The sequence below is a fragment of the Micromonospora sp. ANENR4 genome (genome assembly GCF_015354395.1).
Classification (GTDB): domain Bacteria; phylum Actinomycetota; class Actinomycetes; order Mycobacteriales; family Micromonosporaceae; genus Micromonospora; species Micromonospora aurantiaca.
Genome location: NZ_JADKYQ010000002.1, coordinates 173,015 through 229,727, shown reverse-complemented (window position 1 = coordinate 229,727; position 56,713 = coordinate 173,015). Strand labels below are relative to the sequence as shown.

General features: G+C 73.9%; 52 protein-coding genes (2 of these 52 cut by a window edge). 15 read left to right on the top strand and 37 right to left on the bottom strand.

The genetic code is table 11. The annotated features are described in order from the left end of the window. The 20 genes from IRY44_RS04205 to IRY44_RS04110 all read right to left on the bottom strand — a co-directional run. Nucleotides 1–1,641, bottom strand: partial view of an extracellular solute-binding protein gene (locus IRY44_RS04205; RefSeq protein WP_194799143.1) — the 5' portion only. The gene continues 39 nt to the left of window position 1, outside the view; 1,641 of the gene's 1,680 nt are visible here — the first part of the coding sequence; its start codon is at nt 1,639–1,641; its stop codon lies beyond the left edge, outside the window. A gap of 107 nt (nt 1,642–1,748) precedes the next feature. Further along, nucleotides 1,749–2,438 (bottom strand): RibD family protein, encoded by a 690-nt coding sequence (locus tag IRY44_RS04200; RefSeq protein ID WP_194799142.1) that lies wholly within the window; start codon nt 2,436–2,438, stop codon nt 1,749–1,751. Further along, complete coding sequence (gene ribA / locus IRY44_RS04195; protein WP_135240544.1) at nt 2,435–3,064, bottom strand: GTP cyclohydrolase II; 630 nt, start codon at nt 3,062–3,064, stop codon at nt 2,435–2,437. Before ribA ends, IRY44_RS04200 begins: the two co-directional genes overlap by 4 nt. Before the next feature lie 69 nt (nt 3,065–3,133). Further along, nucleotides 3,134–4,030 carry a lysylphosphatidylglycerol synthase transmembrane domain-containing protein gene (locus tag IRY44_RS04190; RefSeq protein ID WP_228531515.1) on the bottom strand — a complete coding sequence of 299 codons (897 nt, stop codon included), beginning with the start codon at nt 4,028–4,030 and terminating at the stop codon, nt 3,134–3,136. Nucleotides 4,031–4,171: 141 nt separating this feature from the next. Continuing rightward, the gene (locus tag IRY44_RS04185; protein WP_194799140.1) at nt 4,172–4,981 is read right to left on the bottom strand and encodes a class I SAM-dependent methyltransferase; all 810 of its coding nucleotides are present in this window, start codon (nt 4,979–4,981) and stop codon (nt 4,172–4,174) included. Then, entirely contained in the window at nt 4,978–6,015 is a 1,038-nt protein-coding gene (locus IRY44_RS04180; RefSeq protein WP_194799139.1) for a glycosyltransferase family 4 protein, read from the bottom strand. Before IRY44_RS04180 ends, IRY44_RS04185 begins: the two co-directional genes overlap by 4 nt. 4 nt (nt 6,016–6,019) lie before the next feature. After that, complete coding sequence (locus tag IRY44_RS04175; RefSeq protein ID WP_194799138.1) at nt 6,020–6,418, bottom strand: 6-carboxytetrahydropterin synthase; 399 nt, start codon at nt 6,416–6,418, stop codon at nt 6,020–6,022. A 2-nt stretch (nt 6,419–6,420) separates the two neighbouring features. Next, nucleotides 6,421–7,440, bottom strand: a complete 1,020-nt coding sequence (locus IRY44_RS04170; protein WP_370584845.1) for a zinc-binding alcohol dehydrogenase — start codon at nt 7,438–7,440, stop codon at nt 6,421–6,423. Between the two features lie 49 nt (nt 7,441–7,489). Next, on the bottom strand, nt 7,490–7,762 hold the full coding sequence (locus IRY44_RS04165; protein ID WP_194799136.1) for a hypothetical protein: 273 nt from the start codon (nt 7,760–7,762) through the stop codon (nt 7,490–7,492). A 95-nt stretch (nt 7,763–7,857) separates the two neighbouring features. Continuing rightward, entirely contained in the window at nt 7,858–8,913 is a 1,056-nt protein-coding gene (locus IRY44_RS04160) for an ABC transporter ATP-binding protein (RefSeq protein WP_194799135.1), read from the bottom strand. Next, nucleotides 8,910–9,707 (bottom strand): ABC transporter permease, encoded by a 798-nt coding sequence (locus tag IRY44_RS04155; RefSeq protein ID WP_194799134.1) that lies wholly within the window; start codon nt 9,705–9,707, stop codon nt 8,910–8,912. The genes IRY44_RS04160 and IRY44_RS04155 overlap by 4 nt, the downstream gene beginning before the upstream one ends. Beyond that, nucleotides 9,704–10,486, bottom strand: a complete 783-nt coding sequence (gene modA / locus IRY44_RS04150) for a molybdate ABC transporter substrate-binding protein (RefSeq protein ID WP_194799133.1) — start codon at nt 10,484–10,486, stop codon at nt 9,704–9,706. Before modA ends, IRY44_RS04155 begins: the two co-directional genes overlap by 4 nt. Then, entirely contained in the window at nt 10,483–10,887 is a 405-nt protein-coding gene (locus IRY44_RS04145; RefSeq protein WP_194799132.1) for a molybdopterin-binding protein, read from the bottom strand. The genes modA and IRY44_RS04145 overlap by 4 nt, the downstream gene beginning before the upstream one ends. A gap of 94 nt (nt 10,888–10,981) precedes the next feature. Continuing rightward, the gene (locus tag IRY44_RS04140; protein WP_194799131.1) at nt 10,982–13,027 is read right to left on the bottom strand and encodes a heavy metal translocating P-type ATPase; all 2,046 of its coding nucleotides are present in this window, start codon (nt 13,025–13,027) and stop codon (nt 10,982–10,984) included. Nucleotides 13,028–13,101: 74 nt separating this feature from the next. Next, nucleotides 13,102–13,575 (bottom strand): macro domain-containing protein, encoded by a 474-nt coding sequence (locus IRY44_RS04135; RefSeq protein WP_194799130.1) that lies wholly within the window; start codon nt 13,573–13,575, stop codon nt 13,102–13,104. 30 nt (nt 13,576–13,605) lie between these two features. After that, entirely contained in the window at nt 13,606–13,989 is a 384-nt protein-coding gene (locus tag IRY44_RS04130) for a DUF1622 domain-containing protein (RefSeq protein WP_194799129.1), read from the bottom strand. Nucleotides 13,990–14,074: 85 nt separating this feature from the next. Next, entirely contained in the window at nt 14,075–14,740 is a 666-nt protein-coding gene (locus IRY44_RS04125) for a TcmI family type II polyketide cyclase (RefSeq protein WP_194799128.1), read from the bottom strand. 52 nt (nt 14,741–14,792) lie between these two features. Then, nucleotides 14,793–16,019, bottom strand: coding sequence for a cytochrome P450 (locus tag IRY44_RS04120; RefSeq protein ID WP_194799127.1), 1,227 nt, complete (start codon nt 16,017–16,019; stop codon nt 14,793–14,795). Then, nucleotides 16,016–16,336 (bottom strand): putative quinol monooxygenase, encoded by a 321-nt coding sequence (locus tag IRY44_RS04115; protein ID WP_194799126.1) that lies wholly within the window; start codon nt 16,334–16,336, stop codon nt 16,016–16,018. The genes IRY44_RS04120 and IRY44_RS04115 overlap by 4 nt, the downstream gene beginning before the upstream one ends. Beyond that, complete coding sequence (locus tag IRY44_RS04110) at nt 16,333–18,600, bottom strand: FAD-dependent oxidoreductase (RefSeq protein ID WP_228531446.1); 2,268 nt, start codon at nt 18,598–18,600, stop codon at nt 16,333–16,335. The genes IRY44_RS04115 and IRY44_RS04110 overlap by 4 nt, the downstream gene beginning before the upstream one ends. A 194-nt stretch (nt 18,601–18,794) precedes the next feature. Between IRY44_RS04110 and IRY44_RS04105 the strand changes: the two genes are divergently transcribed. Further along, nucleotides 18,795–19,553, top strand: coding sequence for a trans-aconitate 2-methyltransferase (locus IRY44_RS04105; RefSeq protein WP_194799124.1), 759 nt, complete (start codon nt 18,795–18,797; stop codon nt 19,551–19,553). 65 nt (nt 19,554–19,618) lie between these two features. On the opposite strand, the gene IRY44_RS04100 is transcribed toward IRY44_RS04105, so the two are convergent. Both IRY44_RS04100 and IRY44_RS04095 read right to left on the bottom strand, forming a co-directional pair. Continuing rightward, nucleotides 19,619–22,333 carry a LuxR family transcriptional regulator gene (locus tag IRY44_RS04100; protein ID WP_194799123.1) on the bottom strand — a complete coding sequence of 905 codons (2,715 nt, stop codon included), beginning with the start codon at nt 22,331–22,333 and terminating at the stop codon, nt 19,619–19,621. Between the two features lie 94 nt (nt 22,334–22,427). Next, the gene (locus IRY44_RS04095; RefSeq protein WP_194799122.1) at nt 22,428–23,318 is read right to left on the bottom strand and encodes an alpha/beta hydrolase; all 891 of its coding nucleotides are present in this window, start codon (nt 23,316–23,318) and stop codon (nt 22,428–22,430) included. Nucleotides 23,319–23,450: 132 nt separating this feature from the next. On the opposite strand from IRY44_RS04095, the gene IRY44_RS04090 reads away from it, so the two are divergent. Continuing rightward, nucleotides 23,451–24,776 carry an aminotransferase class V-fold PLP-dependent enzyme gene (locus IRY44_RS04090; protein ID WP_194799121.1) on the top strand — a complete coding sequence of 442 codons (1,326 nt, stop codon included), beginning with the start codon at nt 23,451–23,453 and terminating at the stop codon, nt 24,774–24,776. Between the two features lie 13 nt (nt 24,777–24,789). On the opposite strand, the gene IRY44_RS04085 is transcribed toward IRY44_RS04090, so the two are convergent. The 8 genes from IRY44_RS04085 to IRY44_RS04050 all read right to left on the bottom strand — a co-directional run bounded on the left by IRY44_RS04085 (nt 24,790) and on the right by IRY44_RS04050 (nt 35,586). After that, nucleotides 24,790–25,671 carry a DUF1963 domain-containing protein gene (locus IRY44_RS04085; protein WP_194799120.1) on the bottom strand — a complete coding sequence of 294 codons (882 nt, stop codon included), beginning with the start codon at nt 25,669–25,671 and terminating at the stop codon, nt 24,790–24,792. Between the two features lie 47 nt (nt 25,672–25,718). Beyond that, nucleotides 25,719–26,873, bottom strand: a complete 1,155-nt coding sequence (locus tag IRY44_RS04080; protein WP_194799119.1) for a glycosyl hydrolase — start codon at nt 26,871–26,873, stop codon at nt 25,719–25,721. Then, entirely contained in the window at nt 26,867–28,735 is a 1,869-nt protein-coding gene (locus IRY44_RS04075) for a glycosyltransferase family 2 protein (RefSeq protein WP_194799118.1), read from the bottom strand. Before IRY44_RS04075 ends, IRY44_RS04080 begins: the two co-directional genes overlap by 7 nt. A 101-nt stretch (nt 28,736–28,836) precedes the next feature. Further along, nucleotides 28,837–29,943: a glycosyltransferase family 39 protein gene (locus IRY44_RS04070; protein WP_194799117.1), complete on the bottom strand. Its 1,107-nt coding sequence runs from the start codon at nt 29,941–29,943 to the stop codon at nt 28,837–28,839. A 149-nt stretch (nt 29,944–30,092) separates the two neighbouring features. Continuing rightward, nucleotides 30,093–32,417, bottom strand: coding sequence for a beta-glucosidase (locus IRY44_RS04065; protein WP_194799116.1), 2,325 nt, complete (start codon nt 32,415–32,417; stop codon nt 30,093–30,095). Between the two features lie 39 nt (nt 32,418–32,456). Beyond that, a complete protein-coding gene (locus IRY44_RS04060) occupies nt 32,457–33,323 on the bottom strand; it encodes a carbohydrate ABC transporter permease (protein WP_194799115.1) in 867 nt (288 codons plus the stop codon). Further along, on the bottom strand, nt 33,320–34,321 hold the full coding sequence (locus IRY44_RS04055) for a carbohydrate ABC transporter permease (RefSeq protein ID WP_194799114.1): 1,002 nt from the start codon (nt 34,319–34,321) through the stop codon (nt 33,320–33,322). The genes IRY44_RS04060 and IRY44_RS04055 overlap by 4 nt, the downstream gene beginning before the upstream one ends. Beyond that, entirely contained in the window at nt 34,318–35,586 is a 1,269-nt protein-coding gene (locus tag IRY44_RS04050; RefSeq protein WP_269697164.1) for an extracellular solute-binding protein, read from the bottom strand. Before IRY44_RS04050 ends, IRY44_RS04055 begins: the two co-directional genes overlap by 4 nt. Nucleotides 35,587–35,763: 177 nt before the next feature. Here IRY44_RS04050 and IRY44_RS04045 point away from each other — a divergent pair, with 177 nt between their 5' ends. Beyond that, the gene (locus IRY44_RS04045) at nt 35,764–36,768 is read left to right on the top strand and encodes a LacI family DNA-binding transcriptional regulator (RefSeq protein ID WP_262011873.1); all 1,005 of its coding nucleotides are present in this window, start codon (nt 35,764–35,766) and stop codon (nt 36,766–36,768) included. A 208-nt stretch (nt 36,769–36,976) separates the two neighbouring features. Next, nucleotides 36,977–38,170, top strand: coding sequence for an endo-1,4-beta-xylanase (locus IRY44_RS04040; protein ID WP_194799112.1), 1,194 nt, complete (start codon nt 36,977–36,979; stop codon nt 38,168–38,170). Nucleotides 38,171–38,234: 64 nt separating this feature from the next. On the opposite strand, the gene IRY44_RS04035 is transcribed toward IRY44_RS04040, so the two are convergent. The 4 genes from IRY44_RS04035 to IRY44_RS04020 form a co-directional block, all read right to left on the bottom strand. After that, entirely contained in the window at nt 38,235–38,795 is a 561-nt protein-coding gene (locus tag IRY44_RS04035) for a DUF5872 domain-containing protein (protein ID WP_194799111.1), read from the bottom strand. Between the two features lie 37 nt (nt 38,796–38,832). Next, nucleotides 38,833–39,360 (bottom strand): hypothetical protein, encoded by a 528-nt coding sequence (locus IRY44_RS04030; RefSeq protein WP_194799110.1) that lies wholly within the window; start codon nt 39,358–39,360, stop codon nt 38,833–38,835. A gap of 67 nt (nt 39,361–39,427) precedes the next feature. Then, entirely contained in the window at nt 39,428–40,141 is a 714-nt protein-coding gene (locus tag IRY44_RS04025; RefSeq protein ID WP_194799109.1) for a hypothetical protein, read from the bottom strand. Further along, nucleotides 40,134–40,745 carry an RNA polymerase sigma factor gene (locus tag IRY44_RS04020; RefSeq protein ID WP_194799108.1) on the bottom strand — a complete coding sequence of 204 codons (612 nt, stop codon included), beginning with the start codon at nt 40,743–40,745 and terminating at the stop codon, nt 40,134–40,136. The genes IRY44_RS04025 and IRY44_RS04020 overlap by 8 nt, the downstream gene beginning before the upstream one ends. Nucleotides 40,746–40,785: 40 nt before the next feature. Here IRY44_RS04020 and IRY44_RS04015 point away from each other — a divergent pair, with 40 nt between their 5' ends. Further along, on the top strand, nt 40,786–42,360 hold the full coding sequence (locus IRY44_RS04015; protein WP_194799107.1) for an FMN-binding glutamate synthase family protein: 1,575 nt from the start codon (nt 40,786–40,788) through the stop codon (nt 42,358–42,360). Nucleotides 42,361–42,417: 57 nt separating this feature from the next. Further along, a complete protein-coding gene (locus tag IRY44_RS04010) occupies nt 42,418–43,620 on the top strand; it encodes a sugar efflux transporter (RefSeq protein ID WP_194799106.1) in 1,203 nt (400 codons plus the stop codon). Nucleotides 43,621–43,626: 6 nt separating this feature from the next. Here IRY44_RS04010 and IRY44_RS04005 read toward each other — a convergent pair whose 3' ends face one another. Next, nucleotides 43,627–44,277 (bottom strand): bifunctional 2-polyprenyl-6-hydroxyphenol methylase/3-demethylubiquinol 3-O-methyltransferase UbiG, encoded by a 651-nt coding sequence (locus IRY44_RS04005; protein ID WP_194799105.1) that lies wholly within the window; start codon nt 44,275–44,277, stop codon nt 43,627–43,629. Nucleotides 44,278–44,474: 197 nt separating this feature from the next. Between IRY44_RS04005 and IRY44_RS04000 the strand changes: the two genes are divergently transcribed. The 6 genes from IRY44_RS04000 (at nt 44,475) to IRY44_RS03975 (ending at nt 53,192) form a co-directional block, all read left to right on the top strand. Next, complete coding sequence (locus IRY44_RS04000; protein WP_194799104.1) at nt 44,475–44,789, top strand: rhodanese-like domain-containing protein; 315 nt, start codon at nt 44,475–44,477, stop codon at nt 44,787–44,789. 50 nt (nt 44,790–44,839) lie between these two features. Further along, the gene (locus tag IRY44_RS03995; RefSeq protein WP_194799443.1) at nt 44,840–45,184 is read left to right on the top strand and encodes a rhodanese-like domain-containing protein; all 345 of its coding nucleotides are present in this window, start codon (nt 44,840–44,842) and stop codon (nt 45,182–45,184) included. A gap of 36 nt (nt 45,185–45,220) precedes the next feature. Further along, complete coding sequence (locus IRY44_RS03990; protein WP_194799103.1) at nt 45,221–46,600, top strand: rhodanese-like domain-containing protein; 1,380 nt, start codon at nt 45,221–45,223, stop codon at nt 46,598–46,600. A 128-nt stretch (nt 46,601–46,728) separates the two neighbouring features. Then, nucleotides 46,729–46,959 carry a DUF2188 domain-containing protein gene (locus IRY44_RS03985; protein WP_194799102.1) on the top strand — a complete coding sequence of 77 codons (231 nt, stop codon included), beginning with the start codon at nt 46,729–46,731 and terminating at the stop codon, nt 46,957–46,959. A gap of 235 nt (nt 46,960–47,194) precedes the next feature. Further along, a complete protein-coding gene (locus tag IRY44_RS03980; RefSeq protein WP_194799101.1) occupies nt 47,195–52,660 on the top strand; it encodes a carboxyl transferase domain-containing protein in 5,466 nt (1,821 codons plus the stop codon). A gap of 139 nt (nt 52,661–52,799) precedes the next feature. Continuing rightward, nucleotides 52,800–53,192: an SCO5389 family protein gene (locus IRY44_RS03975; RefSeq protein ID WP_194799100.1), complete on the top strand. Its 393-nt coding sequence runs from the start codon at nt 52,800–52,802 to the stop codon at nt 53,190–53,192. 39 nt (nt 53,193–53,231) lie between these two features. Here the strand turns inward: IRY44_RS03975 and IRY44_RS03970 are convergent, their stop codons facing one another. Continuing rightward, on the bottom strand, nt 53,232–53,636 hold the full coding sequence (locus tag IRY44_RS03970) for a Fur family transcriptional regulator (protein WP_194799099.1): 405 nt from the start codon (nt 53,634–53,636) through the stop codon (nt 53,232–53,234). A 228-nt stretch (nt 53,637–53,864) separates the two neighbouring features. Between IRY44_RS03970 and IRY44_RS03965 the strand changes: the two genes are divergently transcribed. Genes IRY44_RS03965 through IRY44_RS03955 form a run of 3 tightly spaced genes read left to right on the top strand, consistent with a single transcriptional unit; the run spans nt 53,865 to nt 56,313 of the window. Next, nucleotides 53,865–54,458, top strand: a complete 594-nt coding sequence (locus tag IRY44_RS03965; RefSeq protein ID WP_194799098.1) for a copper chaperone PCu(A)C — start codon at nt 53,865–53,867, stop codon at nt 54,456–54,458. After that, on the top strand, nt 54,455–55,687 hold the full coding sequence (locus IRY44_RS03960; RefSeq protein ID WP_194799097.1) for a Dyp-type peroxidase: 1,233 nt from the start codon (nt 54,455–54,457) through the stop codon (nt 55,685–55,687). The genes IRY44_RS03965 and IRY44_RS03960 overlap by 4 nt, the downstream gene beginning before the upstream one ends. 20 nt (nt 55,688–55,707) lie before the next feature. After that, nucleotides 55,708–56,313: a copper resistance protein CopC gene (locus IRY44_RS03955; protein ID WP_194799096.1), complete on the top strand. Its 606-nt coding sequence runs from the start codon at nt 55,708–55,710 to the stop codon at nt 56,311–56,313. Nucleotides 56,314–56,335: 22 nt separating this feature from the next. Here IRY44_RS03955 and IRY44_RS03950 read toward each other — a convergent pair whose 3' ends face one another. Beyond that, nucleotides 56,336–56,713, bottom strand: the 3' portion of a protein-coding gene (locus tag IRY44_RS03950; RefSeq protein ID WP_194799095.1) for a LacI family DNA-binding transcriptional regulator. Its footprint extends 612 nt past the window's final position; 378 of the gene's 990 nt are visible here — the last part of the coding sequence; its start codon lies off the right edge, out of view; the stop codon is at nt 56,336–56,338.

Here is a 56,713-nt window from a genome sequence, read left to right as displayed (position 1 = left end):
GCGGGCCTCCTCGCCGCCGTTCGCCTTCCACTCCTTGACGATGGCGTCCACGTCGGCGAGCGGCCGGCGGCCGCGCAGCACGTCGGTGAACTTGTCCTCGGTGGGCACCTGGTTGGCCTTGTAGGCCGCGGGCATCTCCAGCTTCACCCCGGCCCAGGGGTTGGGCTCCATGTGCTTGACCATCTCGTTGGAGTACGCGAGCACGTCCGGCACGAAACGCGGGGTGTCCGGGAACGGCCCGATGGTGGGGTTGCGGCCGCTGATGAAGAAGTACTGGTTGGCGATCTCCTTGAACGCCAGGTCGGTCTTGACGGGCCCGTTCGGCGACGGGGTGTGGTGCTTGCCCGCCACACCGAAGTCCCGCAGCTGGGCCTCCTGGCTGCCGAGCGGCGCGGAGCACCAGTTGATGATCCGCAGCAGCTCCTGGACCCGGTCCTTGCCGAGGCCCTTCTTGACGAACGTGTAGGAGATCGGCTCGTCGTCGCCCCAGACCAGCGGGTCGCCCCCGGTGGCGGAGAAGACCGGCACCGGCTGGATGTTCAGCTTGGGGTTGGTCTTCTGGTGCTCGGCCTGGGCGCCCTGCCAGAAACCGACGCCGTCCTGGAGGAACACGATCGCGCCGTTCTTGGCGAACAGCTGCTTGGCGTCCGCGCCCTTGCTGGCCACGACGTCCGGGTGGACCAGGCCGTCCGCGTAGATCTTGGCCATGACCTCCAGCGCGCGGCGGAACTCCGGGGTCTCGTACTTGAACTCGGGCGTACCGTCCGGCTTGACCCGCCATCCGCCCTTGTGGCCCGGCACCTTGTGGAACATCTGGATCATGGCGAACACGTCGTTGAACGCCCACACCTTGCGCGCCGGGTCGGTGACCTGCTTGGCCGCAGCGAGCAGGTCGTCCAGGTTCGACGGAACGCCCAGGCCGCGGGCGTCGAGCACGTCCTTGCGGGTGAACAGCGCCCACGGGAACGGCCCGTCCGTGGGGTTGGGCACGGACATGATCCGCTCGTTCCACACCGCCCGCCGCCAGGCCCCGGTGGGGAAGCTCGCCAGCATCGGGTACGCGGCGGCGGCGTCGCCCTTCAGGTGGTCGGTCAGGTCCTCGAAGAGCACCTTGATCGCCTCGGCGAAGCGCGGGATCTTCTCCACCTCCCACCCCGGCACGCACAGCAGGTCCGGTACGTCCCGCGCGCCGAGCATCGCATTGAGCTTGTCGGCGTACGTGTTGCCGTCCTGGATGGTGAAGTTGACCGGCACGCCCAGCTCGGCGTTCACGGCCTGGAGGTAGGCGCTCTGCGCGGCTCCGGGCGGCGCCGGGCCCCAGGCGGGGGTCATCGCGGTGACCTGCTTGCCGCTGGTGCCGGGCTTGTCGGTGATGGCGTCGACGAGGTTCGCCGGGTAGCTGGTGTAGCCGTCGGGCACCGGGCGCGTACCCGTGATGTCGGGTTTGATGCCGCCGGGCAGGTCCTTGCGGGTGGGCAGCAGGCCGGAGACGGCGTCGAGGTTCTGGGCGGCGCCGGAGCCGGCCGGCTTCTCCGAGCAGCCGGCGAGCAGCGGGCCGGTGGCGGTGGCGGCCACGCCGAGGCCGACCAGGCCGAGGAAGCGGCGGCGGGAGGAGCCCGGGTCGGGGTGGTGCGCGGTCATCGGTCCCCCTTCGGGAAGGGAAGCGCAGTGGATTAGTTCGTATGGATGGTCAACAAACTAATCACGACCGCGAGCTTGCACAAGGGCGGACCGGATCGACACGGCGGTCAGGCCGGGCAGCGGTCGGACAGCGCGTACCGGGTGAGGACCACGTCGCCGATCTGGCGCACCTCGACCACCCGGGCCCGACGCCCCGGGTGCCACGGGAAGCGGCCGTCCCCGACGAAGCGCGGCGCACGCCCGTCCCCCACGAAGAACGGCGCCACGACCAGGTGCAACTCGTCGGCCAGGCCGGCGGTGAGGAACTGGCGGTGGACCGTCCCGCCGCCCTCCACCATCAGGCGCGTCACCCCGCGCCCGGCCAGGTCGGCCACCACCGCCTCCGCGGTGGCCGGATCCCCCGCGTCGACCACCGTGGACACCGCGCCCACCTGCTCGCGGGCCTTGTCCACCACGCCGCTCGGGCAGTACACCAGCTTGAGCCCGTCGCCCGCGGTGAAGAACCGGGCCCGCGGGTCGAGGTCGCCGCTGCCGGTGACGGTCACCTTCACCGGCGACGGCGGCAACCCGCGCGTCACCCGCGCGGCGCGCCGGTGCTCGCTGCGCACCAGCAGGCGGGGGTCGTCGCGGCGCACTGTCGCCGCGCCCACCAGGATCGCGTCGCATCCGGCCCGTGTCGCGTCCACCCGGTCCAGGTCGTCGTCGTTCGACAGCAGCAGCCGCTCGGTGCTCGCGTCGTCGATGTAGCCGTCGATCGACATCGCGCAGCTGAGCAGCACGTACGGGCGGGTGGTCACGGCACGAACGGCAGGTCGAGGGCGTGATCGGCGCGGGTCACCTTGGCCGCCAGGTAGCCGGCGTTGGCGGGCGACAGGTGCACGCCGGTGGACACCCGGTCGGCCACCGTCACGCCCAGCCGTTCGAGCTGGGCCGCCTTGTCCGGGTTGTTGCTGAGCAGGGACACCCGGTCCACGCCCAGCGCGGCGAGCATCTGCGCGGCCACCGTGTAGTCGCGCTCGTCCGCGCCGCGCCCGAGCGCCAGGTTCGCCTCGTACGTGTCGAGGCCGCCGTCCTGCAGGGCGTACGCGTCGAGCTTGGCGTACAGGCCGATGCCGCGCCCCTCCTGCCGCAGGTAGAGCAGGTAGCCGCCGGCCTGGGCGATCCGCTCGACCGCCTCGCGCAACTGCGGGCCGCAGTCGCAGCGCTGGCTGCCGAACACGTCCCCGGTGAGGCACTCGCTGTGCGGGCGGACCAGCGGCGGGTCGGCGTCGGCGTGCTCACCGAGACCGAACGCCAGGTGCTCGCGGCCGTCGACGAGTCCGTGGAAGGTGTGCACGCGGGCCGTGGTCACGTAGCCGTCGGGGAACCGGAGCGGAACCGTCACGCGGGTCCGGACCGTCGCGGTGGGCAGCGTTTCGTCCATGGTTCTCCTGTCGTCCGGTCGCCGGGCGGACCCGGCGACGCACACCTCGCTCCCCCACCGTAGGCGGGATCACCGACAGTTGCCGGGCTCGCGCCGGGGCAGCCGCCGTGCGAGCAGCACCGCGGCGCCGGGGAGGCTGGCCACCAGGACCAGCGCGCCGTACACCGTGCCGGTCGCCACACCCTGCGCGGCGGTCAGCCCGGCCGAGGCGAACGCCCACGCGGCCACCCCCTCGCGCGGCCCGAAACCACCCACGTTCAGCGGCACCGCCATCGCCAGCAGCGCCAGCAGCGTCAGCGGCAGCAGGTGCGACAGCGGGGCGTCCGCGCCGGCCGTGCGGGCGGCCACCACGAACGTGGCCAGGTGACCGGCGAACACCACTGTCGAGGCGATCACCACGCCGGCCCAGGTCCGGCGGCCCAGCACCCCGGAGCGCACGTCGGTCAGCGCGGTGCGGGCCGCCCGGGCGAACCGGGACGCCCCGGAGCGGGGCACCGCGCGGGCGGCCAGCACCAGCGCCAGCGCGACCACGGCGAGCACTGCCGCCAGCGCCGGCAGGTACCGGCGGACCGGCGACGGGAACGCGGCGAGCAGTGCCACCGCGATGACCACCTGCACCACCTGCCCGGCGGTGCGCTCCCACACCACCGCCCGCACGCCCCGGGCCACGTCCCCGGCGTCGCGGCCGTGCCGTACCGCCCGGTGCACGTCGCCGAGCACGCCGCCGGGCAGTGTGGAGTTGAGGAAGACCGCCCGGTAGCAGTGCGCCACCGCGGCGCGTATCGGCAGCCGTACGCCCAGCCCACCGGCGACCAGCGACCAGCGCCAGGCGCAGCAGACGGTGGTGATCACGCCGATGCCGAGCGCGGCGGCCAGCGCGGGCGCGTCGATCAGCCGCAGCCCGGCCAGGAACGGGCCGGTGCCCACCGAGGCGACGAGCGCGGCCAGCAGCGCGAGCCCGAGCAGCGGGCGGAGCCAGGCCCCGCCCGTCCGGGCCCGGCGCGGTGGCGCGGGCGTGACAGCCGGTACGGGTCCGGCAACGGCGACGTGTGACAAACGGTCCTCCCTCGTTCCCACCGGTTGTCACGTGCCAGCAGCCGGTTCGGTTCAGCCGGTGAGCAGGTCCGCGTGGTGCAGCACGACGTCGAGCCGCCCGGCGGCGGCCTCGGCGAGCCGCCACTTCTGATACGTCGCGGCGGGTCCGGACAGATGCGGTCGTTCCTCGATCGCCGCGTCGACCCAGCCGGTGAGCCACTCGGCGGCCAGTTCCGCCTGCTCCGGGCCGAGCCGCCAGGGGGTGGATCGCACCAGCGTCTCGACCCCGTGGCGGCGGAACGCGGCCACCGTGACGTCCACGGCATCCGGCCCGAGCAGCACCCGGCCGTCGACGGTGCGGCGCTGGTGGGCGTTGAACGCCGCGGTCAGCTCGGCGTCCAGCGGATCCGGCGGGGTGAAGTCGACCCGTCCGGTCACGGTGAGCGCGAACAGCGTCGGGTGGCCGGCGCAGGCCGCCGCCATCCGCTCGATCTCCTCGGCGGTGAGCATGTCCAGCAGCGCCGACGCGGTGATCAGGTGGGCGTCGGCCAGGTCGGCGGCGGTCAGCCGGGTCACGTCGGAGCCGCGCGTGGTCACGGTGACCTCGGCGCCGTCGGCGGCGGTGAGCCGCCCGGCCCGGGCCAGCGCCAGCAGGTCCGCGTCGCGTTCGTGCAGCACCCAGCGCTGCGGGCCGGGCAGCCGGGGCGCGAGCCAGCGCGCCATCGATCCGGTGCCGCTGCCCAGGTCGTGCACGACGAGCGGCCGGCCGGCGGGCAGCCGGTCGCGGACCGCGTCGGCCAGCTCGGTGCTGCGGGCCGCCGCGTCGGCCGGCTCGCGCAGTCGCAGCCAGTCCGCGAAGCCGGGCGGGAGTGAGGTGGTCATGCCGCGGTCGCCTCCTTCAGTGCCGTCGCCAGCCGGTCCACGGTGACCGGCCAGCCGGTGAGGGTGTGCCGCCGCTGCCGGGCGGCGCGGCGCAGCCGGTCCCGCAGGCCCGGGTCGGTGAGCCAGCGGCGCAGCGCCGCGGCGGTCGCGCCCGGGTCGCCCGGCGGCACCAGCAGGCCGGGCCGGCCGCCGCCGGGGGCGTGCCCGAGCGTGTCCGGCAGGCCGCCGGTGTCGCTCGCCAGCACCGGTACGCCCCGGGCCAGCGCCTCGGTGACCACCATCCCGTACGTCTCCCGCCGCGACGGCTGAACCAGCAGATCGGCTGCCGCGTACGTGGCGGCCAGGTCGGGGCCGGTGCGCGGCCCGGTGAGCCGGACCCGGCCGGCGAGACCGGTAGCGGTGAGCCGTCCGCGCAGCCGGTCGGCGAACGCCCGGTCCCGGTCCGGTGGACCGACCCAGTCGCAGGTCCAGTCCAGGTCGGCCACCTCGGTGAGCGCGGCGGCGAGCACGTCGTGGCCCTTCACCGGGGTGACCGCGGCGACGCAGAGCAGCCGTCCCCCGCCGGGCGTGCCGTCGGCGACGGGCGCCGGGTCGACCCCGGGTGGCGCGACAGTCACCCGTTCGGGGCGCAGCCGGTAGCGGTCGAGCAGCCGGTCACGGGTCCACGCGCTGGTGGCGACCACTACGGTGGCCGCCGCCAGCGACCGTGCCTCCGTCTCACCCTCGATCGGCAGGTGCACCAGGATCACCAGGCGCAGCCGCGCGGCGTGCGGGGCGAGCACGTCCGGCACGGTCGAGGCGACCAGGCCGTCGAGCAGCACCGGTACGCCATCGGGCAGCCCGCCGAGCAGCCCGGCCAGGTCGGCGCGTTCCCCCGGCCCCGGATGCGGCCAGCCACCGGGCACCTGGTGTTCGCGTACCGTCCAGCCGCGCGCGGCCAGGCCCCGGCAGACCCGGCGGTCGTAGGCGTTGCCGCCGCTGGGGTCCGCCGGGTCGTCGATGTCGCCCGGCAGCACCACGTGGACGACTGTCATCCGGTCAGAGCGACCGCTCGTAGCTCGCCCAGGCGATGTGCGACTCGTGCAGCGTGACGGTGATGCCGGCCAGGCCGCGCGCGCCCTCCCCCAGCCGGCCGTCGTGCACCGCGTCGGCGAGCCGGTCGGCGATCGTCCGCGCGAGCACCTCAGTGGTGGTGTTCACCCCGGCGAAGGCGGGCTCGTCGTCGAGGTTGCGGTAGTTCAGCTCGGCGAGCACGGCCTTGAGCTGCTCGGTGGCCAGCCCGATGTCGACCACGATGCCGTCGTCGTCCAGCTCGGCGCGGCGGAACGTGGCGTCGACGACGAACGTCGCCCCGTGCAGCCGCTGGGCCGGGCCGAAGACCTCGCCGCGGAAGCTGTGGGCGACCATCATGTGGTCCCGGACGGTCACGCTGAACACGATCACTCCTCGCCGTAGGTGATGAGATGACACAGCGCCGGCAGCTCACCGGAGGCGAGCCGGTCCAGCACGTCGGGCAGGTCGTCGAAGCGGGACCGGCCGGTGAGCAGCGCGTCGAACGCCGGGTCGGCCAGCAGGTCCAGGGCGAGCGCGAGCCGGTCGGCGTAACTGCGGTCGGCCCGCCGGGGCGACACGGTGCCGACCTGGCTGCTGCGGATGCCCAGCCGTCGGGAGTGGAACGCGCCGCCCAGCGCCAGCGTGACCGGCCGGTCGCCGTACCAGCTCAGTTCCAGCACGGTGCCCTCGGGGCGCAGCAGTTCCAGGCCGCGTTGCAACCCGTCGGCGGTGGCGCTGACGTGCACCACGAGGTCGCGCTCGCCGGTCGCGTCGGCGGGCGTGGCGAAGTCGGCGCCGAGCGCGGCGGCCACCTCGGCGCGGGCCGGGTCGATGTCGACGAGTTCGACCCGTACGCCGGGGAAACGGGTCAGCAGCGCGGTGACCGCGCAGCCGACCATCCCGCCGCCGATCACCGTGACCCGGTCCCCGACCAGCGGGGCGGCGTCCCAGAGCGCGTTGACAGCGGTCTCCACGGTGCCGGCCAGCACCGCGCGCTGCGCCGGCACGGCGTCCGGCACGACGGTCACGGCGTCGGCCGGGACCACGTACGCGCTCTGGTGCGGGTAGAGGCAGAACACGGTACGGCCGAGCAGCCGCTCGTCGCCCGCCTCGACGGTGCCGACGCTGAGGTAGCCGTACTTGACCGGCGCCGGGAAGTCGCCCTCCTGGAACGGCGCGCGCATGGCGGAGTGCTGGTCGGCCGGGACGCGGCCGGTGAACACGAGCGTCTCGGTGCCGCGGCTGACGCCGGAGAAACGGGTCCGGATCAACACCTCACCGGGGCCGGGCGCGGCGAACCGGACCGGCCGGATCTCGCCCTGGCCGGGCGCGCGGAGCCAGAACGCGTGGGCGTCGACCGTCACGAACTCTCCTCTTCCCCGCATTCCGACCGAGTTGTCGATCATAAACACGGAAGCGGGGCGTCAGCGGTTCGAACCGCCCGCGACCCGATGCTCAGGCGGCACGCCGGCGCTGCTCCGTACGCCAGGTCTCGGCCTCGACCCGGTCGGAGTCCCGGTCCCCGGCCAGTTCCATGGCCCGGTGGGCGGCGGTCAGCGCGTCACACGGCGCGACCTGACCGTCACACAGCAGGCTCTCGCACCGCCCGGACCGGTCGGGCCGGTGGGCGACTGCAACGTCGTACGCGGCCCGCCAGAGCAACGGGTCGGTGACTCCCCGTGGCAGGTCGGCGTCCAGACTGGACCTGTTGCGGATCGTGTCGGGCACCGTGTCCCCCTTTGCGTCGTCGCTACCGTCCCAGTGACCGGTTGAGCGCAGATCAAACCTCTCACCTGCGCACATGCTCTGACCAGCGGTGTTTGTCACGCCGGATAGGCGCGCGTCTCGGCTGCCTTGACCGCCGCCCACACCGGGCGACCGGGGATCAGTCCGAGATGGGCCGCGGCGGCGGGCGTGACGTCGGCGGCGACCTCGACCGGCCCGGCGAGCTGCACGCGCAGGTTGTCACCGTGGCGTTGCACACCGCTCACGGTGGCCGCCCACACGTTGCGCGGGCTGCCCTCGGGCCGGGACGGGTGCAGCGCGACGGCAGCCGGCGGGTATGCGACGAACGCCTCACCGTGGACGGTGTCGGCGGTGGTGAGTGTCAGCTCACCGACGGTGACCGTGCGCCCGTCGGCGCGGCCGCGGTGCAGGTTGAGGCCGACCAGCCGGGCCACATAGTCGGTGCGCGGCCGGCCCGTGACGGTTGCGGCGTCGCCCTCCTGCACCACCCGGCCGTGCTCCACGATGACCAGTCGGTCGGCGAGCACCAGGGCGTCGAGGGGGTCGTGGGTGACCAGCAGCGTCGCGCCGGGGTGCGCGCCGAGGTGGCGCTGGAGTTCGGCGCGGGTGTCCAGCCGGGTCCGGGCGTCGAGCGCGGCGAGCGGCTCGTCGAGCAGCAGCAGCGCCGGGTCGACGGCGAGCGCGCGGGCCAGCGCGACCCGCTGCGCCTGCCCGCCGGAGAGCTGCCGGGGCCGGCGCCGGGCCTGGTCACCGAGGCCGACCCGGTCCAGCCACTCCTGGGCCCGGGTGCGGGCGGCACGCTTGCCGGCGCCCCGGCGGCGCGGCCCGAACGCCACGTTGTCCAGCGCGCTGAGGTGCGGGAACAGCAGGTAGTCCTGGAACACCACGCCGACCGGCCGGCGTTCCGGCGGCGTCCACACCCGGCGGTCCGGCCGGTCCAGGTCGGCGCCGCCGAGCGTGAGGTGACCGGCGCTGAGCGGGTGCAGCCCGGCGAGCACCCGCAGCGCTGTGCTCTTGCCGGCACCGTTGGGGCCGAGCAGCGCCACCACCTCACCGGCGGCGATGCGAAGCCGCACGTCGAGGGTGAACCCGTCCCGCTCGGCGACCAGATGCGCGTCCAGCAGCGCGCTCATGTGCTTCCGACCCACCTGTCGCGCAGCGCGGCGAGGATGACCACGGAGACGGTGAGCAGGATCAGGCTCAGCACGATCGCCGCCTGCAGGTCGGTCTCCAGCGCCAGGTACACCGCCAGCGGCATGGTCTGGGTGCGGCCGGGATAGTTGCCGGCGAACGTGATGGTGGCGCCGAACTCACCGAGCGCCCGGGCCCAGCAGAGCACCGCCCCGGCCGCCACGCCCGGGGCGACGAGCGGCAGCGTGACCCGGGTGAAGGTGGTGAACCGTCCGGCGCCGAGCGTGGCGGCGGCCTCCTCGTACCGGGGGTCGGCGCCGCGAAGCGCACCCTCGACGGCGATGACCAGGAACGGCATCGCCACGAACGCCTCGGCCAGCACCACTCCGGCGGTGGTGAACGGCAGCGTCACGCCGAACGTCTCGTCCAGCCACGACCCGATCAGCCCGCGCCGGCCGAAGACCAGTAGCAGCGCCACGCCGCCGACCACCGGCGGCAGCACCAGCGGCACCGTGACCAGCGCCCGGACCAGCCGCCGGCCGGGGAACTCCACCCGCGCCAAGAGCCAGGCCAGGGGTACGCCGAGCGCCACGCAGAGCAGCGTGGCGACGGTGGCGGTCTCCAGCGACAGCCGCAGCGCGGTGAGCACGCCCGGTTCGGTCAGCCGCCGGGGCAGCGTGGTCCAGGGTGCCCGGAGCAGCAGGCCGGCGAGCGGCAGGACGAGGAAGGCGAGTCCGAGCCCGGCGGGCACGAGCAGGGCGATCGGCACCCGCTGCCGGCGTACGGTGCGGCTCATGCGCCGGGCGGCGCCTGGAACCCGGCGGCGGTGAGCACGGCGAGCCCGGCGTCGGAGCGGACGAAGTCGACGAAGGCGCGGGCGCCGGCCGGGTTGCCGGCGGTGCGCAGCACCACGATCGGGTAGTCGTTCACCGCGCGCGCCGACTCGGGGAACTCGACGGCGTCGAGTCCGGGTGCGGCGCGGACGTCGGTGCGGTAGACCAGTGCCGCGTCGACCTCGCCGAGGCGCAGCTTGGCCAGCGCGCCCTTGACGTCCTGTTCGAGCGTGGCAGGCGTGAGCCGCACACCAGCGGCGTCCAGCGCGGTGCGCGCGGCGGCGCCGCAGGGCACCTGCTCGGCGCAGATCGCCACCTTCACTCCGGGGCGGGCGAGGTCGGCCAGGCCGCCGACCCGGGCCGGGTTACCAGCAGGTACGGCGACGACGAGCTGGTTGCGCACCAGCACGGCAGGTTCACCGGCCGCGTCACCGGCGTCGGTGACCGTCTTCATGGTGGCCGGGGAGGCGGCGGCGAACACGTCGGCGGGCGCCCCCTGGGTGATCTGGGTGGCGAGCCCGGAGCTGCCGCCGAAGTTGAACGTGACGGTGCTGCCGGGGTGCGCGGCCTCGTAGTCCTTGCCGAGCCGGGTGAACGACTCGGTGAGCGAGGCGGCGGCGAACACCGTCACCGGGCCGGCGCCGTCCGGATCGGCCGGCCCGTCGGTGCTGCCGCAGGCGGTCAGGCCGAGCGTCGTCACCAGCGCGGCGGCGAGCGCGGCGCGGATCCACCGTACGGTCACGGGCTCGTCCTTCCCCTGGGGGTGGCGGGGGCGCGCTCGACCACGACGGTGGTCGACTTGATCACCGCGACGGCGACGGAACCGACCTGGAGGTCGAGGTCGTCGACGGCCTCGCGGCTCATCAGCGACACCACCCGGAACGGCCCGGCCTGGATGTCCACCTGGGCCATCACGGTGTCCTTGACGACGGCGGTGACGATGCCGCGCAGCCGGTTACGGGCCGAGGACAGCTCGGGGTGGCCGGGCGCGCGGACGAACGCTGCCACGTCGGCGCCGTCGAGCACCCGGTGACCGTGCTCGTCGCGGGTGGCCGGCAGCTTGCCGGCGTCGATCCAGCGGCGGACCGTGTCCGCGCTGACCCCGAGCAGTTCGGCGGCCTCGCCGATCCGGAACACCGTCACAGGCTCACCCTAGCGGCTCGCAGGTGCGAGCCGGAAGAGGCATGTTCGATCGCAGCCGCGAGCCTTCCCGCCGTTCGTGAGTGGGAGCTGCCGGTCAGTCGGCCGGGGTGATCCGGACCCGGCGCAGCAGTTGGGCGTTGAGCGCCACGACGATGGTGGAGGCGGACATCAGCACCGCGCCGAGGGCCGGGCTGAGCGCGATCCCGGCCCAGGCCAGCACACCGGCGGCGAGCGGGATCGCGACCACGTTGTAGCCGGCCGCCCAGGCGAGGTTCTGCCGCATCTTCCGGTACGAGGCGCGGGACAGCCGGATAACGCCGCCGACGCCGCGCGGGTCGGAACCGGCGAGCACCACCCCGGCGGACTCGATCGCCACGTCGGTGCCGGCGCCGATGGCCAGCCCGACGTCGGCGCGCGCAAGCGCCGGTGCGTCGTTCACGCCGTCGCCCACCATCGCCACGGTCAGTCCCCGGTCGCGCAGCTCGGCCACCGCCTTGTCCTTGTCGGCCGGGAGCACCTCGGCGAAGACCTCGTCGACGCCGGGCCGGAACCCGAGGTCGGCGGCGACCGCCTCGGCGACCGGGCGCGCGTCGCCGGTGATCATCACGATCTTGCGTACGCCGAGGTCGCGCAGCTCGGCCACGGCGGCCCGCGCCTCCGGGCGGACCTGGTCCTCCAGCCCGAACGCGGCGACCACCTCCGGCGCTCCGCCCTCGGGCAGCCGGACCAGGTGCAGCACCGCGGCACCGCGACCCGACCACTCCTGCGCGGCCCGGGCCAGGTCGTCCGGCACCGGGGCGCCGAGTTCGCGCAGCAGCGCCGGACCACCGACCGCCCAGTCCACGCCGTCCACCGTGGCGCGGACGCCCCGGCCGGTCAGCGCCCGGAAGCCGCGCGCGGCCGGGCGGGCACCGCGGGCGTCGGCGGCGGTCACGAGCGCCCGGGCCAGCGGGTGCTCGCTGTCCGCCTCCACCGCGCCGGCCAGGGCCAGGGCGGCCGTCTCGTCCGTCCCGCCGGTGGCGGCCACGCCGGTCACCGTGTGCCGGCCGGTGGTGAGCGTGCCGGTCTTGTCGAACAGGACGGTGTCGACGGTGCGCATCCGCTCCAGCGCGAGCCGGTCCTTGACCAGGATGCCGGCGCGGGCCGACAGCGCGGTGGACAGCGCCACCACCAGCGGGATCGCCAGACCGAGCGCGTGCGGGCAGGCGATCACCAGCACGGTCACGGTGCGTACCACCGCCTGGTCGGGGTCGCCGAGCAGCGCCCACACCGCGAACGTCGCCAGGCCGGCGAACGCCGCCAGGTAGAACAGCAGCGCGGCGAACCGGTCGGCGAGCACCTGCGCGCGCCCGCCGGAGGCCTGCGCCTGCGCGACGAGCCGCCCGATGCCGGCCAGTGCGGTGTCCGCGCCGACGGCCTCGACGCGTACCCGGAGGGTGGAGTCGGTGACGACGGTGCCGGCCACCACCCGGTCACCGGCGGCGCGGGCCACCGGCCGCGACTCGCCGGTGATCATCGACTCGTCCAGCTCGGCGGCGCCCTCGACGATCCGCCCGTCGGCCGGCACCCGCCCACCGGGGCGCACCAGCACCAGGTCGTCCACCCGCAGCTCACCGACGGGCACCGGATGCGGCTGCCCGGCGTCGTCCAGGCGCTCGGCGTCGTCGGGCAGCAGCGCCGCGAGGGCGCCGAGCGCACCACGCGCCTGCCCGACCGCCCGCATCTCCTGCCAGTGGCCGAGCAGCATGATGGTGACCAGCGCGGCAAGCTCCCACCAGAAGTCCAGGTCGAACAGGCCGAGGCTGGTGGCGGCCGAGGCGAGGTACGCGACCACGATCGCCATCGAGATCAGCAGCATCATCCCGGGGGCACGTTCGCGCAGCTCGCGCAGCCCGCCGGTGAGGAACGGCCAGCCGCCGTACGCGAACACCACGGTGCCGAGCACCGGGCCGACCCAGCGCACGCCCGGGAAGTCCAGCGAGTAGCCGAACCAGTCCATCACCATGTGACTGGTGGCGACGATCGGCACGGTCAACGCGAGGCTCAGCCAGAACCGGCGGCGGAACTGCTCCGGGTCGTGCCCCGCGTGCGCGCCGTGGTCGCCGTGGTGGGCGGTGTCGTGACCGGATCCGTGCTCCATGCCGCCCACCATACCCCCTGGGGGTACCCGTCCACATCAACTCGGCGAAGTGGCGTGGGCGACAGCGGAGGTCACTACCTGTCGTAGACGGTCACCGGGATGCCGCGGTCGGACAACGCACGCCGGATCAACGGCTCGATCCGTTGCCACGAGCCGCCGGCCAGCCCGCAGCCGATGCGCGGCATGTGGACCGACGCGCCCAGTTCCTCGGCGTGGCCGGCAACTGTCGCGAGGCAACGCTCCACCGCGTCGTACCGGATCGGCGGCCCGGCGCTGCCCCGGCGCATCCCGCGCTGGCCCAGCATGTTGGCCACCCACAGGTCCGGCGCGACCCGGACCAGCCGGACGGCACCCAGCCCGAAGTCGTTGCCGGCCCGGTGCCGGTGCCACTCCCGGTAGTCGCGTTCCGGCTCCGGCCAGCGCCGCGAGACGGCGAGCACGAAGCCCTTCCCCCACCCGCCGAGATCGTTGCAGACGTGGGCGACGATCTTGGGGCCCTTCGCCTGCGGGCTCGTCGCGTCGCCGCGCACGATCCGGAACTCCGCCATGCCCCGCATGCTGCCGCAGGGGTACGACGCTCAGCGCTGGGGGCGGGCGCCGACGCTCGGCCGGTCGGCCGGAGTCCGGCCCTGCCAGGGCCAGCGACCGTCCAGCTCCACCTCGAGGGAGAAGCTGAGGAACGTGCGGACCAGCACGATCAGCGCCAGCACGCCGACGCTGGTGAACGTGGGCGACACCGCTACCGTCCGGATGATGTCGCCGCCGACCAGGAACTCCAGGCCGAGCAGGATGGCCCGGCCGACCCCCTGCCGGTACGCCCGGTAGTGCGCGACCACCTGACGGGTCCGGGCGCAGCGCACCGCGAACACCGCCGTGGCGACCGCGACGCCGACCGCGATGACGAACACCCCGGCCAGGTCCAGCAGCGCCCCGACGTGCTGGACGATCTCCTTCGTCGACACCCGGCACCCCCGCACCAGCCTGGCGTACGGCCGGTCGCGGGGGCGGCGTTTCCGCGCTCCCGGTCGACGGGAGCGCGGAGCATGCTCAGTCCTGAGCCTGCCAGCGGTAGAAGACGGTGGCCACCGAGTCCTGCGGGCCCTGCCACTTCTCCGGCCGGTACGGCTCGATGTACGGGCCCAGGTCCTGCATCACCTTGCCGAAGGCGGGCTTGTCGCCGTGCTGGTCGCGGGTCGCCTCGGCCGCCGACGACTCCTGTTCGAGCAGGTGCACGTAGACGTCGTCGATCGAGTAGAGCCAGCGCCCGGTGACGCCGAGGTCGGTCGGGAGCGACCCGGCGTCGGACTCGCCGAAAACCCGGGCCACGTCCGGCTCGGCGCCCGGCTTGATCCGCCCGACGATCACGGTGAGCGTGGTGTCGACTGGCGGCTCCCCCTCGGGCGCCCAGTGGTAGAACTCCTTCGCGACCGAGTCCGACGGGTTCTTCCAGTAGCGCGGGTACGGGGTGACGTACGGGCCGATCTCCTCGGCGATCTTCTGGAAGGCGGGCAGGCCACGGGTCTGCCCGGAGATCCGCGGGTCCTGCTCCCGCTCGATCACGTGGATGTAGAGGTCGTGGTGCGACAGCAGGTACCGGCCGATGACGCCCAGGTCCTGCGGCCGGGTGGCCTGGTCGTAGTGGCCGAACACGCCGCCGACGATCTGTTCGCTGCCGGGGACCATGTGACAGACGATCACGTTGCGGAAGACCATGACTGCTCCTTGATGATTGCGACGAGGACGGGGGCGCGCGACGGCGGCGCCGTCATGCGGTGAAGGTGACGGGAAGTTCCAGCAGGCCACGGAACGGCGAGGCGGCGGGGAGTCGGCGCACCTCGGCCAGCGGCACGCCGAGACGCAGTCCGGGCAGCCGGCGCAGCAGCGCGCCGAGCGCGAGTTCGGCCTCCATCCGGGCCAGCGAGACACCCAGGCAGTAGTGGACGCCGTGCCCGAACCCGAGGTGCGGGCCCCGGACCCGGCGCAGGTCCAGCCGGTCGGGGTCGGCGAAGTGCGCCGGGTCGTGGTTGGCCGCGTTGATCGCCACCCCGACGATCGCGCCGCGCGGGATGCGTACGCCCTGGTAGTCGACGTCCTCGGTGGCGATGCGCGGGCTGGCCACGGGCAGCGGCCCGTCGAAGCGCAGCAGCTCCTCGATCGCGGCGGGCAGCAGGCGGGGCGAGTCGCGCAGCAGTTCCATCTGCTCGGGGTGGGTGAGCAGGGCCAGCACGGCGTTGCCGAGGAAGTCGGCGGTGGTTTGGTGCCCGGCGAACAGCAGCAGGAACGTGGTGGTGACCAGTTCCGCCTCGGACAGCGTCCCGTCCTCGTCGACGGCCTTGATCAGCGCGGCGATGATGTCGTCGGCCGGGTCGTCGCGCTTGGCGCGGACCAGCCCGGCCAGGTAGTGGTGCAGCCGGAGCTGGGCCTCCTGCACCGCGGCCCGTTCCTGCGCCGGCGGCCGGCTGGTGGAGCCGGAGGTGCGGATCACCTGGGTCCAGTCGAGCACCCGGTCGTGGTCGGCCGGCGGCACGCCGAGCAGTTCGCAGATGACTGTCATCGGGAGCGGGATGGCGAACTCGTGCATCAGGTCCGCCTCGCCGTGCGGCGCCATCTTGTCGATGAGCTGGTCGACGGTCGACGCGATCCGGGGGCGCAGCGCCTCGATCCGCCGCGGCGCGAACGCCTGCGACACCACCCGGCGCAGCCGGGTGTGCTCCGGCGGGTCGGAGTTGAGCATGTTGCGGTTCAGGCCCTCGGAGTTCGGGCCGAAGATCTTCAGGTAGTGCTGCCCCGGGCCGTACAGGTCCTTGGACAGGCGCGGGTCGGTCAGCGCGGTGCGGGCGTCGTCGAATCGGGTGATCAGCCAGGAGTCGAAGCGCGGCGAGCCGACCGGGCAGACCGGCCGGTCGGAGCGCAGCCGGGCCAGCGCGGGGTACGGGTCGGCGGCGAACGCGTCGGTGTAGAGCTCGTTCGCCGGCATCACGTCGTCGGTCATCGCCTCTCCCCCGGCTCGCCGGCCACGCTGTGCAGCACCTGGTAGGTGTGCCGGTCGGCGGACTCGCGCAGCTCACGGATCATGCTCAGCAGCCGGTCGCGGTGCGTGCTGCGGCCGAACGCGTCGAGCCGCTCGCGGTCCGCCCAGTCGCTGATGATCAGGTAGCTGCGCGGGTCGTCGGCGTCGCGAACCAGGTCCTGGTGCAGGCAGCCGTCCAGCGTGCGGATCTGTTCGGCCGCGGTGAGCCACTCCGCCTCGAAGCGCTCCTCGCAGCCCTCCCGGGTCCGCATCGACAGCACGGTCCGGACCCGGCTCACCGGACACTCCCGAAGACCAGGTGCAGGTGCTTGCGCAGCGCGTCCGGGTCGACCGGCGCGCCCCGGAACCCGATGTGCCCGTCCGGGCGGATCAGGTACAGACCGGTGCCGGCCAGCCCGTACGCGCCGCGGAAGCGGCGCTCGGCGTCGCGCACCACCGGCGGGTCGAACAGTCGCGGTTCGTCGGCGTCCGGGTCGAGCAGCAGGTACGCGTCGAGTTCCCCGCCGGCGAGCCGCCGCGCGTCGGCGCACAGGCCGGTGACCGCGGCCAGTTCCTCCGTGCCGGCCGTGCGGTCGGCGTAGAGCAGCAGTGTGTGCCGGGTGCCCCGGGTCAGGTCACGCAGCCGCAGCGGGTGGCCGACGCCGCGCCGGCGCAGCCCGTCCACGTCGGGCGCGATGTCGCCGGGACGGGGCGCGTCGCCGAGCGCGGCCGGGTCGGCGACGGTTTCCCCGACCAGTGGGCTGCCGGCGTAGCTGAGCAGCATGGACATCTCCTGGAGGAACTGCCGTTCCAGGTCGGCGCGGTCCACCTCCTCGGTGCCGGCCATCCGTACCGCCCGGCCGACGATCTCCTCGCCCTCCGGCCGCCGCTCGGTCTCGTAGCTGTCCAGCAGGCCGGGCGCGGCCAGCCCGCGTACCGCCAGGGCGAGCTTCCAGGCCAGGTTCCAGGTGTCCTGGATGCCGGTGTTCATGCCCTGGCCGCCGGCCGGCGGGTGCAGGTGGGCGGCGTCCCCGGCGACGAACACGCGGCCCTCGCGGTAGCGGTCGACGATGCCGTGGCTGATCCGGAACACCGACGACCAGCGCAGGTTGCTCGCCCGGGTGCCGGGCGGCGCCAGGCGGTCCAGCGCGGCCTGCACGTCCTCGATCGTCGGTTCGTCGAGTTCCTCGCTGAACCCGGGCGGGGCGTCGCGGCCACCGGTCTGGGCGAAGAAGCGGGGCGGCGCGAGGGTGGCGATGCGGTAGCGGTGCTCGCCACGCAGCGGTACGCAGACGAGCATCCCGTCCATCTGCCCGTCGGTCATGTGCAGGAACCGCAGCAGGTGCCCGTCCGGCATATCCCAGTCCACGTCGACGTCCACCAGCATGAACAGTTGCGGGAACCGGCCCAGCCCGCCGGTGAAGGTGAGCCCGAGCCGCTCCCGTACCCGGCTGTGCGCGCCGTCGGCGCCGACCAGGTACGCCGCGCGTACCGTCTCGGTGCCGCCGTCGGCGGTGCGGACGGTGGCGGTCACGCCGTCGGCGTCCTGGGTGAAGTCGACGAGTTCGGCGCCGCGCTGCGGGCGGACGCCGAGGGTGGCCAGCCGGTCGGTGAGGATCCGTTCGGTCTCGTACTGCGGCAGGCCGAGGTGGTCGTACGGCAGGCCGGGCAGTTCCCAGCTCATCCGGTGGGTCTGCTCGCCGTTGACGAAGACCGTGTTGCCGGTGAGCCAGATGCCGGCGTCCATGGCCTCCCGGACGACGCCCTGCTCCTCCCAGATCTCCATGGTGCGGCAGTGCACGCCGATCGCCTTGTCGGCGTGGCCGGGCGGGGTGGCCTGCTTGTCGATCACCAGGCAGTCGATGCCCCGCCGGGCCAGCTCGACGGCGGCGGTCAGCCCGGTGGGACCCGCCCCGACGACGAGTACGTCTGTTGTCCTGTGCACGTCGGCCTCCCAGCCCGTGGTGGGGTGTCGGCGGCCGTCCGCGTCTGGCACGACGTGGAACAGCCGGCGCCGGATGTCGAGAAGGAACGGCGCGATCGGCCCGGCCTGCGCGGAGGCGTGGGCCGGGTCGCCGATCCAGGCGAGGAACGGCGCGGAGCCGTCCCACTCGGCGAAGATGTGGTGGATGTCCGAGCCGGGCGCCCGCAGCAGTTGTTCGCGGCGGTAGCCGGGTATCGCCGCCATCCGCCGGACCACCTCGGGGTAGCCCTTGTGGAACTCGGCGAGCCGGTCGAGCGGCACTGTGAGTTCGACGTCCACGTAGACCGGACCCGTCCCGTCCCCGGTCTCCCGCATCAGGGGGTAGCCGGGATCGCCGTCCGGCTCGGTCAGCGGCCGGAACAGGTCGGCCAGGCGGGCCGCCACCGGCCCGCGCCGGTACGCGCGCAGCGCCGCGTCGTCGGCCCACTCGGTGACGACGACGAAGCCGCGCGGGTCGAGGGCGTCGCGCAGCAGCTCGTGCCGCAGGTTGCCGGGCAGTGCGCCGAGCTGCCCGGCGACCGTCTCGAAGGCCGGCCCGACCGCGGGCTCGCAGCCGGGGCGCGCGCGCAGCCGGAGCATCGTCCTGATCATGCAGCCCCCTCGAACGGTGCGGTCGTCGTGCCGCGACCCTGCCGCAGCGCGCGTCACCGCCTCGTCACCGTCGGCCCGCCGGACGTCCGGCCCCGGTGACGCCGCCGGGACGGCGCACGCTTATTGCAAAGCTTTGGCAACAAGCCTCGACAGGGCCGCGGTCGGTAACTATCGTGAGGGGCATGACTCCTTACGATCTGGATGTACGGGCCTGGCAGGAGAGCTGGGACCGGCAGCAGGAGGCGTACCTGCCCGACCGGGAGCACCGCTTCGCGGCGATGCTCGACGCCGTCGAGGCGGCCGCCGGCGACCGGCCGCCACGCGTCCTCGACCTCGCGGGCGGCACCGGATCGATCAGCCTGCGGACGCTGGCCCGCCGGCCCGACGCCGAGGTGACGGTGCTCGACCTCGACCCGGTGCTGCTCACCCTCGCCGAGGCGGCGCTGGCCGGGCGGGCCACAGTGGTCACCGCCGACCTCAACCGGTCCGACTGGGCCGCCGCGCTGCCGCACCGCGACTTCGACGCCGTGCTCACCGCCACCGCCCTGCACTGGCTCGACGGCCCGCGCCTCGCGCGGTTGTACGGCGAGATCCGCGACGTGCTGCGCCCCGGCGGGGTGTTCGTCAATGCCGACCACATGCCCGACGAGGCGCTGCCGACGCTGACCGGCCGGCTGCACACCCGGGCGGGCGCGCTGCGGGCGGCCCGGCACCGCGCGGGCGCGGCGCTGTCCTGGTCGGACTGGTGGGAGCGGGCAGCCGACGATCCGGTGCTGGGTCCGCTGGTGGAGAAGCGACGGCAGATCTACCCGACCGGGCACAGCCCGGAGTGGAACCCGCCCGCGGCATGGCACCTGGACGCGCTGCGCGCGGCTGGCTTCACCGAGGCCGGCGTGCTCTGGCGCGGCGGCGCGGACGCCGCCGTGGCGGCACTGCGCTGATCCCGGCGGCACGCCCGGCGCGGCGGCCGACGCCACGCGTGCCGAGAGCGGCGGGCGGCGGGCGGTCAGGACAGCAGGCGGGCCAGTTCGGTACGCGAGCGCACGCCCAGCCGGTGGAAGACGTTGCGCAGGTGGTGGTCGACGGTCCGGGTGGACAGGCACATCCGGGTGGCGATCTCCCGGTTGGTCGCCCCCTCCGCGACCAGCCGGGCGATGTGCAACTGCTGCCCGGTCAGCAACTGCTCCGGGCCGCGCCGCACCGGCCCGACCGACTCCCCCGCCGCGCGTAGCTCCTCCCCCGCCCGCTCGGCCCACACGGTGGCGCCGAGCAGCGTGAACGCCTCCCGGGCCCGGTGCAGGTGCGCCCGGGCGTCCCGGGGGCGGCGCCGGCGGCGCAGCTCGCGACCGAACAGCAGCTCGGTGCGGGCGCGCTCGAACCGGTCGGTGTCGGCCGGGTGCAGCCGCAGCGCCGCGTGGAACTCCCGTTCGGCCTCCGGGCCGCCGCGCGGCGCGAGCAACGCCCGGCAACGCGCCGCCAGCGCCCGCCGCGACGGGCTCGCCGTGCTGCTGGCCCAGTGGTCGAACACGGCGAGCGCGGCGGCCGGCCGCCCGCCGTCGTGGGCGGCGGCCTCGACGAGGTACGGCGTGGCCATCACCTGGACCAGCACCTGCCCCCGGCCGGTGCCGGTACGGGCGAGCGCGGACAGCCGGGCCACCGCGTCGGCGTACCGGCCGTCGATCAGGTCCAGCACGCCCAGCGCCCAGCGGGCGTACGCGTCCGGCCGGCTCCCTGGTGCGGCGCCGTCGCCGATCTCGGCGATCCGGGCCAGCGCGGCGTCCCGGTCGGCGCGGACGGCGGCCAGCACAGCGAGGATGCCGAGGTGCACCTGGGCGCAGACGTGCTGGCCGGTGGCGCGGGCGGCGCGCACGCCCTCGCGGGCGGTCTCCGCCGCCGCCTCGTGCCGGCCCAGCCAGTACTCGGCGACTGCTCGCAGTTCCAGCGCTCGGGGCAGCAGGGACAGCTCGCCGCGCGCGCGGGCCACCTCGACCGCCCGGCCGGCGAGCCGGTGCGCGGGACCGTCCACGGCGACGAGCAGGGCGGCCGCGGCGGCGCAGACGAGCGCGCCGGGAGTGAGCGCGGGCCCGGTCAGCCGGCCGCCGAGGACGACGACGCGGCGCAGCGCCGGGCCGCCACGGGCGTGGTCGCCGCGCAGCGTCGCGCCGACGCCCGTAGCGAACGTGGCCAGCAGGTCGAGGTCGGGCGGGTCGCCGGGCCGACGCAGCGCCTCGGCCCGGCGGGCCACTTCGGCGTACCGGTACTGGTCGCCGGTGACGCAGATGGCCTCGCCGGCGCGGACCAGCGCGAGCAGCGCGGCCCGCCGGTCGGTCGGCGCGACCACGTCGGCGGCGGCCAGCAGCGTGGCGACCGCGGCGGCAGGCGCGTCGCAGCGCAGTTGCATCTCGCCGCGGAGCAGGTCCGCCCGGCTGTGCGCCGGCCCGGCGGTCAGGCGGCGCAGCAGCCCCCGGGCCTGGTCCGGGTCGCCGGCGGTCCAGGCACATCGCGCGGCGGCGATGGTCAGCTCGGCGGCGCGCCCTGGGTCGGGGCTCAGCTCGGCGGCCCGGCGCAGCACGACCGCCGCGGCGGCGCGGTCCGGCACCTCGTCGACCGCCGCGCTCAACTCGGCGGCGAGCGTGTCGGCCGGACAGTCGGCGGCGATGGCGTGGCGCAGCGCCCGGCCCAGCGCACCCTCGGCGAGCGTGCCGGCCAGCAGCAGGTGGGCCGTGCGCAGGTCGGCGAGCGGCGCGACGGCGGTGATCATCGTGCGGGCGAGCGGGTGCGGAAACGTCACCCCGCCCGGCCCGGTGCGCAGCAGGCTGGCGGCCTCGGCGGGCGCGAGCGCCTCGACGGTCAGGCCGGCCGCCCACGCGGCGCGGACCAGCGTGGCCGGGTCGTCGCCGGGGTCGAGCGCGGCGAGCAGCACCAGGCGGCGGGTCGGTTCCGGCAGCAGGTCCAGGCGAGCCCGGTACGCGGCGGCGAGCGTGCCGTCCACCGGCGGCGTGCCGGGCAGCGGCGCCTCGCCCCGCCACTGGACCGGGGTGAGCGTGCCGGCCAGGTCGGCCAGCGCCGCCGGGCTGCCCCGGCTGAGCGCGGCCAGCGCCGTGGCCACCGCCGCGGGCGGCCGCTCCCGCAGGCCGGCGAGCATGGCGTGGCACTCGTGGGCGTCCAGCGGGCGCAGCCGGTGGGCGGGTACGCCGTCGACGGTGGCCGGTGCGGTGGCGGTCAGCAGCATCGCCACCGGCAGCCGGCGCAGCCGGCGCGCCACCACCGCCAGGGTCCAGGCGCTCTGCGGATCGCCGATGTCGAGGTCGTCCACCGTGCACAGCAGCGGCCGGTCCGCCGCCGCGGCGGCGAGCAGGGACCGCACCGCCGCGGCCAGGGCCAGGCGCTGCTCGGCCGGGCACCCGTCGCCGCCGAGCGCGCGGCGCAACAGCCGGCGTTGCCGCACCGGGAGCGCGGTGTCCGCGTCCAGCACCGGGTCGAGCAGGCGGTGCAGCCCCGCGTAGGGCAGTGTCGCCTCGTCGGCCAGGCCCGCACCGGCGAGCACCGCGCGCTCCCCCGCCCACCTGCGGGCGTACGCCAGCAAAGCGCTGCGCCCGGAGCCGGGCGGCCCGTGGAACAGCAGCGCACCGCCGTCCTCGCGGTCGAGAAGCCGGCGGATCGCGTCGCACTCCTCGTCCCGGCCCCACAGGTCTATATGCACTGTCGATGCAGAAACCATGCATGCAGTGTCACAGATGGGCAACCCGTCGGAAAAGAGGCGGACACGCTCCCGGGGTGGTCGCCGTGGCGACCACCCCGGGAGCGGACCGGATTCAGGCGCTCGGGCAGGTGTTGCGGTACTCCTGGATCGCCGACCCGCTCGGGCCGGGGCAGAGGAACTGCTCGTAGCGGGTGTCGTCGTCGACGAACCGCTTCAGCCAGGCGACCATCTGCTTCGCCGTCGGCGTGTTCGTCGTCTGCGGGAAGAAGTGGCTCGCGCCGTCCAGCTCCAGGTACGCCTTCTCGGACGACGCCGGGATGCTGTTGTAGAACGGGATCGAGTGGGTCGCCACCGGCGCCACACTGTCGGTCTCGCCGCCGATGATGAGCGTCGGCACCCGCACCTCGGACCAGGTCTTGTCCAGGTTCCACGGCGCCAGCGGGACGGCGGCCTGCAACGACGGCCGGGCCGCCGCCGCCTCCAGGCTGCCGCCGCCACCCATCGAGTGCCCGGCCACGGCGAGCCGGGACGAGTCGATCCGGCCGCGCACCGAGCTGCGCTCGGTCAGGTAGTCCAGCGCGGCCAGGAGCTGGCGGCCCCGGCTGTCCGGCTGGTCCAGCCGGGTGTTGGTCTCGATGCCGATCACCACGAAGCCGTGCGAGGCGATCCGCGGCCCGAGCCAGCTCAGGCTGGACCAGGAGGCGGTGTAGCCGGGCGAGATGGCGACCGCGCCGAAGGTGCCCTCGGCGGTGCTGGTCGGGTAGTAGATGACGCCGCCGCCGAAGCCGGTAACGCTCAGCGAGGAGACGTTTATCGACGAGGTGGCGAACGGGCCGCGGCTGGCCTCCAGGATGGCGCTCGTGGGCGCCGGGCCGCGCTCGTAGGGACTGGCGGCGTTCGCCGCGGCCGGCACGGCGAGGGCGCCGCCGGTGGCGAGCAGCGCGGCCACGGCGAGGCGGGCGAGGGCACGGACGGGGGTACGGGAACGGGTGGTGGTGGCCACGTCGGTCACTCCTTGCGCCGGAATTACATCGACATGCGTCAGCATCGATGCCCGGCCGCCGGTGCGCATCGGTGAAATCACCGGTCCCCGGGCGGTGACCCGGCCGTGACATGCACGGCGGACGATTGCCCCATGCATCCGACGCGACGGCACCTGACCCGGCGGCACCTGCTCGGCGCCACAGCGGCAGCGGGCGTCACCGGCCTGGCCACCGGCTGCGACCCGGACCGCCCGGCGGGCGGGACCGCGGCGTCCGACGACGCGCCCGCCCTGGATCCGGCCAGTTGGGACAACGTCCGCGCCCAGTTCGCGCTCGACCCCTCCCGGGCGCACCTGGCCACGTTCGTCTTCGCCCCGCACCCGGCCCCGGTACGGGCCGCCGTGGCCGTCCACCGGGCCGGCCTCGACCGGGACGCTTCCGGCTACCTGGCCGCGCACGAGGAACGGCTGGACCGCGCGGTGCTCGCTGCGGCGGCCGGGCACCTCGGCGCCCGCTCGGACCACATCGCGCTCACCGACTCCACCACCATGGGCCTCGGCCTGGTCCACAGCGCGATCCGGCTGCGACCGGGCGAGGAGGTGCTGACCACCGAGCACGACTTCTACGCCACGCACGAGGCGCTGCGGTTGCGCGCCGAACGCGACGGGGTGACGGTGCGCCGGGCCCGCCTCTACCGGGACGCGGCCACGGCCACGGCGGACGAGATGGTCGCCGGCCTGACCGCGGCGCTCACGCCCCGCACCCGGGTGGTGGCGCTGACCTGGGTGCACTCCAGCACCGGCGTGAAGCTGCCGGTACGCCGGCTGGCCGAGGCGGTCCGCGAGCGCAGCCCGGAGGCGTTGCTCTGCCTCGACGCGGTGCACGGCTTCGGCGCCGACGCGTCCACACCCGAGCAGCTCGGCTGCGACGTGCTGGTCTCCGGCTGCCACAAGTGGCTGCTCGGGCCGCGCGGCACCGGCCTGGTCTGGGCCGCCGAGCGGGCGTGGGCGCGGATGACGCCGGTGATCCCGACCTTCGACGGGCGGGCCATCGGGCGTTGGATGGCCGGCGGGACCGGCGGGGCGCCCGTGCCGCCGGGCCTGGCGCACACGCCCGGCGGCTACCACAGCTTCGAGCACCGGTGGGCGCTCGCCGACGCGTTCGCGTTCCACCGGCGCATCGGCCCGGCCCGGGTCGCCGAACGCACCCGGGAGCTGGCGAACCGGCTCAAGGATGGGCTGGCCGGGATCCGGGGCGTCCGGCTGGTCACGCCGCGCGCAGCCGACCTGTCCGCCGGGGTGGTCTGCTGCGAGGTGGCGGGCGTGCCGGCGGACCGGGCGGTGGACCGGCTGCGGTCGGCCGGCGTGATCGCCAGCAGCACCCCCTACCGGCCGTCCTACCTGCGCTTCGGCGCGACGATCGCCAACGGCGAGCAGGACGTGGATTCGGCGCTGCGGGCGGTCCGCACGCTGGTCTGAGCCGGCCCGGCTGTCACTCGGTGAACTCGCAGAAGGACAGCACCCTGTCGAACCGCCGTGCGGCGAGGTCGTCGTGGCGGATCAGGAACCGCGCGTTGACGTACTCCTCGTCCGGTACGCCGAACTGGGCCAGCGGCACCCATTCGCGCATCACCCGCTGTTCTTCCTCGTAACGGGCCACCATCCGCTCCGCGCGGGGCAGGGACCACCCCTGCTGAACCCGCTCCGGGTCCATCATGATCACCTCGGGCGGATCCTGCGCGGAGATGGTGTAGCCGCCGACGAAGACGTCGTGCTGAATCCACCAGTCCCGCTCCGGCCAGAGCTGCTCGACCAGCGCGCTCATCTCCTTGCGATGCGGCATGTCGCGCAGGAGCTGGATCTGGGTGTCGCACAGCCACTCCTCCGAGCGGTCGAGCCAGTCCGGCAGCTCCGCCTGGACGGCCGCGTACATCTCGTGCTCGGGGGTGAGGAAGGACTCCCGGGCGGTCCCGGCGGGTAGGACGTACTCGCCGTCGGCCGTCTCGGCGCCGGCCGGGACGTACACGACCCGCGAGTACGCCTTCTCGTTCTCGATGCCGCAGGCGTCCTGTGCGCCCTCCTGGTCGAGGAAGAACAGCAGCGTGCCGTCGGCCGGCAGGGCGAGGTCGGGAACCCGGGGCAGCGCCGCGCAGTCGAGCCGGAGCAGGAACGGCAACGGCAAGCCCGCCGGGCACGTGGGCCACGGCATGCCCACCGGCAGCCGCGGCCGCCCGCCCCGCCGCACGGCGTGCACGCCCTCCTCGCGCTGCCAGGCGTGGATCCGGAACCGGATCAGCTCCGCGAAACGGGCCACCTCGTCCTCGGGCACACCCTGCTCGATCGCCGCCCGCCGGAATTGATCTCTCTCGTTCATGATCGTGGAGGGTAGCCGCACCGTCCGACATGGAGCGTGGACCGGGATCATGGCCCGGTACGCGGCCGCACCGCCGGCGACCAGGTCACGTCGTAGCGGTCGGCGGCCACCGCCTCGGCGAACGCGGTCGCCGCCGCCGGTGAGCCGGCGATGCGCCAGTCCTTCTCCTTGTCCACCTCGAACCAGATCAGCCCGATCAGGCCCGGATAGCGGGGCAGGGCGCGGAACGTGTCCCGGATCCACCGCGCCTTGTGCCCGGCGGCGTCGGCCGCGCCGGTCTCGGTGACCACGAGCGGCTTGCCGGTGACCTTGCGGACCTCCGCGATCGTCGGGCCGAAGATCTGGTCGAACGACCAGTACGTCTTGGTGAACGCGCCGCTGCCGTAGTAGCCGGTGACGCCGACCCAGTCGACGTACTCGTCGCCCGGGTAGAGCCCGGTGACCCCGGCGGTCGTCTTGTCCCAGCGCGCGTTCGGGCTCCACACCCAGGTGACGTTCGTGGCGCCGGCGGCGGTGAAGACGTCGTGCACGTGCCGCCAGGCGCGGACGTAGTCGCCGGGGCGGTTGCCGTTGGCCCGCTCGCACCAGGGGTACCAGTCGCCGTTCATCTCGTGCGCGAAGCGGATCGCGACCGGGTAGCCCAGCGACCGCACCCCCTCCGCCCAGGAGCGCAGGTACGCGTCGAAGTCGCCGCGCGCGATCCGGGACAGCCGGTAGTCCGGCTGGGTGGCGCGCAGCCGGTCGATCTGCCTGTCGGTCAGGCCGGTGCGGCGGGCCGCCTTGTCGACCGTGTGGTCCCACGGCTCCCAGCCGAGCATCGGCATCATGCCCCGCTCGGCGATCCGGTCGAACAGGCTCCGGTCGAACTCGGCCGACGCCCAGTCGGCGCCGAAGAGCATCACCTGCGGCGCGCGCCCGGCCGCCTCGGCGAAGCTGTCGACCGGCGCGAAGTCGTACGGTCCCTTGTCCGTCATCACGCCGAAGAACGCCTGCCCGGGCGGCGGGAACGGGCCGCCGCGCGGGCTCGGCACGACCGCCGCCGGCACGTCGGTGCTCGCCTGCGGCGTCGCCGGGGCGGGCCGTTGCGCCGAGGCGTCGGTGCCCGGGTCGCGCCACGCGCCCGGCGCCACCACGAAGGCGTACGCGAGCAGCAGCAACCCGGCCAGCGCCAGGCCCATCCGGGGCAGCGTCGGCCTCAGCACGGCACACCGCCCTCGGTCACGGTCCGGGGTACCACCTGCGGTTCCCGGGCCGGTTCGGCGGCCCGGTCCCGGCGGGCCCGCAGACTCTCCGCCCAGGAGATCAGCGGCGGGGCGAGCCCGGTCAGCAGCGTCAGCACCGGCCAGACCCGCAGCAGCGGGTAGTCGTGATCCAGCGCGAAGCTCGCCGCGAGCAGCCCGGCGGCGGCGAGCGCCCAGCACAGGTGCAGCCGGAACGTACGCGCCGACTCGACAGTGCGCAGCGCACCCTTGGCGGTGACCACGAAGCCGAGCTTGCGGCGCAGCAGCGCGCCCACCGCGGCGGCCACGTACACCGGCCCGGCGAACAGGGCGAGCGCCATGCCGACCATGCCCACCTCCTCCCGCTCGTGCGGGGCGATGTTGAATCGGCGCAGCCACAGCCAGAGCAGGAACCAGGTGCCGATGGTGGAGCCCCACAGCGTTGCCCAGATCTGCGGGTCGAGCCGGCCCGCGTCGACGCCGGTCAGCAGGTAGAGCGCGGTGGCGGCGTTGCCGAGCAGCAGGCTCACCGCCACGCTCGGGTAGTAGAACTGGAGCAGGCGGTACTGCCAGCGGCGGCGGGACGGCAACTCGCGCGGCGTACGCAGCTCGCGGCGGAGCAGGATCTCGCAGATCCCGGCCGCCCAGCGCTTCTGCTGGTTGAAGTAGTCCGCCCAGGAGGTCGGTCCCTCGCCGAGCGCCACCACGTCCGGGGTGTAGACGCCCTTCCACCGGTTGCCGGTGGCCGGGTTGACGGCGGCGTGCACGCGGATGCTGGTGAGGTGGTCCTCGATGATCGAGTCCTGGTAGCCGCCGATGGTCCGCCAGGCCGCCGGGCGGTAGAGGTGCCCGGTGCCGGTCAGCAGCGGCGCGTCCAGTCCGTTGCCGCCGCGGGCGATCAGCCCGTTGTAGAGGTACTGCTGCACCGAGGCGCCGTGGGCGACGAAGTTCTGGTGCATGTTGCCGTACACCTGGGGGGTCACCACGAACGCGACGTCCGGGTCGCGGAAGTAGCCGAGCGTGCGTTCCAGGAAGTTCGGCAGCGGCACGTGGTCCGGGTCGACGTTCGCGACCACGTCGTAGCGGTGCTCGTGCTCGGCCCGCCAGGCGTTGTGGTTGCCGGACTTGGTCCGGGCCCGGAACTCGCCGCCGGGCCGGTTGTACTCGGGCCGGCCCTTGCGGGTGAAGTGGCGGACGCCCAGCCGCGCGGCCATCGCCCGGACCGCCGGGTCGTCGCCCTCGTCGAGGATCCACACGTCGACGTGCCCGCAGTAGACGATCTCCCGCAGCCGGCGCAGTGTCCGCTCGGCGACCTCGATCGGCTCCTTGCTCGGCACGATCGTGGTGAGCAGGGCGACCCGCAGGCCGACCGGCGGGTCGACCGGCACCGGGTCCCGGGCGTGGTAGGCGAAGACCCAGACCACCACGTTCTGCGCCAGGCGGATCAGTTCGACGCCGACGACGACGCAGAACGCGAGCCGGGCGGCGACGGTCTGCCAGCCGCCGAGGCCGACGACGCCGGGCCCGGGCACGTGCTGGGGCAGCAGCAGCCAGCCGACGAAGACCAGGCCGGCGGCGCTGTTGACGAGCACCAGCAGCGTCAGCACCAGCCGCGCGGCGACCGAGGCGGTGGGGCGGAACTCGACCGCCGCGTCGGGGCGGCGGGGCGGTCGCAGCGGGCCGGCGGTGGCACCGCAACGGGCGTACGCGAGGCGGGCGCGGACGTTGCGCTGCCGGCGGTCCGGATCGGCCGGCGTCCCGGGCGGGACGGGCGCGATCGGGCGGGCACCCGGCGGCCCGGCCGTCGTGGCGCGGGACGGGCGTGTATCGGCGGCGACGGCCACGTTTCCCCCATGGTCTGCAGGCTCTGGAGCCGACCGAATGCTAAGCCGACAATTAACCGCAAAAGGGGCGAATCAGGCGGAGGTCGCCCGATCGTCGACGGTCACCACGGGAGCTGGTCCGCCACGGCGAGCAGCGCGACGAGAGCCAGCACGGCGACGGCCCCGGCGACTCGTGCCCGGGACAGGGCGACCCCGCCGAGCACCGCCCAGGCCGGCACCGTGAACAGCAGGTTCGCCGCCGACCAGACCGGCGCGGCCTGCGCCAGCGCCAGCAGTCCGAGCGCCGGCACCAGCGCCCAGGCGGTGCAGATCGCGGCGGCGTACCGCAGCGGAAGGCTGAACAGCGCCAGCCCGGCCAGCACGCCGCCGAGCACGGCGACGCCGAACAGGTCACCGGGCGTGGCCGCCAGCACGGCGGCGCCGGGTCGCACGCCGGACGACAGATGACCGCCGTCGCGCAGGCCGGCGGCGAGCAGCGCGGCGGCCGGGAGCAGCCCGAGGACCACCGCGGCCAGCCACCTGACGGCGACACGGCGACGGAACGCCAGCACGATCCAGCCGTGGCCGGCGAGCAGCAGCAACGCCACCGGCTGGCAGAGGCCCAGCAGCAGCACCGCGCCCGCGTAGGGCATGAGCCGCCGCAGGGCCGGCCGGTCCAGCGCGGGCACCAGCAGCCAGGTGGCGAGTACGGCGGCGAACACCGCCAGGGCGTACGGCTGCGCCTCCTGCGCGTACCGGATCGAGGTCGGCAGCACCGCGAAGATCGCCCCGGCCGCCAGGCCGGCGGCGGGCGTGGCGATCCGGGCGGCGAGCGCGCCGACGAGCGCCGCGGCCCCGATCATGGCCAGCAGCGACGGTACGCGCAGCGCCAGGTCGGCCGCGCCGAACAGCGCCGCCCAGCCGCGCAGGAAAAGGTGGTACGGCCCGAGCGCGACCTCGTCGCCGGTCAGGGCGGCACCGATCCCCGGCCACGGCGACGTGATCGCGCGCCGGGTCGCGAGTTCTCCGGCGCTCGGCGCCGACGCGGTGATCCGGGCGACGCCGAGCGCACCCGTGAGGGCCGCCGGCAGCAGCCAGGCCGCGATCCGCCAGCGCCACACGGCGGTCGCGGCGCGGGCGGTGGCCCGGCGCGGCCGGTCCTCGCCCCACGGGTCCTCGACCGCGGCGTCCCCGAGCCGGGGCAGGACCATGGTGTCCGCGTCCATCATCGTGACTCACGCATCCCTGTGGGTGCCGGCGACCGGGATCCAGCCGGGGCTGGATGACATCCTGGAGCCTACTGAGCCAAAAACGACATAACGCCAATATGAGATGAAAGGGTCCGCCGATCGCCCCGTGGACGACCGGCGGACCCGGCTCAGCGAAGGTCGACGGTCGTCCAGCGGGGCGAGGCGGCGGTGATCTCTACGGTGTCGCCGGTCAGCGTCGTCCGCGCCTGGACGTCGCGCCGGGCGCTCGTGCCCACCCAGACATCGACCTCTCCGGGCTCCACCACGCGCGTGAGCGTGCGGTCGGTGAAGGCCAGCCGCGTGTTCGGCACGGTCAGCTCGACGGTCACCGAGGCGCCCGGCTCCAGGCGCACCCGCCGGTAGCCGAGCAGCTGCGCCACCGGCCGGGTCACCGAGGCGACCAGGTCACGGCCGTAGAGCTGCACCACGTCGTCACCGGCGACCGGGCCGGTGTTCGTCACCCGCACCGACACCTTCAGCGCCTCGCCGGTCGGCACCTCGGCCGGCACGGTCAGGTCGGTGTACGCGAACGTGGTGTAGGACAGCCCGTGCCCGAACGGCGCGACCGGCGTCGCCGGCAGGTTGGTGCCGTTCATGCCCGCCCCCAGCTTCGGGTGCAGGTACGAGTACGGCTGCGCGCCCGCCGAGCCGGGCAGGGTGACCGGCAGCCGGCCGGACGGGTTGACCCGTCCGGAGAGCACACCCGCGATCGCCCCGGCGCCCTCCTCGCCCGGGAAGAACGTCTGCACCACCGCCGCGCACCGGGACAGCGCCCAGCCGAGTGCGTACGGGCGGCCGGTGAGCAGCACGAGGACGACCGGGGTGCCGGTGTCCAGCACCGCCTCGACGAGCTGGCGCTGCACGCCGGGCAGCTCCAGGTCGTCCCGGTCGCAGCCCTCGCCGACGGTGCCGCGCCCGAACAGGCTGGCGTGGTCGCCGACCACGAGGACCGCCACGTCGGCGGCGGACGCGGCGGCGAGCGCCTCGTCGAACCCGGACCGGTCCGCCGAGTCCACCTCGCAGCCGGTCGCGAAGGTGACCCGGTCGGCGCCGAACTCGGCGCGCACCGCCTCCAGGACGGTCGGCACCTCGAAGCCGGTCTCCACGCCCGGGTGGTGGGCCAGCACGTGGTTGAGGAACGAGTAGCAGCCGAACAGCGCGCCCTGCCGGTCGGCGTTCGGCCCGACGACCGCCACCCGGCGGCCCGCCGGCAGCGGCAGCACGCCCTCGTTGGCGACCAGGACGACCGACTCCTCGGCGAGCCGGCGGGCGATCGACCTGTGCTCCGGCGAGTCGAGGTCGATCGCGCCCGGCGGCTCGTCGTCGAACGTGGCGTCGAGCAGCCCGAGTTCCTGCTTCTGGCGCAGGACGCGCAGCACCGCCCGGTCGACGAGCGCCTCGTCGACTCTGCCCGTCCGCACCGACTCGGTCAGGGTCAGGAAGGCGTCACCGGTGGGCAGCTCGATGTCGAGGCCCGCGCTCAGCGCCTGCACGGCCGCGTCCGCGTTGTCGGCCGCGACGTGGTGCAGCAGGTTGAGGAAGGCGACGCCGTAGTAGTCGGCCACCACCGTCCCGTCGAAGCCCCACCGCTCCCGCAGCAGATCGGTGAGCATGGTCGGATCGGCGGCGACCGGCACGCCGTCGATCTCCGCGTACGAGTGCATGACGCTGCGCGCGTCGCCGTCCCGGATCGCCATCTCGAACGGCGGCAGCAGCACGTCGGCGACTTCCCGGGGACCGGCGTGCACCGGGCCGAAGTTGCGCCCGGCCCGCGAGCCGGAGTAGCCGGCGAAGTGCTTCAGCGTCGCGAGCACGCCCTGCGACTGGAGTCCCCGCACGTACGAGGTGCCGATGGTGCCGACGAGGTACGGGTCCTCGGCGATGCACTCGTCGACCCGGCCCCAGCGGGGATCCCGGATCACGTCCAGCACCGGGGACAGTCCCTGGTGGATGCCGAGCGCGCGCATCGAGGCACCGATCGCCGCCGCCATCTCGGTGACCAGCTCCGGGTCGAACGCGGCACCCCAGGCCAGCGGCGTCGGGAAGGTCGCCGCCTTCCACGCCGACAGGCCGGTCAGGCACTCCTCGTGCACGATGGCCGGGATGCCCAGCCGGGTGCCCGTCACCAGGTCCCGCTGGAACTTCCACAGCCAGGCGGCGCGGGCGGCGGCGTCGACCGGACGGGTGCCGTAGGCGCGGGTGAGGTGACCCAGGCCGTGCCGGGAGAAGTCGTCGAGCCGGCCGCTGTCGGCGAACTCGCCCTGCAGGGGCGCGACCGCCTCACCGTCCTCCTTCTCCCAGAACCCGACGAGCTGCGCGACCTTCTCCTCGATCGTCATCCGAGCGAGCAGTTCCCGTACGCGCGTCTCGGCGTCGTGTCCGTCCGGCCGGTCGTGGTCCGAACCTGCCTGAGCCGGTACCGGCCCGTCCACCACCGCGTGGACCTCTGTCATGGTGTGCCTTTCCACTGGTTGTGCTGGTGCCGCCGCCGCTCAGCCCTTGACCGCGCCCTGGAGACCGCCCACGATCTGCTTCTCCGCCAGGGTGAAGAACAGCAGCGCCGGCAACATCGCCAGCGACGTGAAGGCGAGGACTCCCGCGGTGTCGGTGGTGTACTGGCTGGAGAAGTTCTGCACGCCCAGCGGCAGGGTGTGCAGGTTGACGTCCCCGAGGACGAGCAGCGGCAGGAGGAACGCGTTCCAGCTCGCCACGAACGCGAGGATGCCGACGGTGACGACCGCGGGCCGCGACAGCGGCAGCACGATCCGCCAGAGGAAGCCGAGCCGGCCGGCGCCGTCGATGGCGGCCGCGTCCTCCAGCTCCCGCGGGATGGCCGACAGGAACGGCCGCAGGATGACGATCGTCAGCGGCAACGAGAAGGCCACCTGCGGAAGGATCACCGCGTAGTAGGAGTTGATCAGGTTCAGGTCGCGCAGCATGAGGTACAGCGGCAGGATCGCCGCGCCGGCTGGGAACAGCAGGCCGAGGGTGAAGAAGGTGTAGAGCCCTTCGCGGCCGCGGAACGTGTAGCGGGCGAGCACGAACGCGGCGGCCATGCCGAGCACCACCACGCCGAGCGTGGTGCCGAGGGCGACCACGGCGCTGTTGAACGCCTGCTTCCAGAAGTCGCTCTGGGTCAGCACCCGGTAGTAGTTGTCCCAGACCCACGGGTCCGGCAGGCCGGCCGGGTCGTCCACGATCTGCGGCGTGGTCCGGAAACCGCCGACGACGACGTACACGACGGGTGCGATCGACACGGCCGCGACCGCGAGCGCGATCGCGTACGTCAGCGGCGAGCTCCACTGCACCGGCCGGCGCCCGGCCGAGGGGGCGGATACGGAGTTCACGGCCACTGTCACTTCCCCTTCCGGGTGATGGCACCCTCGATGTCCCGGCGGAGCAGGAACCGCTGGAACAACAGCGCCGCGACGAACGAGATGGCGAACAGGATCACGGCCACCGCGTTGCCGTAGCCCCAGAGCCGGGCGAAGAAGCCGTTGTCCACCATGTACGTCGCCATGGTGGCCGAGGCGCCGAGGGACCGTACCGCCGGCACCGAGGTCACCCAGATCATGTCGAAGACCTGCAGCGAGCCGATCATCGACAGGAACATCCAGATCCGGATGGTGGGGCCGAGCAGCGGCAGCGTGACGTGGCGCTGGATCTGCCACCAGCTCGCGCCGTCGATCTCGGCGGCCTCGTTCAGCTCCTGCGGCACGTTCGACAGGCCGGCGAGCAGCAGGATGATGGCGAAGCCGACGTATTTCCAGGTCAGGACGAACAGCAGCGTCCAGATCACCACGTCCAGGTCGGCCAGCCACGCCTGCACCAGGCCGCCGAGCCCGATCGACTGCAGCAGCGCGTCGAGCGTGCCGTTCTCGGTCAGGATCAGCTTCCACATGATGCCGACGGTGACCTCGGCCAGCACGTACGGCACGAACACCAGCAGGCGGAACGCCGAGCGCCCGCGGAAGCGGCGGTTGAGCAGGAGGGCGATGCCCAGCGCGACCGGACCCTGGATCAGCAGCGACCCGAACACGATGATCGCGTTGTTGCGCAGCGCGTCCAGGAAGATCGGGTCCTGGAAGGCGAGCGTGTAGTTGCGGAAGCCGACGTACTCGGTGGGCGGGCCGACGCCGCGCCAGCGGAACAGGCTGTAGTAGAACGCGAAGCCCATCGGCACGAGCACGAACATCACGTAGATGACGACCGCGGGCGTGGTCAGCCCGATGATCTCGTACCACTTGCGACGGGTCTCGGCGCGGCGGGAGGCGGCCCGTGCGCCGCCGGGCCGGAGGCCCGCCGGCGGCGCTTTCGCGCCGACGGCGGGCGTACGGGTCTGCGATGCGGACGTCACTTGCTTGCGGCCGCCTTCATGGCCGAGACGACCTTCTCAGGTGTCCCGTTGCCGGCGAAGATCGCGACGATCGCGTCGTTCATCGCGGTGCCGACGGTGCTGCCGAAGGCCGTGTCCAGCCAGAGCTGGACGTAGGTGGCCGACGCGGTGGACTCCAGGATGGACTTCAGCGCCGGGTCGGTGACGCCGTCGGCAGCACCCTTGGCGACGGGCAGGCCGGTGCCGGTGGCGGCGTAGCCCTTCTGCACCTCGGGGCTGACGATGTACTTGAGGAACTCGACGCACTCGGCCGGGGCGTTCTTGGCGCAGGCGAAGCCGTCGCCGCCGCCGAGGGCCGCCTTCGGGTCACCGGCGGAGCCGGAGATCGCCGGCACCGGGAACCAGCCGAGGAACTTGCCCAGGGCCGCCTTGTCCGTGGCGACGGTGTCCAGCGTGCCGCGGTTCCAGTCGCCCATCAGCTCCATCGCGGCCTTGCCGTTTGCCAGAAGGCCGTTGGCGCTGGTCGGGTCGTTCTGACCCGGCGTGGCGATGAAGTTGTTCTGGAACGGCTTAGTGTCGATGAAGGTCTTCAGGTCCTGGCCGGCCTTGACGAAGCACGGGTCGTCGAAGGTCCGGTCCTTGGAGGCCTTCTTCAGCGTGTCGACCGAGCAGGCACGCAACGCGAAGTTGTACCACCAGTGCGCGGCCGGCCACTTGTCACCGGCGCCGAGGGCGATCGGAACGACGTTGATCGCCTTGAGCTTGGTGACGGCGGCGTTGAGCTCGTCGAAGGTGGTCGGCGGCGCCGTGATGCCCGCCTTCGCGAACATGTCCTTGTTGTACCAGATGCCCTCGATGCCCATCCGGAACGGCAGGCCGTACTGCTTGCCCTCCACCTGCCAGATCTCGGCGGCGCTGCCGATGTCGGCCACCTCGCCCTTCACCTGGTCGGTGATGTCCTTGAGGTAGTCGGCCTCGACCTGCTCGCGCATCTCGCCGCCGCCCCACGCCTGGAAGATGTCCGGCGGGTCGTTGCTCAGCAGCGCGGCGGGGAGCCGGGTGCGCTGGAGCTGGTTCGTCTCGATCGCCTCGATCTCGATCTTGACGGTCGGGTGGGCCGCGGAGAAGTCCTTGGCGACCTTCTCCCAGTACGTCTTGCCGGGTCCGTCCTGCGACGCGTTGTGCCACCAGGTCAACGTCACCGGGTTCTTGTACAGCTCGCTCTCGGCGGCCTTCTCCTCGTCGCCACCACCACTGCACGCGGAGGCCAGCAGAGCGCTTGTCACAAACAGTGCCAGGGCGGCACCAGCACGGCGCTTCATCACCACAGATGTCTCCTCGACCACTCAGTCGGGTTACCTGCCGGGGAGTTTTACAGGGCCGTAACGTGAAGTCAATCGGTATCGATAACGTTTTCGACATCGTCTTCGATCCCCCTGGAAGTGCCCTCTATCATCGTCGGCGTGGTGTTCCAGGAGCGCGTCAAGATGTCGGACGTGGCACGTACGGCCGGCGTCTCGGTGGCAACTGTATCGAAGGTTGTCAATGGTCGGTACGGCGTCGCGCAGGCCACCGTCGAACGCGTCCAGCAGGTGATCCACGAGCTGGGGTACGAGGCCAGCCTGGGGGCGCAGAGCCTGCGCAGCCACCGGACGAACGTGCTGGGCATCCTGGTCGCCGAGTTCGAGCCGTTCTCCACCGAGCTGCTCAAGGGCGCGTCCCGCGAGGTCGCCGGCAGCGGCTACCAGTTGCTCGCCTACTCCAGCGGTGACGGCGAGGGCGCGGCCATAGGGTGGGAGCGGCGCTCCCTGGCGCGGCTGTCCGGCACGCTCATCGACGGCGCCGTGATCGTGACGCCGACGGTGGTCGAGACCAAGCACGGCTTCCACGTGGTGGCCGTCGACCCGCACACCGGCCCGTCCGGCCTGCCCACCGTCGACTCCGACAACTTCGCCGGCGCGGTGCTGGCCACCGACCACCTGCTGTCGCTCGGGCACCGGCGGATCGCGCACATCAGCGGCCGCCCCGACCTGGAGTCGGCCCGGCTGCGCGAGGCCGGGTTCCGCAAGGCGATGGCCGACGCGGGCGTGCCGGTGGACGAACGGCTCGTGCGGGTGGGCGGTTTCCGCACCGAGACCGCCGCCAGCACTGCGGCCGAGCTGCTCGCGCTCGCCGACCGGCCGACCGCGATCTTCGCCGGCAACGACCTCTCGGCCATCTCCACGGTGGACGTGGCCCGCGGCCTCGGCCTGCGCGTACCGGAGGACCTTTCGGTCATCGGCTTCGACAACATCCCCGAGTCGGCGCTCGTCGACCCGCCCCTCACCACGATCCGGCAGCCGCTGCAACGCATGGGCGCCGAGTCGCTGCGCCTGCTGATCGACCTCATCGCCGGCGTCGAGCGGGACACCCACATCCAGCTCCCCACCGAGCTGGTCGTCCGGGCCTCCTGCCACCCGCTGCGCTGACGCGGGCTCACCCTCCCCGCCCAGATGATTGACGGACGGCTATCGGCGTCCGTAATGTTTCGGGCTACTTCCGGAAGGTTGATCGGAAGTTTCGGAAGCCGCATCGTCAGTCCACCCTGGCGCCCGCCGAACCGTTCCACGGCGCGGCGTCTCCGGCACCGCCACCGCCGGCCCCCGGGCCGCGCGCACCCTCCCGAAAGGAACGACCATGAAGCTGAGACGATGGCTCGCCGCCGGCGCCGTCGCCGTCGCGACCGCCACCGCCCTCAACGTCGTCCCCGCGACGGCCGGACGCCCGTACGACCCGGCCGCGCAGAGCCTGCGTGAGCTGGCCAAGCGCCACGGCCTGTACGTGGGCACCGCCGTGGACATGGCCGCACTCAACGACGCCTCCGAGCCGCGCTACCGCGAGCTGGCCGCGTCGGAGTTCTCGACCGTGACCGCAGAGAACGTGATGAAGTGGGAGAGCCTCGAGCCCACCCGGGGCACCTACAACTGGGGCCCGGCCGACGAGCTGGTCGAGTTCGCCCGCAAGAACAACCAGCGGGTCCGGGGCCACGTGCTGGTCTGGCACAACCAGCTGCCCGCATGGCTGACCAGCGGTGTCGCGGACGGCTCGATCAGCAAGGCCGAGCTGCGCCAGATCCTGCGCAACCACATCACCGCCGTGGTCACCCACTTCAAGGGCAAGATCTGGCAGTGGGACGTGGTGAACGAGGCGGTCAGCGACCCCTGGGACACCCCGTCCACCCTGCACTACAAGGGGTTCTGGGCGCAGAACCTCGGGCCCGGCTACATCGCCGACGCGTTCCGCTGGGCCCGCGCCGCCGACCCGAAGGCGCTGCTGTTCTACAACGACTACAACATCGAGGCGTTCGGCTCCGGCAACCCGGCCGACGACAAGACGCAGTTCGTCTACAACATGGCCCGTGACCTGCGGGCCAAGGGTGTGCCGATCGACGGCGTGGGCGCACAGGGCCACCTGGGCACCCAGTACGGCAACTTCAGCACGCTCCAGGTGGTCGCGGCGCTGCGCAAGTTCGCCGGGCTCGGGCTGGCCACGGCCCTCACCGAGGTGGACGTGCGCAGCCAGATCACCGAGGGGGTGGAGGCCGGCGACTCCGCGGAGATCAACCCGCGCCTGCAGGCGTCCGCGGCGGGCTTCAGCGTGCTGATGCAGGCCTGCCTGGCCGAGCGGCACTGCCTGTCGTTCACGCTCTGGGGCTTCACCGACAAGCACTCCTGGGTGCCCGGTGCGTTCTCCGACCCGCCGGAGGGCCTGGCCACCGTCTACGACGAGAACTACCAGCCGAAGCTGGCGTACCACGAACTGAAGGCCGACCTGATGTTCTCCGGTCCGCCCTACGTGCTGCCGCGCATCCCGCAGCACCCGCGCCGCTGACTGTCGCGCGGAGGGGCCGGCCTGCGGGCCGGCCCCTCCGTCGCGGTGCGCCACGGGATCACGCTCACGCCGCCCGGCGCCGGCCCAGTTCCGACTCCAGCCGTCCGATGAGCGTCTTGCGGGCCTTGCCGCCGCGTTCCCGGCGCAGCGCCGCGTCGAGCTGGCGGGTGTCGAGGTCGCGGACCAGTTTGACCGCCTCGGTCACCGGCAGCTCGTTGATCTGCTCGGCGGCGGTGGCGTCCCGGCGGGCCCGCTTCGCCGGGCCCGTGTTCGGCACGTACTGGCGGCCGGAACGCGACGCGCGGCGCTTGCGGGTGTCGGTGGCCCGCCGTTCGGTCTCCGACAGCTCCTCCCACGCCCGTTCAGGCAGGTAACGGCGCGTTTCGCCGCCGCTGCGGGCACGCGTGTCACCGCTGCGGGTCTGCCACTTCTCGCCGCCCCAGCGTTGCAGCGAGCGCTGCCGTGCGTCCTTCGGACCCTCGAATCCCCCGCCGGCCTTCTTGTACTCGTTCGTCAGCAGCTGCGACTTGCGGGCCGACCACTGCCCGGGCCGTCCGCCCTTGTCGGAGGCGCGGATCTCGGCCTTGAGGCGCTCCCGCAGTTCCGGCTCGGTGTACTTCGCCATGACGCAGCGTTACCCGGACCGGCAGCGGCCATGCCGGTCAGCGGGACGACGGCCGGTAGACCAGATCCATCGTGTCGCTGCGGCCGGACCAGTCCAGCCGCAGCCGCCAGCACCCGGCGGCCGGCAGGTCGACGATGGACGGCCCGGGCCCGCCCGCCACCTCCCGGACGACCGGGGTGTCCGTCCCGTCCCGCGTCGCGGTGATCACCAGCGGGGTCCGCGGTGCCGGCTCGGACCGGCCGGGCTCGGGGCGGGACACCCAGAGGATCTTGTTGTTCGCGCCGTCGCCGCGCGCGTGCACCAGCGGATACGCGAACAGGATCGCCACGATGTCGCCCCGGGTGCCGAAGACGTGCCGGATCCGGGTGTCGCCGGTGAACCCGGCATCCGCCCAGTCCGGCAGCCGGCCGGTCTCCAGTCGCTCGGCGCAGGCCGCCGGCGCGGCCGGTCCGGTGGCGGGCACGGTGCCCGTGGCCGGCCCGCCGGCCGGTTGCGCGGCCGGGCCGGCGGTGCACCCGGCCAGCAGCAGGACCGGCACCAGTAGGACTCTTCTCGGAACGGACATCCGGCCTCCCCCGTTGACGACTCTCGTCGACAGGACACCGCCCGGCGTCCCGAGGTTCCCGCCGCACTCACTCGAGCGAGGACGCGATGTCGAGCGCCTGCTCACGGGTCAGGTCGCCCTCCAGCCGGTAGCTCACCCCGGCCCGCTCCCAGATCAGCGTGGCGGCGGACAACCGCGCGGTGGCGACCCGTTCCGTGCCCGAGCGGTCCACGTACGCGAGCGCGTGCGGACCACCGACCCAGATCGCGAACTCGCCGCCGACGTGGGTGAGCGTCACGTCCGCCCCGAGGGACCGCTTGTGGAACACGATGTCGAGCGAGCCGTCGAAGGCGTCCAGCCGGACCGTCCCGCCCCGGTAGAGCAGGCTGGCGACCCGGTGGGCGCCGGTGCCGTCCGGATCGGCGACGAGCACGTGTTCCGGTGCGCCGAGCCGGGCCGGTACCCGGATCGGGAAGCGGACCTGCCGCTGTGCCTCGGCCAGGGCGATCTCGTGCTGCGCGGGCAGCGGCGACGGCGTACCGGTCGGCGGCAGGGCGGGCGCGGTGTCCACGACCACCCCGGAGAACCGCAACAGCCCGGTCACCGCGTCGGCGAGCGCGGCCCGCCCCGGCGGCAGCGCCGCCACGAGCACGGTGGCGAGCGCGGCGGCCAGCACGTACCGCCACCGGCGGCGCGGCGCGGGCACGTCGAGCCGGGCCCGCACCCGGGCGGTGAGGTCAGGTGTGCGCGCCGGCTCCAGCCAGCCGGTCAGCTCCCGCAGCTCCCGTTCCAGGTCATCCACGGTGCGCCACCTCCCGATCCAGCAGGGCACGCAGCTTCGCCAGCGCCCGGTGGGTCCGCGACTTCACGGTGCCCCGGGCCACCCCCAGCACGGTCACCGTCTCGTCCTCGCCGAGGTCGAGCAGGTAGCGGCAGACGATCACCTCGCGGTCGCGGGCGGGCAGCCGGCGCAGCGCCCCGACCAGCTCGGCCCGGCGCTCGGCCGCCAGCACCGCGTCGAGCCCGTCCTCGGCGGTGACCGCCGCGACCGGGTCCGCCGCCGCCGCGCGCAGCGTCAGCCCGTCCCGCCGGGTCCGCGTCCGGTGCAGGTTCCGGGTCTCGTTGGCGACGATCGCGAGCAGCCAGGACCGGAACGACGCCTCGGCCCGGTAGCGGGACAGTTTCCGGTACGCCTTCACGAACGCCTCCTGGACCACGTCCTCGGCGTCCGGACCGGCGCCGAGCAGCACCGCCGTCCGGTACGCGGACGCGGTGTGCCGGGCGACCAGGGCGTCGTACGCCTCCCGGTCGCCGGCGCGTACGCGGGTGACGAGGTCGTCGTCGTCCAGGGCAGCCTCCGCCGTCGGTCCGCTTCCATGACACCGCTCGGGGCGGCCGGGTTCCATCAGGCGTTTGACCGGGTGCCGGGCCGGAAAGAGTGGCGGGATGAGCTGGGCGAAGAGAGCCGTACCCGCAGCCGTCGCCGCCGTCGCCGCGCTGGCGGCGCGGGACCTGCTGCAACGCGACCACGCGCTGCGCCGCAACTTCCCCGTGCTGGGCCGGGCCCGGTACCTGATCGAGTCGATCGGCCCGGAGCTGCGGCAGTACATCGTGGCCGGCAATGACGAGGAGCGGCCCTTCACCCGCGACCAGCGGCGCTGGGTGTACGCCTCGGCCAAGCAGGAGAACAACTACTTCGGGTTCGGCACCGACAACGACATCGAGCACACCTCCGGCTATCCGATCATCAAGCACCGCACGTTCGGCCGGGCGGTGCCGCCGTCGGCGCCGACCGCCGGGCACGACGTGACGCTGCCCTGTGCCAAGGTGCTCGGCGCGGCGCGCGGCCGGGCGCGGGCGTTCCGCCCGGAGTCGGTGGTGAACATCTCCGGGATGAGCTTCGGCTCGCTGTCCGCAAACGCGGTGGAGGCGCTCAACCGGGGCGCCGCGCTGGCCGGCTGTCTGCAGAACACCGGCGAGGGCGGGCTGTCGCCGTACCACCGCAACGGCGGTGAGTTGGTCTTCCAGCTCGGCACCGCGTACTTCGGCTGCCGCGACGAGCAGGGCCGGTTCAGCCTGGAACGGCTCAAGGACCTGGTGGCGTCGGCGCCGGTACGCGCGCTGGAGATCAAGCTCAGCCAGGGTGCCAAGCCGAGCCTCGGCGGCCTGCTGCCGGCGGCGAAGGTCTCCGCCGAGATCGCCGCCACCCGAGGCATCCCGGCCGGTCAGGACTGCGTCAGCCCGTCCCGGCACGCCGAGTTCTCCGACTGCGACAGCCTGCTGGACTGGGTGGAGCTGCTCGCCGCCGAGACCGGCCTGCCGGTCGGCATCAAGTCCGCCGTCGGTGACCTGGGGTTCTGGGAGGAACTGGCCACGCTGATGCGCGACACCGGGCGCGGCGTGGACTTCGTGACCGTCGACGGCGGCGAGGGCGGCACCGGCGCCGCACCGCTGATCTTCAGCGACTCGGTGTCGCTGCCGTTCCAGCAGGGCTTCTCCCGGGTCTACCGCACCTTCGCCGAACGCGACCTGCACGAGCAGGTGGTGTTCGTGGGCGCCGGCAAGCTCGGCCTGCCGGACAACGCCGTGGTGGCGTTCGCGCTCGGCGCCGACATGGTCAACGTCGGGCGGGAGGCGATGCTGGCGATCGGCTGCATCCAGGCGCAGAAGTGCCACACCGACACCTGCCCGACCGGCGTCGCCACGCAGAACGCGTGGCTGGCCCGGGGCCTGGACCCGGCCCGCAAGTCGGTGCGGGCCGCGAACTACATCCGTACGCTGCGCCGCGACCTGGTCAAGGTGGCCGAGGCGTGCGGCGTCGAGCATCCCGGGCTGATCGGTACCGACGCGGTGGAGATCCTCGACGGCCGGACCTCGTCGATCCCGCTGGACCGGGCGTTCGGCTACCGGCCGGAGTGGGGGATGCCGTCGGCCGCCGACCGGGCGGAGATCGTCCGGCTGATGACCGCCGAGGCGCCGCAGGGCGGCAGCGCGCCACCCTCCCCCACCGCCGTCGGCTGACCCGGACCGCGGGAAATCCGGTCGGCCGCCGCGCCGCCGCCGCGTACAGTCCGCCGCATGGCTGTGGACACCAGGCCGGCGGTACGCGCCGGCCCATTCCGGCTGCTCCCGCTGGGTGTGGTCTTCCTGACCGTCGGTCTGTCCACCGCCGTGGTGCTGCCGTTCCTGTCGCTGTTCCTCGACCGGGAGGTCCACGCCAGTCCGTTACGGGTGACCGTGTTCCTGGTCGTCGCCCCGCTGTCCGGGGTGGTCGCCTCCGCGCTGATCGGCCGGCTGTCGGACCGCCTGCCGATCCGGCGCGCGCTGCTTGTCGGCGCCGCGCTGGCCGGTGTGGTGGGCGCGGGCCTGACCGCGTACGTCCGCGACTACTGGATCCTGCTGGGGCTGACCGCGACCGCCACGGCACTGGCGAACTCGCTGTTCCCGCAGTCGTTCGCGTACACCCGGGCGCTGTTCGACAGGGACGATCCGACGCGGGCCGCGTTCGGCGTCAGCCTCATGCGTACCGTCTTCTCGTTCGCCTGGGTGGCCGGGCCGGCGCTGGCCGCGGTGCTGCTCGACGTCGGCGGCTTCCGCCTGGTCTACGGCATGGCCGCCGTCATGTACGCGCTGGCCGCGCTGGTGGCCGCGTTCCGGCTGGAGGAACTGCCGCTGCCGGCGCGGCCGGTCGCGGCCGATCCGGGCGGCGCCGCGCCCGGCCCACCGGGCGCGTCCCGGCTGCGGCTGGCGTCGACGGCGCTCGCGTTCGTGCTGCTCCAGTGCCCGCTGACGGTCGGCGTGCAGGCGATGCCGCTGTTCATCGACACCGAACTGAACGACGATCCCTCCCGCGCCGGCCTGGTGCTGGGCCTGTGCGCGGCGCTGGAGATCCCGCTGATCCTCGGGCTGGGCGCGCTGACCGCGCGGGTCCGGCTGCGGCCGCTGATCCTGGTCGGCGGTGCCTGCGGGGTCGCCTACTACGCGACCGCCGCGCTGGCGCCGAGCGTGCCGGTCCTGCTGTTCGCGCAGCCGGTGAACGCGCTGTTCATCGCCGCGGTGTCCGGCGTCGGCATCGCCTACGTGCAGGATCTGCTGCCGGGCGAGCCGGGCCGGGCCACCACGCTGTTCACAAACACGTTCCCGATCGGCGCCATGCTCGCCGGGCCGCTGCTCGGGCTCTCCGCGCAGGTCGGCTACCGGTGGGCGTACGGCATGAGCACCGCGCTGTGCGCGGCCGGGCTGCTGGTGCTGCTGCTGACCCGGCCGACGGCCCGGGCCTGACCGGGGTCAGCGACGCCGCACCAGGACCACGTGGTCGATCAGCTCGCCGGTCCGGCCGTCCGGGCCGGTGGCGGTACGGCGCGCCGCGCCCAGCCGCTCGGTGTCCCAGCCGTCCGGGTCGAGGTTCATCGCGGCCAGGATCTCCTCCGGTTCGGCGAACCGGTGGTGGCCGGTGTCGGGCCCGGCCCAGGGCGGCGGCGCGCCGTGCTCGACCACGAGCAGCCGGCCGCCGGGCGCGACCGCCTCGGCCGCCGGGGGCAGCACCGTCTCCCGGGGCAGGACCAGCGGCGACTGGAAGAACTGCGCGGACACCAGGTCGTACCGGCCGGGCGGGAAGCCCTGGGTGAGGTCGTGCCGGACGGTGGTGATCCGCTCCGCCACCCCGGCCCGCTCGGCCTCCACGGCGAGGCGGTCCAGCGCGACTGACGAGATGTCCACGGCGGTGACCCGCCAGCCGCGCGACGCCAGCCACACCGCGTCGCCGCCCTCACCGCTGCCCAGGTCGAGCGCGGTGCCCGGGGGCAGCGTGCCGGCCACCTCGGCCAGGACCGGGTTGACCCGGCCGCTCCAGATCCGGTCCCGCTGGCCGTACCGCTCGTCCCAGAACCGGGCCGGGTCGGTGTCCGCCGCCGGGTGCTCGTGGTGGTGCCCCGTCATGTCTGCCTCCTCGCCGCCGGGCGTCTCCCGCCCGAGCCCCGCCATCGTGCGCCGCAACTCAGCGGACAGCAAGGAACCTTGCCGTTCCGGCAAACGAGCACAACCGCACGAGCAGGGGGTAGCGGACGGCCGGACGCCGCGCTACCGTCGAGAGCAGATACCCCCGGGGGTATAGCCGATCCGGAAGGAGAACGCCCATGCGCGAGGTCGACCTGACCACGTTCGCCACCGCCCACGCCGACGGGGCGACGGTCATCGACGTCCGGGAGACCGCCGAGTACCTCGGCGGCCATGTCCCCGGTGCCCGTTGTGTGCCGCTGGGTCATCTGCCCGCCCAGATGACGCAGGTGCCCCGCACCGGCCCCGTCTACGTGATCTGCGAGGCCGGCGGACGCAGCCGGGTCGGCGCCGAACTGCTCGAACGCGCGGGCATCACCGCCCTCTCGGTCACCGGCGGCACCTCGGCCTGGGTGCGCTCGGGCCGCCCGGTCACCGCGGGCAGCCGGCCGTGACCGGGCGCCCGGAGACGGCGGCCGCTCCGCGCACCGGCTTCCTCCGCCGCCTGCTCGGCCCCCGCGTCGCCCGGGTCACCCCGGCGGAGGCGGCGGCGCTGTCCGGCGCGGGCGCGCTGCTGCTCGACGTCCGGGAACCCGCCGAGTGGCGGGCCGGACACGCCCCCGGCGCCCGGCACATCCCGCTCGGCCAGCTCGCGGACCGGCTGTCCGAGGTGCCGGCGGACCGGCCAGTGGTGACCGTCTGCCGGTCCGGCGCGCGGTCGCGGCGGGCGGCCAAGTTGCTCGCCGCGGCGGGCCACGAGGTGCACGACCTGACCGGCGGCATGCGGGCGTGGACGAACGCCGGGCTGGCGGTACGAGCCAAGGGCGGCAGGCCGGGCCACGTGGCCTGAGCAGACCCCTCATCACCAGGAGAAGGAGCACGGCCGATGTTGTTCACCCAGTACTACCTCGACTGCCTGTCCCAGGCCTCGTACCTGATCGCCGACGACCGCACCGGCCGGGCCGTGCTCGTCGACCCGCGCCGGGACATCGACGAGTACCTCACCGACGCGAAGGCGCACGGCCTGACCATCGAGGGCGTCGTCAACACCCACTTCCACGCCGACTTCCTCGCCGGGCACCTCGAGGTGGCCGCCGCGACCGGCGCCTGGATCGGCTACGGGAGCCGGGCCGAGACCGAGTACCCGAGCCGCAAGCTCACCGACGGCGAACGGATCAGCCTCGGCGACGTGACCCTGGAGATCATGGAGACCCCGGGCCACACGCCGGAGTCGATCAGCATCCTGGTCTACGAGCGCGCCGACGACCCGGTCCCGTACGGCGTGCTGACCGGCGACGCGCTGTTCATCGGCGACGTGGGCCGCCCCGACCTGCTCGCCTCCTTCGGCGTGACCGCCGAGGAACTCGGCCGGATGCTCTACGACAGCGTGCAGCACAAGCTGATGGGCCTGCCCGACGAGGTGCGCGTCTTCCCCGCCCACGGCGCCGGCTCGGCCTGCGGCAAGAACCTGTCCACCGAACGGCAGTCCACCATCGGCGAGCAGCGCCGCACCAACTACGCCTGCGCGCCGATGAGCGAGGAGCGCTTCCTCGCCCTGGTCACCGGCGGGCAGCCGGCCGCGCCCGGCTACTTCGCCTTCGACGCGGTGCTCAACCGCAAGGCGCGTGAGCTGTTCGACCACGCCCGGCCGGCCCGCCCGCTCACCCCGGCCGAGTTCCTGGCCGCCCGGGCCGACGGCGCCGTCGTGGTCGACGCCCGCGACCCGCAGGAGTACGCGACCGGGCACCTTCGCGGTGCGCTCAACGTGCCGGCCGACGGCCGGTTCGCCGAGACCGCCGGCAGTGTCGTCGCGCCCGACCGGCCGGTGCTCGTGGTGGCTCCGCAGGACCGGGAGGAGGAGATCGTCGTCCGCCTCGCCCGGATCGGCTTCGACCGGGTGATCGGCTACCTGCGCGAGCCCGAGGGCGCCTTCCTGGAGATGGTCGCCGAGATGACCCGGGCGAGCCGGGTCACCGCCACCGAGCTGCGGGAAGCCCTCGACGGCCCGGACACCCCGGTCGTGCTCGACGTCCGCAACGCCGGTGAGCGGGAGCAGGGCGCCGTCCAGGGCTCCCTGCACATCCCCCTCGCCGAGTTGACGCGGCGCCTCGACGAGGTGCCGGCGGACCGGCCGGTCGTCGTGCACTGCGCCGGCGGCTACCGCTCCTCGGTCGCGGCCAGCCTGCTGCGCAACGCCGGGCACGCCGACGTGTCCGACCTGCTCGGCGGGTACGGCGCCTGGCAGGGCCTGCACGCCGCCGCGTGATCAGCAGTCCGGGCCGGGCGGGGCCCCCTCCCCCGCCCGGCCCGGGTCGTCCGGCGCCGTCAGGATTAGCACTCCCCTCGCATGGGCAGACAATTGTCATCGGACACGCGAACGAGGGAGCTGACGGCATGGCGAAGGGCGACATCGACACCTACCAGCAGGACGGGCAGTGGAAGAACCGCCCGGAGGGCAACGAGCGCGCGACCAGCCGCCACGACACCAAGGCGGAGGCCGAGGCGGCCGGCCGGGAGATGGCGGCCGAGCGCGGCGCCGAGCACGTGATCAAGAAGCAGGACGGCACCATCGGCGAGAAGAACACGCACCCCCGCAGCCGCGACCCCCGGGAGATCCCGGGCTGAGCACGCAGCGCAGGCAATATACGGCGCCGGACCCGCTCGGGTCCGGCGCCGTATCGCGTACCGGCGGGTAGTGAGTGGCTGGCTAAAAACTTTTGTTCGGTTCCTACAACGGTCCCCGCTCAGGCTTCGGCCGTTACGACATGGCGCCGCCCGCGCACAGCCGGAAAGGTGAGGCGAGCCGGGGGCATCGCCGCGCCCGGCGCGCAGGAGTGGGTCAACCGAAGGGGACGGTCACGTGTTCACCCGTGTCGCCATCGTCAACCGTGGTGAGGCCGCGATGCGGCTCATCCACGCGGTCCGGGAACTGGCCGCGGAGACCGGCAGCCGGATCGAGACCGTTGCGCTGTACACCGACGTCGACCGTACCGCCACCTTCGTCCGGGAGGCGGACGTCGCCTACGACCTGGGGCCCGCGTCCGCCCGCCCGTACCTCGACCTGAAGACCCTGGAGCGCGCGCTGGTCGAGACCGGCGCGGACGCCGCGTGGGTGGGCTGGGGTTTCGTGGCCGAGGATCCGGCGTTCGCCGAGCTGTGCGAGAAGGTCGGCGTGACGTTCGTCGGGCCCAGCCCGGACGCCATGCGCAAGCTCGGCGACAAGATCGGCGCGAAGCTGATCGCCGAGGAGGTCGGCGTGCCGGTCGCGCCGTGGAGCCGCGGCGCGGTGGAGAGCCTGGACGACGCGCTGCGCGCGGCCGCCTCGATCGGCTACCCGCTGATGCTCAAGGCGACAGCAGGTGGCGGCGGGCGCGGCATCCGGGTGATCCGCAGCGACGCCGAGCTGGCCGACGCCTACGAGCGCACCAGCCAGGAGGCGGCGCGGGCGTTCGGCAGCGGCGTGGTCTTCCTGGAGCGCCTGGTCACCGGCGCCCGCCACGTCGAGGTCCAGGTCATCGCCGACGGTCAGGGCACCGCGTGGGCACTCGGCGTACGGGACTGCTCGGTGCAGCGGCGCAACCAGAAGGTGATCGAGGAGTCCGCGTCGCCGGTGCTGAGCCCGGAGCAGACCGCGGAGCTGAAGGCGTCGGCGGAGCGGCTGGCGGTCGCGGTCGGGTACCGGGGCGCGGCCACCGTCGAGTTCCTCTACCACCCGGGCGACCGGCTGTTCGCGTTCCTGGAGGTCAACACCCGCCTTCAGGTCGAGCACCCGATCACCGAGTCGACCACCGGGTTCGACCTGGTCAAGGCGCAGCTGCACGTGGCCGGCGGCGGCCGCCTCACCGGTGAGCCGCCGGTCGAGCGCGGGCACGCGATCGAGGCGCGGCTCAACGCCGAGGACCCGGACCGTGACTTCGCGCCCTCCCCCGGCCGGATCACCCGGCTGGATCTGCCCGCCGGACCGGGCATCCGGGTCGACACCGGGGTCAGCGAGGGCGACACCATCCCGGCCGACTTCGACTCCATGATCGCGAAGATCATCGCGTACGGCCGGGACCGGGACGAGGCGCTGGGCCGGCTGCGCCGGGCGATGGCGAACACCACTGTGGTCATCGCCGGTGGCGCGACGAACAAGAGCTTCGTGCTCGACCTGCTCGACCAGCCCGAGGTGATCGACGCCAGCGCCGACACCGGCTGGATCGACCGGGTACGCGGCGAGGGCCGCCTAGTCGCGCACCGGCACTCCGCCGTGGCGCTGGCCGCTGCCGCGATCGAGGCGTACGAGGAGGACGAGACCGCCGAACGGCAGCGGCTGCTGTCCACCGCGGCCGGTGGACGCCCGCAGGTGCAGCACCGCAGCGGCCGGCCGCTGGACCTGAAGCTGCGCGGCGTGACCTACCGGATGCGGGTCGCCCGGGTCGGTGCGCACCGGTTCCGGGTCGGTGTCGAGGCCGGTGGCGACGTGCGCACCGCGGATGTCGAGCTGGACCGCTTCGACCGGCACACCGGCCAGATCGCCGTCAACGGCGCCCGGTTCCGCCTGCTCACCGACACCCACGGCCCGGTCCACCTGGTCGAGGTGGACGGCGTGACGCACCGGATCAGCCGCGACGAGGGCGGCGTGCTGCGCTCCCCCATGCCGGCGCTGGTGGTCGCCACGCCGCTCGCCGTCGGTGCGGAGGTCGAGGCCGGCGCGCCGGTGCTGGTGCTGGAGGCGATGAAGATGGAGACGGTGCTGCGGGCGCCGTTCCGGGCCCGCCTCAAGGAGTCGTCGGTGGCGGTCGGCACCCAGGTCGAGGCCGGTGCGCCGCTGCTGCGCCTGGAGCCGATCGCCGAGGAGGGCGCCGAGGCGGCCGCCGGCCCGGCCGGACCGGCTGTCGAGCTGGACCTGCCCACGGCGCCCGCGGACGTGCCGGCGCGGTCCCGGGCCGAGCGCGGCCAGGAGGACCTGTGCGCGCTGTTGCTCGGCTACGACGTGGACCCGCACGACGAGCGGCGGGTGCTCGACGACTACCTGGACGCGCGGCGGGCGGCCACCGAGGCCGGGCACCGGCCGCTGGCCGAGGAACTGGAACTGGTGAACGTCTTCGCCGACCTGGCAGAGCTGAGCCGTAACCGGCCCGGCGGCGACGACGGGCCGGGCGGGCACGTGCACAGTGCCCGCGAGTACTTCCACACCTACCTGCAGAGCCTCGACGTCGAGCGGGCCGGTTCGCCGGACTCGTTCCGGGCCCGCCTGGCGAAGGCGCTCGCCCACTACGGCGTCACCGAGCTGGACCGCTCCCCCGAGCTGGAGGCCGCGGTCTTCCGGATCTTCCTGGCCCAGCAGCGGGCCGCCGCGGACGCCACGGTGATCGCCGCGCTGCTGCGTTCCTGGCTGCGCGAGCCGCCGCCGGACGAGGCGCTGCGCGAGCCGGCCGGCCTCGCGCTGGAGCGGCTCGTCGCGGCCACCCAGGTCCGCTTCCCGGTGGTCGCCGACCTGGCCCGGGGCGTGGTGTTCGCCTGGTTCGCCCAGCCGCTGCTGCGCCGCAACCGGGCCCGGGTCTACGCCCAGGTCCGCACCCACCTGCGGCACCTCGACGCCCAGCCGGACGCGCCGGACCGCGCCGAGCGGATCGCCGAGATGGTGCGCAGCACCGAGCCGCTGGTCCGGCTGCTCGGCCAGCGCCTGGTCCGCAACGACGTGGACAACGCGGCCATGCTGGAGGTGCTGACCCGCCGCTACTACGGCAACAAGGCGCTCACCGAGGTGCGCACCCGCACCGCCGGTGGCTGCACGTTCGTGGTGGCCGGGCGGGACGGGTCGAGCGTGGTCTCGGCCGCCGTCCGGTTCGACGCGCTCGGCGACGCGCTGCGCGGGCTGGCCGAGGTGGCCCGGGATTGCGAGGCCGTCGACGCGGACGTCTACCTGGCCTGGGAGAACCAGCCCGACGACCTGGACGCCACCGCCGCCGCCCTGCTGGAGGTGGTGAACGCGCACCCGCTGCCGCAGCAGGTGCGCCGCCTCACCACCACCGTCGCCGGGCGCGCGGGCGCGGTGATGCACCATCACGTCACGTTCCGCCCCGCCGAGGGCGGCGGGATGGCCGAGGAGCGCCTGATCCGCGGCCTGCACCCGTACATCGCGCAGCGGATGCAGCTGGAACGGCTGCGCGAGTTCGACCTGACCCGGCTGCCGTCGCTGGACGAGGAGGTCTACCTGTTCCAGGCGGTCGCCCGGCAGAACCCGTCCGACCAGCGGCTGGTCGCGTTCGCGCAGGTGCGTGACCTGACCGAGCTGCGGGAACAGGACGGCCGGCTGGTGGCGCTGCCGACCACCGAGGACACCGTGGCGGCATGCATCGACTCGATCCGCCGGGCGCAGTCGCGGCGGCCGTCGAAGTCGCGGTTCCCGACCAACCGGATCGTCGTCTACGTGTGGCCGCCGAGCGAGCTGACCCGCGAGGAGATGGAGCTGATCGCCGGGCGGGTACGCCCGACCACTGTGGGCGCCGAGCTGGAGGAGATCCTGTTCATCGCGCGGCAGCGCGACCGGCGTACCGGCGAGCTGACCAAGGTCGGCGTGCGGATCACCTTCGACGTGAGCGGGCACGCGCAGCTGACGGTGGGCGAGCCGCCGGCCGAGCCGGTCGAGCCGCTTGACGACTACCGGCTGAAGGTGCTGCGCGCGGCCGGCCGCAACACGGTCTACCCGTACGAGCTGACCGGTCTGCTCGGTGACTTCGTCGAGCACGACCTGGACGCCGGCCACCAGCTGGTGCCGGTGGACCGGCCGAAGGGCCGCAACACCGCGGCGATCGTGGCCGGCGTGGTGACCACCCCGACGCCGCGGCACCCGCAGGGCGTGACCCGGGTGGTGCTGCTCGGCGACCCGACCAAGTCGCTGGGCGCGCTGTCCGAGCCGGAGTGCCGGCGGGTGATCGCCGCGCTGGACCTGGCGCAGCGGATGGGCGTGCCGCTGGAGTGGTACGCGCTGTCCGCCGGCGCCCGGATCTCGATGACCTCCGGCACCGAGAACATGGACTGGGTGGCCGCGGCGCTCAAGCGCATCGTCGAGTTCACCCAGGACGGCGGTGAGATCAACATCGTGGTGGCGGGCATCAACGTCGGCGCGCAGCCGTACTGGAACGCCGAGGCGACGATGCTCATGCACACCAAGGGCGTGCTGGTCATGACGCCGGACTCGGCGATGGTGCTCACCGGCAAGCAGTCGCTCGACTTCTCCGGCGGCGTCTCCGCCGAGGACAACTTCGGCATCGGCGGCTACGACCGGGTGATGGGGCCGAACGGACAGGCGCAGTACTGGGCGCCGGACCTGCCGGCCGCGCGGGACGTACTGATGGCGCACTACGACCACACGTACGTCGCGCCGGGCGAGGAGGCGCCGCGCCGGGCCGTCACGATGGACCCGGTGGACCGGGACATCTGCGGCTACCCGCACGCGGTGGCCGGCAGCGACTTCGCCACGGTGGGCGAGATCTTCTCCGCCACCGCCAACCCGGACCGCAAGAAGCCGTTCGACATCCGTACGGTGATGCGGGCCCTCGCCGACCAGGACCACCCGGTGCTGGAGCGGTGGGCCGGCATGGCCGACGCGGAGACCGCTGTGGTGCAGGACGTACACCTCGGCGGCATCCCGGTGTGCCTGCTCGGCATCGAGTCCCGCTCGGTGCCCCGGCACGGCTTCCCGCCCACCGACGGCCCGGACACGTACACCGCCGGCACGCTGTTCCCGCGCTCGTCGAAGAAGGCCGCGCGGGCGATCAACGCGGCCAGCGGCAACCGGCCGCTTGTCGTGCTCGCCAACCTGTCCGGCTTCGACGGCTCACCCGAGTCGATGCGCAAGCTGCAACTGGAGTACGGCGCGGAGATCGGCCGGGCGATCGTCAACTTCCGCGGCCCGATCGTGTTCTGCGTGATCTCGCGCTACCACGGCGGCGCGTTCGTGGTCTTCTCCAAGGCGCTCAACCCGGACATGACGGTGCTGGCGATCGAGGGGTCGTTCGCCTCGGTGCTCGGTGGCGCGCCCGCCGCCGCCGTGGTGTTCGCCGGCGAGGTCGCCGCCCGCACCGCCGCCGACGCGCGGGTACGCGACCTGGAGGCGAAGGTCGCCGCCGCGGCCGGCACCGGGCGGGCGACGCTCACCGCCGAGCTGGACGAGCTGCGCTCGTCGGTGCGGGCGGAGAAGCTGGGCGAGGTGGCCGCCGAGTTCGACCGGGTGCACAGCATCCAGCGCGCGGTCGAGGTCGGCTCGGTCGACGCGGTGATCCGCGCCGCCGAGCTGCGTCCCCGCGTCATCGAGGCGATCGAGGCGCGTCTGCGCTGACACGTCGCACCGCCGGACGGCGGGTGGGCCTTCGGGTCCGCCCGCCGTTTCGCGTGCGCCGGTAGTTGACGGACCGTCAGTCGCATGGTGTGCTCAATCGGTAATGGAAACCGTATTCGTTAGCGATGACGGAGGACCCATGTCGCTCACCGTTCCGCCCGCCCTGCTGCACGCCGCCGAGACCGGTCCCGTGAACGAGGAGGAGTTCGTCGCCTGCGTCCGCGACTCCCTGCCGTACGCCTGGGAGACGGTCAGCCGGGTCGCATCCGACCTGGCCGCGTCCGACGCCGAGTTCGCCGACAACGTGGTGCCGCCGCCGGGCGACGCCGAGCGCGGGCAACTCCTGCGCGCACTCGCCAGCGACGCGATCCGCGCCGGCCTGGAACGGCACTTCGGGGTGACGCTGGCGTTCCAGAACTGCCACCGGGTGGCAGCGTTCCGCCCCGGCGCGGCCGGCTCCGAGGCGTACCGCCGGTTCACCTCCAGCCGGGGCCAGTTGCTCAACCAGTCACCGACGCTGCGCAACTGCTGACGGTGGCCCGCCGCGGGCGGGTCACCGCCCGCGGCCGGCTCACGCGGCGCAGCGGTCGCAGGTGCCGAAGATCTCCAGGGTGTGCCCGACGTCGGTGAAGCCGTGCTGCGCGGCGACCTGGTCGGCCCACCGCTCCACGGCCGGGCCGGCCACCTCCACGGCCCGGCCGCAACGGCGGCAGACCAGGTGGTGGTGATGGCGGCTCTGGCTGCACCGCCGGTAGAGGTGCTCGCCGCCGGGTAGCCGCGCCGAGTCGATCTCGCCGTTGTCGACGAGCATCTGCAGCGTCCGGTACACCGTGGTGAGGCCGACCTTCGCCTGCCGCTGGACGAGCATCTGGTGCAGCTGCTGCGCGCTGTGGAAGCCGTCCAGCTCCCGCAGCAGCGCGAGCACCTCGGCGCGCTGGCGGGTGTTGCGGGTCGCCCCGGTCGTCACCTGGCTCACCGTCGCCTCCCTCGTCCGGGCACCCGCCTGGCACCCTCGTCCGGCCGCGGCCGTGCCCGGCGCGCCACTGACACCCGGAACCATTATGCCTTCCGGGCGCACCGCCGATCCCCGGTCGGCGACGGTCCGCCGGGCGGGGTGTGACGTGATCGACCACCCGGGCCGGAACTATCCGGCGTACCGCGCCGACAAACGGTACGAACACCGGATCTTCGAGGGGACGACGTCATGCCCAGCACCACCAGCCGCCGCTTCCTGCGCCCGGCGGCCCTGATCGGCGCCGCCGTGCTCGCCGCGTCGGTCACCGCCTGCGGGTCCTCGGACACGCCGTCCGCCGCCACGCCGTCCTCGGCTTCGGCGTCGGCCTCGGCCCCGGCGAGCGCGGCGGCGGGCGTGCTCACCGTCCGCGACCCCTGGGTGAAGGCCGCCGACAAGGGCATGACCGCCGCGTTCGCCACGCTCGCCAACGACGGCGACACCGACGTCACGATCACCGGGGTGACCACCGACGTCTCCCGGGCCGAGATCCACGAGATGGCCATGACCGACGGCAAGATGGCGATGCGACAGAAGCAGGGCGGCGTCGTGGTCGCTGCCCGCTCCCAGGCCGCCCTGGAGCCCGGCGGCGACCACCTGATGCTGATGGACCTGACCCGCCCGGTGCGCCCCGGCGACCAGCTCGACATCACGCTCACCTTCGCCGACGGCCGGACCCAGACGTTCACCGCGGTGGCGAAGCCGTTCACCGGCGCCCAGGAGTCCTACGCACCCGGCCACGGTGAATCCCCGATGCCGGAAATGAGCATGAGCCCGGCGTCATGAGCGACAGTCCCGCCACGCCCCGCCGGGTGAGCCGGCGTGGCCTGCTCACCGGCGGCGCGATGGCCGCCGGGGGCGCGCTGGCCGGCGCCGGCGCCCTCACCGCCGTCCGTTCCGGCACTGCCGGGGTACGCCCCGACGACGCCGTCCCGGTGGCCCAGGTCGGCAGCGCGGTCGAGCCGTTCCACGGCACCAGGCAGTCCGGGGTCACCACCGACCCGCAGGCGCACGCCGCGTTCGTCGCGTTCACGCTGCGCCCCGGCACCGACCGGGCCGCGCTCGGGCGGATGCTGCGGCTGCTCTCCGACGACGCGGCCCGGCTCACCCAGGGCCGCCCGGCGCTGGCCGACACCGAGCCGGAACTGAGCGTCCTGCCGGCCCGGCTGACAGTCACGTTCGGCTTCGGTCCCGGGCTCTACGCCGCCGCCGGGCTCGACGATCGGCGGCCCACCTCGGTGGCCGACCTGCCCGCGTTCGGCATCGACCGGCTGCAACCCCGCTGGTCCGGCGGGGACCTGCTGCTGCAGATCTGCGCCGACGACCCGCTCACAGTCGCCCACGCCCAGCGGGTCCTGGTCAAGGACAGCCGTCCGTTCGCCGTCGTCCGCTGGGTGCAGCAGGGCTTCCGCCGGGCCGCCGGCGCCGAGCCCGGGCGTACCCAGCGCAACCTGTTCGGGCAGCTCGACGGCACCGCCAACCCGAAGCCCGGCAGCCCGGCGGACACCGCGGTGTGGGTGACCGACGGACCGGACTGGCTGCGCGACTCGACCACGCTCGTGGTGCGGCGGATCAGCATGAACCTGGAGACCTGGGATCTGCTGGGCCGCGCCGACCGGGAACTCGCCGTGGGGCGGCGCCTCGACACCGGCGCGCCGCTGACCGGCCGGGCCGAACACGACGAGCCCGACTTCGCCGCGCTCGGCCCCGACGGGCTCACCGTCATCCCCGACTTCTCGCACCTGACCCGGGCCCGCGTCACCGACGACCGGCAGAAGATCCTGCGCCGGCCGTACAACTACGACGGCGTGCCGACGCCCGAGGGCGACGCGGACAGCGGGCTGGTCTTCGCCTCGTACCAGGCCGACATCGCCGCTCAGTTCCTGCCCATCCAACGCCGGCTCGCCGAGCGCGACCTGCTCAACGAGTGGACCACCCCGATCGGCTCCGCCGTGTTCGCCGTACCGCCCGGCTGCCCCGAGGGCGGCTGGATCGGCCGGCAACTGCTCGGCTGACCAGCACAGGAAGGCGCGTCATGCGTACCCGTTCCGTCACCGCGCTGCTCGCCGCGGTCTTCACCGCCCTGCTGCTGGTTCCGGCCACACCGGCGGCGGCGCACAACTCGCTCCAGGAGGCCACGCCGGCGCGCGACGCCCGGCTCACCGCCGCGCCGACGCAGGTCACGCTGCGGTTCATGCAGGGACTGAACCCCTCCTTCACCACGATCACGGTCAGCGATGCCGGTCAGCGCAAGGTCCCCACCTCCGCACCGGCGGTGAACGGTGCCACCGGCACCGTGACGATCGACGAGCCGCTGGGCAACGGCACCTACACGGTCGCGTACCGGGTGGTGTCCCGCGACGGCCACCCGGTCCAGGGGTCGTACCGCTTCACCGTGGCCGACCCGGCCGCGCCCGCACCGTCGGCTCCCGCGTCGTCGCCGGCTCCCGCATCGTCGCCGGCTGCCGCGTCGACCGGCGTGGACGCCGCGGGCGGGCCGGACGCCTCGGGCGCGCGGCCCGGCGACGACGGCCCGCCGGTCGCGCTGCTTGCGGGTGGGGCGGCCGCCGGTCTGCTCGTGGTCGCCGGAATCGTGCTGCTGATCGCGCGCCGGGTGCGCGCTCACCGCACTGACCACTGACGGCGAGAGGGCCGCGCGCGCCTCAGCGGGCGGGCGGCGGGCCGACGCTGCGGCGCGGCACCAGCGTCGGCGCGATCGTCTGCCGCAGCGGCCCGACGGTCTGGGACTCGATCTGTGCCAGGAGCAGGTCCAGGCTCGCCGCGGCGACAGCGCCGAAGTCCGGCCGGACGGTGGTCAGCGGCGGGATGAAGTATGCCGCCTCGGGCACGTCGTCGAACCCGACCACGCTGATGTCGTCGGGGACGCGGCGGCCGTGCTCGTGCAGCGCCCGCAGCACGCCCAGCGCCAGGTGGTCGTTGGCGGTGAAGACGGCGGTGACCTCCGGCATCCGGGCCAGCATCTGGCCACACCGGTAGCCCGCCGCAGCCGACCAGTCGGCATGGACCAGCGGCGGGATCTC

What these genes read in the sequence shown, in the direction of transcription:
- ribA (WP_135240544.1), bottom strand. Translation starts at nt 3,064, where the DNA reads ATGGACGAAACGCTGCCCACCGCGACGGTCCGGACCCGCGTGACGGTT.
- IRY44_RS04185 (WP_194799140.1), bottom strand. Translation starts at nt 4,981, where the DNA reads ATGACCACCTCACTCCCGCCCGGCTTCGCGGACTGGCTGCGACTGCGC.
- IRY44_RS04180 (WP_194799139.1), bottom strand. Translation starts at nt 6,015, where the DNA reads ATGACAGTCGTCCACGTGGTGCTGCCGGGCGACATCGACGACCCGGCG.
- IRY44_RS04170 (WP_370584845.1), bottom strand. Translation starts at nt 7,440, where the DNA reads ATGATCGACAACTCGGTCGGAATGCGGGGAAGAGGAGAGTTCGTGACG.
- IRY44_RS04160 (WP_194799135.1), bottom strand. Translation starts at nt 8,913, where the DNA reads ATGAGCGCGCTGCTGGACGCGCATCTGGTCGCCGAGCGGGACGGGTTC.
- IRY44_RS04155 (WP_194799134.1), bottom strand. Translation starts at nt 9,707, where the DNA reads ATGAGCCGCACCGTACGCCGGCAGCGGGTGCCGATCGCCCTGCTCGTG.
- IRY44_RS04140 (WP_194799131.1), bottom strand. Translation starts at nt 13,027, where the DNA reads ATGGAGCACGGATCCGGTCACGACACCGCCCACCACGGCGACCACGGC.
- IRY44_RS04135 (WP_194799130.1), bottom strand. Translation starts at nt 13,575, where the DNA reads ATGGCGGAGTTCCGGATCGTGCGCGGCGACGCGACGAGCCCGCAGGCG.
- IRY44_RS04125 (WP_194799128.1), bottom strand. Translation starts at nt 14,740, where the DNA reads ATGGTCTTCCGCAACGTGATCGTCTGTCACATGGTCCCCGGCAGCGAA.
- IRY44_RS04120 (WP_194799127.1), bottom strand. Translation starts at nt 16,019, where the DNA reads ATGACCGACGACGTGATGCCGGCGAACGAGCTCTACACCGACGCGTTC.
- IRY44_RS04110 (WP_228531446.1), bottom strand. Translation starts at nt 18,600, where the DNA reads ATGCTCCGGCTGCGCGCGCGCCCCGGCTGCGAGCCCGCGGTCGGGCCG.
- IRY44_RS04105 (WP_194799124.1), top strand. Translation starts at nt 18,795, where the DNA reads ATGACTCCTTACGATCTGGATGTACGGGCCTGGCAGGAGAGCTGGGAC.
- IRY44_RS04100 (WP_194799123.1), bottom strand. Translation starts at nt 22,333, where the DNA reads ATGGTTTCTGCATCGACAGTGCATATAGACCTGTGGGGCCGGGACGAG.
- IRY44_RS04090 (WP_194799121.1), top strand. Translation starts at nt 23,451, where the DNA reads ATGCATCCGACGCGACGGCACCTGACCCGGCGGCACCTGCTCGGCGCC.
- IRY44_RS04085 (WP_194799120.1), bottom strand. Translation starts at nt 25,671, where the DNA reads ATGAACGAGAGAGATCAATTCCGGCGGGCGGCGATCGAGCAGGGTGTG.
- IRY44_RS04070 (WP_194799117.1), bottom strand. Translation starts at nt 29,943, where the DNA reads ATGATGGACGCGGACACCATGGTCCTGCCCCGGCTCGGGGACGCCGCG.
- IRY44_RS04065 (WP_194799116.1), bottom strand. Translation starts at nt 32,417, where the DNA reads ATGACAGAGGTCCACGCGGTGGTGGACGGGCCGGTACCGGCTCAGGCA.
- IRY44_RS04040 (WP_194799112.1), top strand. Translation starts at nt 36,977, where the DNA reads ATGAAGCTGAGACGATGGCTCGCCGCCGGCGCCGTCGCCGTCGCGACC.
- IRY44_RS04035 (WP_194799111.1), bottom strand. Translation starts at nt 38,795, where the DNA reads ATGGCGAAGTACACCGAGCCGGAACTGCGGGAGCGCCTCAAGGCCGAG.
- IRY44_RS04030 (WP_194799110.1), bottom strand. Translation starts at nt 39,360, where the DNA reads ATGTCCGTTCCGAGAAGAGTCCTACTGGTGCCGGTCCTGCTGCTGGCC.
- IRY44_RS04020 (WP_194799108.1), bottom strand. Translation starts at nt 40,745, where the DNA reads ATGGAACCCGGCCGCCCCGAGCGGTGTCATGGAAGCGGACCGACGGCG.
- IRY44_RS04015 (WP_194799107.1), top strand. Translation starts at nt 40,786, where the DNA reads ATGAGCTGGGCGAAGAGAGCCGTACCCGCAGCCGTCGCCGCCGTCGCC.
- IRY44_RS04010 (WP_194799106.1), top strand. Translation starts at nt 42,418, where the DNA reads ATGGCTGTGGACACCAGGCCGGCGGTACGCGCCGGCCCATTCCGGCTG.
- IRY44_RS04005 (WP_194799105.1), bottom strand. Translation starts at nt 44,277, where the DNA reads ATGACGGGGCACCACCACGAGCACCCGGCGGCGGACACCGACCCGGCC.
- IRY44_RS04000 (WP_194799104.1), top strand. Translation starts at nt 44,475, where the DNA reads ATGCGCGAGGTCGACCTGACCACGTTCGCCACCGCCCACGCCGACGGG.
- IRY44_RS03990 (WP_194799103.1), top strand. Translation starts at nt 45,221, where the DNA reads ATGTTGTTCACCCAGTACTACCTCGACTGCCTGTCCCAGGCCTCGTAC.
- IRY44_RS03985 (WP_194799102.1), top strand. Translation starts at nt 46,729, where the DNA reads ATGGCGAAGGGCGACATCGACACCTACCAGCAGGACGGGCAGTGGAAG.
- IRY44_RS03975 (WP_194799100.1), top strand. Translation starts at nt 52,800, where the DNA reads ATGTCGCTCACCGTTCCGCCCGCCCTGCTGCACGCCGCCGAGACCGGT.
- IRY44_RS03965 (WP_194799098.1), top strand. Translation starts at nt 53,865, where the DNA reads ATGCCCAGCACCACCAGCCGCCGCTTCCTGCGCCCGGCGGCCCTGATC.
- IRY44_RS03960 (WP_194799097.1), top strand. Translation starts at nt 54,455, where the DNA reads ATGAGCGACAGTCCCGCCACGCCCCGCCGGGTGAGCCGGCGTGGCCTG.
- IRY44_RS03955 (WP_194799096.1), top strand. Translation starts at nt 55,708, where the DNA reads ATGCGTACCCGTTCCGTCACCGCGCTGCTCGCCGCGGTCTTCACCGCC.